This window comes from Flavobacterium aquidurense (assembly GCF_002217195.1).
Classification (GTDB): Bacteria; Bacteroidota; Bacteroidia; order Flavobacteriales; family Flavobacteriaceae; genus Flavobacterium; species Flavobacterium frigidimaris.
On record NZ_MUGR01000005.1, the window covers coordinates 57,672 to 115,342 of the forward strand.

A 57,671-nucleotide genomic window follows, 5' to 3' on the forward strand; every position below is an offset into this window, starting at 1 on the left:
CGATACTATTGTAACTTCGGGTCCGCCACACAGTTTGCATTTAATTGGTTTAGAGCTAAAAGAAAAACTAAACGTAAAATGGTTTGCAGATTTTCGTGATCCCTGGACAACTATTGGATACCATAAAGCTTTGCGTTTATCAGCTTATGCCGCTAAAAAACATAAAGATTTAGAATATAAAGTATTAAATAGTGCTGATACAATTATTGTAACCAGTAAAACTACAAAAACTGAATTTCAGGCCATTACCAACAAGCCTATTTCGGTGATTACAAACGGCTATGATGTCGAAAATGTCGAGAAACAAACTCTGGATACTAAATTTACTTTAGCACATATCGGATCGTTTTTATCAGATAGAAACCCTCAGTTTTTATGGGAATGTCTGGTAGAATTACTTCAGGAAATACCGGATTTTAAATCACATTTAGAAATTAAATTAATAGGAGCTGTAAGTCAGGAAGTTCTGGATTCTATTGCTGAATTTCATTTAAATGATTATTTAAACCTTTTAGGGTATGTTTCGCATCACGAAGCAATTGCACATCAAAAGAAATCTCAGGTTTTACTTTTAATAGAGATTAATTCTGAAGATACTAAAAGTATAATTCCGGGTAAATTGTTTGAATATATGGTGTCTAATCGTCCAATAATCGCCATTGGCCCTAAAGGTTCTGATTTTGCAGACATCATCACGGAAACAAATACGGGAGTATTTTTTGACTATTCTGAAAAAGCGAAATTAAAAAGTGTAATTTTGGACTTTTATAATCAATTTCTGGAAGGAAAATTGCAAGCTAATGGCGTTGGTTTACAGCAATATTCAAGAAAAAACCTTACCAGACAATTGGTACAATTGATTAGTTAAAAAAGCAATAACAATTAAAAAAATCTATAGAGAGTAGAAAATCAGAAATCTAAACTCTACAATCTAAACTCTGCAATCAAAACATGGGTATTGTTTTAAATCAGTCTTTCAAAAACACAATTATTACTTATATAGGCTTCGCTATTGGAGCTATTAATACGCTTTACCTGTACCCAATTTACCTGGGAGCAACCTATTACGCATTAACGAATTATATTTTGTCTGCAGCGAATGTTATCATGCCGCTGTTTGCGATTGGAATGCAGAATACGTTAGTCAAATTTTATTCGCAGTATAAAACCGAAGAAGAACGAGAACAGTTTTTATCATTTACGGCGTTGTTTCCTATTCTGATGTGTATTCCGCTAGGGATTATTGGGATTCTCTTTTTTGATGATATTACGGCATTTGTAACAAAGAAAAATCCTGTTGTAAAAGAGTTTATGCTCCTGATTCCGTTTATAGGGATCTGTATGGCTTATTTTGAGATTTTCTATGCCTGGGCAAGAGTTCATATGCACTCCGTTTTTGGAAATTTCATAAAAGAGGTAGGCTTGCGTTTGGTGTCTACTATTGCTTTGGTAGGTTTGTATTTTAATTGGATGACCCTTGTTCAGTTTGTATATTTTACGGCAGCTATTTATTTTGTGGCATTTATAATAACCATGTTTTATGCCTTTTATATAAAGAAACCGAAGTTTCAAATCAGTATTCCGGTGAATGTAAAAAACGTAATGGAATATACTTTCTTTATTATTCTCTCAGGAAGTGTAGCCAATTTACTTTTAGATGGTGATAAGCTGATCCTGAACCAATACATGAAGATCGAGAATATTGCTTATTATTCGGTGGCGACATATATTGCTTTAGTTATTTCAGTTCCAAGCCGCGCGATGCATCAGATTGTATATCCAATTACAGCAAAGCTAATGCACGAAAATAAACATGATGAACTCAATATTTTGTATAAAAAAACGTCAATAAATCTTCAGATTGTAGGAGGGTTTGTAATGCTGTGTATTTTTGTTAATATTAGTCAACTCTATGAAATAGTTCCTGAAGAGTACAGAGGAGGTATTCCGGTAGTTTTTATGATTGGTTTATCCAAGTATTTTGATCTTATCCTGGGGAATAATAATGCAATCATCTTCAATACTAAATACTACCGTACGGTATTGTTTTTGGGATTGGCTTTAGTTGTTGCAACTTTTGTTTTAAATATAATTTTTATACCAATAATGGGTATTATAGGATCTGCATTTGCGACATTATTATCCATTACTCTTTATAGCTTAGCCAAGTTACTGTTTGTGGTTAAAAAGCTTGATTTATATCCGTTTACAAAGCAAAATCTACATTCGCTGGCTGTTACAGGCGCTTTGTTTTTGATATTTTATTTTTGGGAATTCCCGGTTTATCCATTAATTGGGATTGCCTTAAAATCGATTTTAGTAACAGTTTTATACGTCTATTTAAATTACAGGTTTAATATCTCTCCGGATATCAATACGGTTATTGACAACATTTTGAAAAAGTTGAGAATTAAAATTTAGTACGATTTTATTGAGAAAAGCAAAGTAATTGAAATTTGGACCTATTTTGTTTTTATATTTGTTACAAAGGATAATCAATTTATTGCCGGCAAATATGAAAAAGAAATTACTTTGTTTTTTAGTGTTCTTCATTACGTTATTTTCTTCATTAGTTTTTGCTCAAAAAGATAGTGTACAACTATCAAAAACAGCTGTTCCTGAACTAGTGCAAAAAAAATATCCAGTTGCCCCTTTTAGAGACACCCTATTTTATGTGTATAATAAAGTTGGTTCTTTCTCAGCTGAAAGCAGGGCAGATGCTATTGCCGGAAAAATAAGAAAGCTTTATGAGGACTCTTTTTTTAAAGAAGATTCTATTTCTGTCGTGCCTTCAGATATCTCTCAGGATATTATGTACAAGAACGATTTTGTCATTATGTCTATTTTAGAGATCGATGCAAAGGCCGAAAATCAAACTGCCGCTTATATTGCCAAACGTAATCTAAGTTTAATTAAAAAAGCAATTATTTACCAGAATGAGAATTATTCCATGCTTCCCAAAAGACTTGGATATACAGCATTACTGATCTTAATCATAAGCATAGTTTTATATTTTGTAGGCAAAGCTTTTAATCGCGTAAAGCTGCATATCCTAAAAAACAGTGATAAGTATTTTAAAGGGTTCAATTATAATAATATAAAAATCCTGTCGCCACAAAAGCAGCAATCTCTCTTAATGCAATTGTACAGCTTTGTCAAAGGGATTACGTTAGTTTTAATTGTATATCTGTCCCTGCCTATATTGTTTAGTATTTTTCCGGCTACAGAAGCTTATACAACAACTTTATTGCGATGGATCCTTACTCCGGCAAAATTAGCGGTAATGGGATTTGTAGATTTCTTACCAAGTTTGGTGACCATTGTCGTGATTGTTTTTATTTTTAAATACACGATAAAAGTGATCCGTTTCTTTTTTGATGAAATTAAAAAAGAAAATATAAAAATCGATGGTTTTTATAGTGACTGGGCAATGCCGACATTTAATATTGTCAGGTTTTTGCTGCTGGCTTTTATGGTTGTTATTATTTTTCCCTATTTGCCCGGATCAGATTCCCCAATTTTTAAAGGAGTTTCCGTATTCGTGGGTATTCTGTTCTCATTAGGTTCTTCTAATGCTATTGCAAATATGGTCGCGGGATTAGTGATTACTTATATGCGTCCGTTCAAGATTGGAGACTTTATCAAAATAGGAGATGTCAGTGGAGAAGTTATCGAGAAAACTGCTTTAGTTACCCGTATCAGAACGCCAAAATTCGAAGACATTACGATACCAAATGCTACAGTTTTGTCAAGTACCTCTACCAATTATTCCTCCAATACAAAGCAGGTCAACAATGGTTTATTAATTCATAGTACAGTTTCGATAGGTTATGATGTACCGTGGGCAGCCATTCATAAAGCTTTGATCGAAGCCGCATTAAAAACAGAAATGGTAGAAAAAACACCTCAGCCTTTTGTTTTGCAGACTAGTTTAGATGATTTTTATGTTTCGTATCAAATCAATGTTTATACAAAGCATCCCACACAACAGCCTTTAATTTATTCGTCGCTTCATCAAAATATTCAGGATTCATTTAATGCAGCCGGAATCGAGATTATGTCACCACATTATAATGCGGTACGTGACGGGAATAACACTACGATTCCCGAAAATTATTTGAAAGACGATTACGAAGCACCTTCTTTTAATATTAAGAAACAGTAAAGTATTGTTAATCTGAGCAGATTCTAAAAAAAATAACTGCATTTCATTTTGCTGTTAATTTTATTAAATATAATTTTATGTGCGAATTTAGCAACAGTTTCTTTTTTTATCTGAAAAATAACTGATGTAAGACAATAAAAGTAAACGTTGTTCTGTTTTTAGGAATGTAACAATTGTTACAAAATTCAAATTTGAGAAGTAATTGTAGTAGTATTTGGATTAATTTTTAATGGATGATTATGAAAAAGAATGAACTTAGTCAGGAGCAAAGCTTACAGGTATTTTCTAATATGATATCAAACAAAGTTCATAACGGATTTACATTAGAAGAAAGAAATGATGAATTTCTTTTTGCAGTTCTGTCTAAAGGCGGAAAAGTAGTAAATCATGGTTTAAATTTTATTATTTTTTGTCTGACCTTGGGATTATGGTCGTTTGCATGGCTTTATTTAACTATTGAGGCCTCAAAGCAAAAAAAAGTATTAGTTGCCATTGATGAAGATGGTTTTCCTTTTGAGGAAAGATGTTTAGTCGCTTAGTGATTATTTAAATCACAAATTAGAAAATTCCAAATTCCAATACGGTAACCACGTCATTGGAATTTGGAATTTTTTTAATTTAGAGTTTTTTTTGTTTTACAATTTATCCTTTAAATAAATACCTGTTACAGATTTCTTCTCTTTTACAACATCTTCCGGAGTTCCCACGGCTAATAAATGTCCACCGTTTTCTCCTCCTTCGGGACCTAAATCAATGATCCAGTCAGCGCATTTTATCAGGTCAAGGTTGTGTTCGATGACAATTATCGAATGCCCTTTTTCTATTAAAGCATCAAAAGAGGCTAATAATTTTTTGATGTCATGAAAATGCAAACCTGTTGTTGGCTCATCAAATACAAATAAAGCTTTGTCTTTTGTGGCTCCTTTTACTAAAAATGAGGCTAACTTAATACGTTGTGCTTCACCACCCGAAAGTGTCGATGAAGATTGCCCTAACTGTACATATCCCAAACCTACATCCTGAAGTGGCTGTAGTTTTTGAGTGATTTTTGTTTGCTTGTTTTTATCAAAAAAGGCAATTGCATCATCGATAGTCATCGTTAGAATATCGTTGATGTTTTTATTGTCGAAAGTAATCTCTAAAACTTCTTTTTTGAATCGTTTTCCTCCACACGTTTCGCAAGGCAGCGATACATCAGCCATAAAGACCATTTCAACATTTATAGAACCTTCTCCTTTGCAAGTTTCACAGCGTCCTCCGTCGACATTAAAAGAGAAATGTTTTGCCTGATAACCTCTTATTTTTGATAATTTTTCTTTGGCATATAAATCACGGATTTCATCATAAGCCTTGATATAGGTTACCGGATTTGATCTTGAACTTCTTCCAATTGGGTTTTGATCTACATATTCGATATGTTTGATCTGCGAAAAAGAACCTTTTATGTCGCTAAACTGACCTGCTTTTTCAGAGGCGTTTTCCAGCTTTTTCTGCATCGCCGGAAAAAGGATTTTTTTAATCAGCGTACTTTTTCCACTTCCTGAAACTCCTGTAATTACAGTTAAGACGTCTAGCGGAAATGTAACATTAATATTCTTTAAGTTATTTTCTCTTGCACCAATGATATCAATATGATTTTTGAATTTTCGTCTCTTCTTCGGAACTGAAATTTCTAAATCGCCATTGAGGTATTTTGCCGTTAATGAATCAGATTTTAAGATTTCTTCATAAGTTCCCTGAGCTACTAAATGACCGCCAAAAGTTCCTGCTTCAGGACCAATATCTATAATCATATCAGCCGCTTTCATGATGTCTTCATCATGTTCGACAACGATCACAGTATTTCCTAAATCACGAAGAGAAAGTAAAACTTTGATCAGTCGCTCAGAATCTTTTGGGTGCAAACCAATACTTGGCTCATCGAGAATATACATCGATCCCACTAAACTGCTTCCTAATGAAGTTGCCAGGTTGATACGCTGCGATTCTCCTCCTGAAAGGGTTGCAGAATTTCGGTTTAAAGTAAGATAATCCAAACCAACTTCTGTCAGGAATGACAAACGATTATTGATTTCGACCATCAAACGTTTTGCGATTTGCTGTTCGTAAACATTCAGATCGATGTTTTTGAAAAAAGTAACCAAATGTTTAATTGGTAAATCAACTAAATCTGAAACCGTTTTACCGTTTATTTTTACGTATGAAGCCTCTTCGCGTAAACGTTTTCCACGGCAAGCGTGGCATTTTGTTTTTCCGCGGTAGCGAGATAACATCACCCGATTTTGAATCTTATAATTTTTTTCTTCCAGTTCCTTAAAGAAACCATTCAAGCCCTGAAAATAACTGTTTCCTTTCCATATCAAATCTTTTTGCTCTTCTGAAAGTTCAAAGTAAGGTTTGTGAATCGGGAAATCAAATTTATAGGCATGTTTGACCAATTCATCCTTGTACCAGCTCATGCTGTCGCCTCGCCACGGATAAATTGCATTTTCAAAAACAGATAAAGAAGTATTCGGAACAACCAAATCAGCGTCAATACCGATAATATTTCCGTAACCTTCGCAGACCGGGCATGCACCGTAAGGATTATTAAAGCTGAACAAATGAACATTGGGCTCCAGAAAAGTAATTCCGTCCAATTCAAAATTATTCGAATACGTAAATTTTTTATCAGAGTTTAATTCCTGCAGATAACAAATTCCTTTTCCTTCAAAAAAAGCAGTTTGTACCGCATCTGCCAATCGATTATAGAATTCTTCTTCGTCTTTGACAACAATCCTGTCTATGATCAGTAAAATGTCTTTATTGTCTAATTTATGCAGATCTGTTGGTGTAAAATCATCGAGACGAACCATTTCGTTGTTGACCAGAATACGGGCAAAACCTTGTTGCAGGAGCACTTTTAGTTTGTCCTCTAACTGTCTTCCTTCTTCTAAATGAATAGGGGCAAGTAAGAGCCATTTGCTGTCTAATTCTAATGATTTTACATCAGCAACAACATCAGTAACGGTATTTTTTTTGACTTCCAGTCCTGAAATAGGCGAATACGTACGGCCAATTCTTGCGAATAAAAGCTTAACATAATCATAGATTTCAGTCGAAGTTCCAACAGTCGAACGTGCGTTCGTTGTATTTACTTTTTGCTCAATAGCAATAGCAGGCGCAATACCTTTTATATATTCAACTTTTGGTTTGTCTAAACGTCCTAAAAACTGACGTGCGTATGAAGATAAGCTTTCAACATAACGACGCTGCCCTTCGGCATATAAAGTATCAAAAGCCAAACTGGATTTACCTGATCCTGAAAGACCTGTAATAACGACAAGCTTATTTCTGGGAATAGCAACATCTACATTTTTTAAATTATGTACCTGAGCTCCTTTAATTATAATATTATGTTTTGGGTCGAGTGTAGAAAGATCAATTTGCATAAAAAAAGTCAATTTTTACAAAAGTAATCAATTTTGAATTGAGTTTTGTTAATGAGATTGTTACAAATTTTAACTAAATGTTCCAGAATTACCATGTTATCACTGCTGATAAAGTTCATGTTACAGGCGAAGCAATTGCAAGAATCCTTAGTGATTTTTTTTTGCAACGAATTTCCACTAATTCTTTTTTGGCGGGAATTACAATAATTTGCCAATTCAATTTGTAATAATTTGTGCAAGTCGTGGCAAAAAAACATCCCGCAATTGAATCATTTTAAACACCTTAATTCGTTGTGTATTTTTTAATCATAGATTTTAAATGTTAAAAATAATTATGCAGAACTATTCCTTTCAATAATAAAATAAGTTATTTTAGAACTGTTTTTGTAATATATTAATACCGCCCCCCAATTTGAAAACTAAATTTTCTTTTCTGCTTTTTTTGGTCCGTTTTCTCTTGTTTTCACAGGAGTTTCCGCCCATTGTCAAATATTCGTCAGCTGTTTATGGTGCCGGAAATCAGAGCTGGATGATTACTCAGGATGATCAAAACTATATGTACTTCGCTAATAATGACGGGCTTTTAGAATACAATGGTACAAATTGGCAGTTATATCCTACGCCCAACGAAACTATTGTGCGGTCTGTAAAAGTAATTGGGAACAAAATTTATACAGGTTGTTACATGAATTTTGGGTATTGGACGAGGCAGGCTAATGGCAGATTAAAATATACTTCGCTTAGCGATACCATCAAAAATAAGATTTTAGACGATGAACAGTTCTGGAACATTCTTAAATATGACCACTGGATTTTATTTCAATCCCTCAACCGAATTTATATTTATGATACTAAAACCGGAAAATTCACAATAATTGCACCTAAAAAAGGTGTCGTGAAATCGTTTGCATCCAAGAATGCCATTTATTTTCAAACGCTCAGTGAGGGGCTTTTTGAAATCGAAAGCGGAAAAGCTAAATTAGTTTCGGATCATCCTATTCTTAAAAAGTTTACGATTGTAAATATGTTTACCACAGAGGATGGATTGCAGATTCAGACACAATTAGACGGAATTTATAAATTGGCAGGAAACACCTTAACACATTTTGCAACGGATGTTGATGCGGAGCTAAAATCAAGTTTTGTATACAGCAGCCAGCTTTTACAGGATGGAAGTTTTGCATTAGGAACCGTTTCTAACGGAATCTTTATTCTGTCTGATAAAGGAAAATTAAAATATCATATTTCGCAAAGCAAAGGGCTGAGCAACAATACGGCTTTGTCTCTTTTTGAAGATAAGGATCAGAATTTATGGGCAGGACTTGACAACGGAATCAATTGTATCAATATCAATTCGCCGGTACATAGTTTTACAGACGATACCGGGGTTTTGGGAACGGTGTATGCTTCAGCGACTTTTAATGGTTTGCTGTATGTTGGGACGAATCAGGGCTTGTTTTGTAAAAACAGTCAGAGTAATTCGGAATTTAAATTTATAAATGGAACAAAAGGTCAGGTTTGGTCCCTTTTTGTATATGATAATACGCTTTTTTGCGGACATGATTCGGGAACTTTTATTGTTACAAATGATTCTGCCAGAAGTATATTTTCAGGTTCAGGAACCTGGAAGTTTGAACCGGTTCCTAATTCGCGTAATCAGTTACTTCAGGGAAATTATTCCGGAATTTCGGTTTTAGAAAAGGTAAACAATCAATGGACATTCAGAAACAAAATTCAGGGCTTTGATTATTCATCGCGTTATTTTGAAGTCACGGATCATCTTGATGTTTATGTAAGTCATGAATACAAAGGGGTTTTTAGATTAAAATTAGATCCGTCGTTATTAAAAACTCAGGATTTCTATGCTTACAAATCTCCCGATAAAGGCAAAAATGCGAGTTTGGTCAAATTCAATCATCAAATTTATTATGCTTATAAAGGAGGAATTTTCAAATTAAATCTAAAAACAAAACAGTTTGAGAAAGACAAGTTACTGAGTTCTATTTTTGAAAAAGATGAATATACTTCAGGTAAACTAATTGTCGACAATTCAAATAAAATATGGCTGTTTTCTAAAAATTACATTCATTATTTTTCTGCCAGTAAATTGAGCAATCAGTTAAAACAAAATATTATTCCAATTCCTTCCTCGTTAACCAATTCTATGCTGGGTTTTGAGAATATTACTCAAATTTCTAAATCAACGTATTTAATAGGGACTACGGATGGTTATTATACGCTTAATATTGATGATCTGAGTTTCAAAAATTATACTGTTTTTATAACAGATATCAGCATTAATAAACAGAATGAAAATTTAAAAAATGTAGCTATTGGTACTGAAGGAAGTTTTCATGCCAATGAAAATAATATCACATTAAATTATACTGTTCCGGAATACAATAAATACATCAATTCAGAATATCAGTATTTGTTAGAAGGTTTTCAGAACGACTGGAGTGAGTGGAGTACAAAGGCAACCGTGAATTTTAAAAATCTTTCACCGGGAAAATATACTTTTAAAGTAAGGGCAAAATATGCGAATACGATTTTGCAAAACACCGCGACTTATACTTTTATTATTTTAAAACCCTGGTATCTGACAAATCTCGCCTGGTTTATTTATTTTCTTCTGATGTGTGTGCTGGCTTATTTTATCAATAAATCATACAGAAGTTATTATCAGAAACAAGAAAAGAAATTAATAGAAGAGAACAACCTTTTACTGGAGATAAAAGAATTGGAAAACGAGCAGCAATTGATGAAACTTCGCAACGAACAGCTGTCTCAGGATGTTGATAATAAAAACAGGGAACTGGCAGTGTCTACGATGAGTTTGAACAGTAAAAATGAACTGCTGGCCTTTATTAAAGAAGACTTGAAGAAAACGAATCAAAATGACAGTAATAACATAAAATCTGTCATAAGCACCATCAATAAAAACATTACCGAAGAAGATTCCTGGAATGTTTTTAAGGAAGCATTTGATAATGCCGATAAAGATTTCCTGAAGAGGATAAAACAACTTCATCCGATATTAACTCCTAATGATCTCCGACTTTGTGCGTACCTGCGATTGAATCTTTCTTCAAAAGAAATCGCTCCTTTATTCAATATTTCGGTTAGAAGTGTAGAGATAAAAAGGTATCGTTTGCGTAAAAAAATGGATTTGCAACACGAAATCGGTTTAGTCGAATACATTTTAGCTGTATAGTACATCAAAAAACGGCTTAAAAAACTATACATTACCTCAACATTAACGGTTTGTTGTGAGTTTATCTCGAAAATGTTAAAGAAATTAACATTCGTAATTTATAGTTAAATAAGGGTGTTTTTTGAGATATATTAAATATAGCATGTGTTTTTTTGTGATGTATGTTTTTTGTTGTGGTTAATTTTATCGTTTTGCTAAGGAGATATGATAAATTTATCTTTCAATAAAAACTAACTAATTATGAAATCCAAATTATTACTAACCGTACTAATTCTGTTTACATCTTATGCGTTTTCGCAGTCCTTAGATGTAAGCGGAACAGTACTAGATGGCTCAGGATTATCACTTCCTGGCGTGAATGTAAAAGTTAAGAGTTCGTCGCAAAGTACAACCACAGACTTCGACGGATCTTTTAAATTATTAGATGTTCCAAAAGGAACTACAATTGTTTTCAGTTATATAGGTTTCCGTACACAGGAAGTTGTGGTTTCAGGATCCAAAATAACAATTAAATTGAGCGACGATGCAAGATCCCTTGATGAAGTCGTAGTTATTGGTTACGGAACTCAAAAGAAAAGAGAAGTAACCGGTGCTGTTTCTGTAGTAGACAGTAAAACGCTTGATATCCTGAAACCAGCAAGAATAGAGCAAGCGCTGCAAGGAACAATCTCAGGTGTAAATGTTACTACACAGTCAGGATCTCCGGGTGCGCCACTAGATGTTCGTATTCGTGGTATAGCCACAAATGGTCAGAACGGACCCACTGCGATAATCGATGGTTATATGGGGGATTTAAGTATCCTTAATCCAAATGATATCGAAACCATTACAGTTTTAAAGGATGCACAGGCTGCTATTTACGGTACTATTGGTGCAAACGGAATTATTTTGATTACCACTAAAATGGGGAAAAAGAATTCGAAAACCAAGATCTCTTTTAATAGTTATACCGGATTTCAGGAAGCATCGAGAAAATTACCAATGCTAAATGCTACTGAATATGCTTTGTTACTTAATGAAAGTTATGCCAATGGCGGAAAATCACTTCCTTATCCAAATGTAAGTGGATTGGGTAACGGAACGGATTGGCAAAAAGAAGTTTTAGGCAAAGGCGTACCAATATTAAATAGTGATCTTACTATTTCAGGAGGTTCTGATAAAATCACCTATTCAATCAGTGGTTCCCATTTAGACCAGGAAGGTATTGTTGGCGAAGGTAAATCAGGTTATTTAAGAAATACTGCCAGACTGGCTTTAGGAGCTGATTTAAGTGATAAAATTAAAGTAAAAACAAATGTTATCTATACCTATTTCGACAGAAAAACAATTAACGAAAATGGTTTAGGATCTGTATTGTTTAATGCACTAAATGTACCTGCAACCCTTAACCCTTATGATGCAAAAGGTGATTTTACTTTAGTACCAAGTACAACAGGATTAGGAACTGAAATCATTAATCCGCTGGCACAAGTTGCTAATACTTATAACGATTACAATTATAAAAAGCTAAACGGAAATTTTGGTCTGGATTATAAGATTTTCAAAGGATTTACATTATCAGGTTCTATTGGTTTTAATACCGCAAACAGCGAAAGTAAAGTCTTTAGCCCGCAAATAAGTTATGGCGGAAAAGTGTTTGATGTACAGAGAAGTTTTGTAACGCAAAGAACTGTAAATGACAACGATTATTCGTTTGATATTTATGGAACATATAATATAAAAATTGCAGAGAACCATAATATTACGGCAACAATAGGAAATACCATTTATAAACAATGGGGGAATTCAGCCGTTGCAACAGGTTTTGATGTTCCTAATAATTCCTGGGAGTTTGCGGATCTTTCCTTGACAAAAGGAATTTCTACGGCGCTTAATACCGGAGGTTATGTTTACGATCAAAGAAGACTCTCTTATTTTGGCAGAGCCCAATATGATTACAAAGGAAAGTATCTTTTTTCGGCTATGATCAGACGTGATTCTTCGACAAAATTCGGACCAGGTAATAAAGTAGCTAATTTTCCTTCTCTTACAGGAGGATGGGTAATTTCTGATGAAGGTTTCTTTGGAGAATCAAAAACAGTTAATTTCCTGAAATTAAGAGCAAGTTATGGTACTTTAGGAAATGACCAGATTCCAAATAATGGTTTTTTAAGCATTCTAAACGGAGAAGCTACTTATGTTTTTGATGGCGTTTTAGTAAACGGACTGGCTACAGGACAAATTCCTAATCAGAACTTAAAATGGGAAGAAGCCAGAAAGTTTGACGTTGGTTTAGACTTAAGACTATTCAATGATAAAGTTTCTGTTGTAGCAGATTATTTTATCGATACCAGAAAAGATTTATTGATTCCGAATATTCCGGTTTCAGGAATAACAGGAATTGGTGCTCCGGGAGCAAGTGCCCCGACCATGAATGCGGGAACAGTTAGAAATTCAGGTTTTGAATTTGCAGTAGATTATAAAGAGAAATTTTCAGATTCTTTTTCTATGAGTATTGGTTATAATGTAACCTTTCTTAAAAATGAAGTATTAGAAGTAAATAACGGAACGGGATTTATCGAACAAGGAGGTTTTGGAGTAGGACAGCCGGCAGCTTCACGTATGGAATCCGGTAAACCAATCGGATATTTTTACGGTTATAAAACAGACGGTCTGTTTCAGAATCAGGCAGAAGTTGATGCTCATCCGTCACAATTGGCCCTGGGAGCAAATGCATCACCTGGCGATATTCGTTATGTAGATGTAAATGGCGATGGCGTAATTGATACCAAAGACAGAACCAATATTGGAGATCCGATTCCTAATGCCACAATGGGATTCAATATACAGCTGAATTACAAAAATCTTGATTTTGCACTTTATAGTTTCGCTTCAATAGGAAATGATATGGTCCGTAATTACGAGAGAGTGCTTTCTGATGCCAACCGACTGGATTATGTTTTAGACAGATGGACAGGCGAAGGAACAAGTAATTCTGTGCCAAGAGTAACCACGGGAGCAACAGCTAATAATGTTCTTTCAGATTATTATGTTGAAGATGCTTCTTATTTCAGAATTCAAAACATACAATTAGGATATACAATCAATCCAAAGGTGACTCAAAGAGCAGGAATTACGAAACTAAGACTTTATACAGGAGTAAACAATCTGTACACCTTTACGAAATATAAAGGTTTTGACCCCGGGGCTTCATTTGGACCTACAAATCAGGACGGAGTTTCTCAGTCGCCAATTGGTGCCGGAATTGATTACGGGTTTTATCCAGTTCCAAGAACCTATTTATTGGGTTTAAACATTAATTTTTAATTTCAATAAAAATGAAAAAGTATTTAATTACCACCATCATAACACTTACACTGTTCTCGACAATAAGTATTTCTTGTTCAGATGAATTTGTAAGTCCAAAACCGCAGTATTCTATCGATTCTGAAAATTATTTCAACTCAAAAGCAGATTATGAAAATGCGTTAGTTGCAGCTTATGATTTGTTGCAGTCTACTTATGCAAATGCTTTATTAGGAGAAATTGCTTCAGACAATACATTAGCCGGAGGAGAAAGCCCAACAGATGTAATTGGCTGGCAGCAAGTAGACGACATGATTCATACACCGGTAAACAGTAATTTAAGAGATATCTGGAATTGGATGTTTGCAGGAGTTCAAAGAGCCAATTATATTCTTGAATTCCAAAATAAAACAGATTTTGAGGGAAAAACCCAACTACTCGCAGAAACACATTTTCTAAGAGCATATTACCAGTTTGAGTTAGTGAAATGGTTTGGGGGAATCCCGATGAAAGGGGATGCAAGATTTAAAGTTGGAGATGAAAAAACAGTACCACGTTCATCAGTTCAGGAAGTGTATGCTTCTATAGAAGCTGATTTAATTTTTGCTGCTGCTAATTTATCTCCAACAGCATCTCAAAAAGGCAGGGTAACCAAAGGAGCTGCCCAGGCATTGTTAGGAAAAGCCTATTTGTATCAAAATAAATTTGTACAAGCCGCAGCATCTTTTGATGCCGTTATAGGTTCAGGAAAATACAGTTTAGTAACTGATTATGATACAATGTTTGAAATGGCCGGAGAAAACGGGCCGGAATCTGTTTTTGAAGTGCAGTACACAGATGTAGAAGGAGCGGCTTTTACATGTTTGCAATGTAGCGAAGGAAACGTTGCAGTAGGTTTTAGCGGAATCAGAAATTATTCAGGACCACTTTTTTCTTCGGGATTTAGTTTTAATATCCCAACCCAGGAAGGAGCAGATGCTTTTGAAGCAGGTGACAATCGTAAAGAGGTTACGATATTGGATATCGCAGCATGGGCAGCAGCAAATACATCTTATGATAACGGAAAAGGAGTAACATTTGGAAAAGGAAATGAAGACACTGGTTTCTTTAACAGAAAGTATTTACCTAGAAAAAGAAGTGCAGAAGCACAAGGCGATTTAAACTTAACAAATCCAAACAATTATAGGGCGATACGTTATGCTGATGTATTATTAATGGCAGCCGAAGCTTATAACCGTGGAGGAATTGATGAGACAAAAGCAAAAAACTACTTAAATCAGGTAAGACGCCGTGCTTTTGGAGATCTTAATCACGATATCTCAGTTTCAGGAGCTGCGCTTACAGATTTTATTTTAGCCGAAAGACGAGTAGAACTTTTTGGAGAAGGACATCGTTTCTTTGATTTAGTTAGAACCGGAAAAGCAGTTGGAAAAATACCGGGTTTTAAAGCGAATAAAAACGAATTATTTCCATTACCAATCGAAGAAATTCAGTTTGCAAACGGAAACTGGCAGCAAAACCCTGGATACTAAAAAAACACTATTATGAAAAAATTACATTTTATTATAAGCATTTTCGTTTTTACAATCCTGTTGGGTTGTGCAGGCGATGACAGCAATATTGATTTAGACGGGTTAAGTGCACCGGCAAACCTAGCCGTTTTGACCACTGTAACTCAGGATAACTCAGGTAAAGTCACTTTTTTGCCTACCGGAGAAGGAGTTACACAATACAAAATAAATTACGGAGACGGAACTCCTGAGTCGGATTATTTTTCGGCAGGAGCAACTATGACCCACACCTATAAAGAAGGCGTTTATAAAGCTAAGATTGTAGCAATGGGAATAACTGGAAAAACAACCGAAATAAATAAGGATGTTATCGTTTCGTTTAATGCGCCCGCTAATCTTGTAGTAATAATTACTAATGATGTATCAGTTTCTAAAAAAATAACTGTTCAGGCAACGGCTGATTTTGCTTTGTTTTATGATGTTTATTTTGGAGAAGCGGGAAAACCAGAACCAGTTTCAGTAAACAATGGTGAGTCAGTTTCTTATACGTATAAAGAAGCAGGAGTTTATACTGTTCGCGTAGTATCGAAAAGTGCTGCAATTAAAACTGTTGAACATACAGAACAGGTTACAGCAAAATTAATAGTTAATCCAACTGCTTCAGCACCAGTTCCTCCAACTAGATTAGACGCAAATGTAATTTCTATCTACAGTTCGAAATACAAAGATGTAGAAGGAACTAATTTTAATCCAAATTGGGGACAATCCGGCGGTTTATCAGAATTTGAATTGGCGGGTGATAAAATGCTGAATTATACAAACTTAAATTATCAGGGAATTGCATTTGCAGATGGTGTAAAACTGGATGTTTCTGCAATGGATTATATTCATCTTGATGTCTGGACAGCAGATTTAGAAAAGCTAGCCATTTTCCTTATTAGCAATAATAAAATAAATGGTGAAAGACCAGTCACAAAAGATTTGGTGGCAAACCAATGGACAAGTATTGATATTCCAATTTCTGCATTTACAAGTCAGGACGGATTTACAGTGGCTGATATTTTTCAACTTAAACTGGTTGGAACTCCGGATGGTAAAAATATTTATTTAGACAATATTTATTTTTATAAACTACCGGCAGAATCAGTAGCATTGCCGCTTGATTTTGAATCTGCTAATTTAACTTTTGCCTGGGGCGGATTTGGTAATGTAGATGCTTCTGTAGTAACAAACCCTGATAAAACCGGAGCGAATGTATCTGATAAAGTAGTTAAGATTGACAAAAAATCAGGAGCAGAAACCTGGGGCGGAGCAAGTTTAAATCTTGAAAGCACACCTGATTTTAGTAAAGGAACAAAAGTAAAAGTAAATGTATGGTCTTCAAAAGCGGGAGTTGATATATTATACAAAATGGAAGTTTCGACCTCTCCAAAAGACGGAAATGGTAATCCAACGGTATTTATAGAAGTACATGCAACAACAACAGTTGCCAATGCCTGGAACGTTTTAACATTCGATCTTACAAGCGCAGCCAATTTTAGTACCAGTAATAAATACGACAGAGTAATTTTATTCCCTGACTTTGGAAAAGGAGGAACAGGAGACACTTATTACTTTGATGATATAAAACAATCCAATTAAAATAAAAAATCATGAGCAAAAAAATAATTATAAATATCGTATTACTTTTTGCACTGGTGTTAGCAATAAGTTGTCAGAATGATGATCATTCTTTTGGAGATTTGTCAGCACCAACAAATCTGAATATTACAGCTGAAATTATAGGAAAAACTGCCGATGCTCCAAACGGGGACGGATCAGGAATGGTAAAGTTTACTGCAACGGGAGATAATACCGTTTCTTATAAATATGCCTTTAGTGACGGTACTTCGGAGAATTCTCCAAGCGGTATATTTACCAAACGTTTTACCAAAACGGGACTGAATAAATATATCGTTACCGTAATCGCTTCAGGAAGAGGAGGTATAGCTACCAATATAACGACAGAAGTCGAGGTACTGAGTAATTTTAGAGATGATGAAGCAGTTCAGCTTTTAACAGACGGAACTTCAAAAAAATGGTATTGGTCAGCTTCTGAGCCGGGACATTTAGGAGTAGGCCAAAATGATGGCGATGCTACTAAAAATTATTTTCCAAATTACTATTCGGCAGGAGTTTGGGAAAAAGCAGGAGCACCGGCAAGCAGCTGTTTATACGAAAATGTATTGACATTCTCTCTGGATGCTGACGTACTAAAATTTGAATTAGACAATGGCGGTTCCACATTCTTTAATGCTTCGTTTGCAAGTATTGCAGGTGGAAGTTCGCCAAGTGATGAATGTTTAGCGTATAATAGTGCAGGTAAAAAAATAGTTTCATTAAGTCCTTCAGAATCGGTGGTGATGGCCAATCCAAACCATGCAACACAAACAAGAGGTACAACGATGAGTTTTTCTGATGGTGGATTTATGGGGTATTATATTGGTCAGAGTTCTTATGAGATCTTGTCGATCACAGCCAATAGAATGGTCGTAAGAGCTGTTATGGGAGGGAATCCCGCATTAGCATGGTACCATATCTTTACCACTACAAAACCTACTCAGGCGCCACCTGCAGAATACACAAAACTAGTGTGGTTTGATGAGTTTGATACAGATGGTGCTCCTGACGCTACAAAATGGACTTATGATCTTGGCAGAGGAGACAGCGGTTGGGGAAATAATGAAAAACAAAATTATACCAATGCAGCGGCAAACGTAATTGTTCAGGGTGGAAGTTTAAAAATCACAGCAAAAAAAGAAGCTTCAGGCGGAGCAGATTATTCGTCTGCAAGATTAAAAACAGATGGTAAATTTAAATTTACTTACGGTAAGGTCGAAGTAAAAGCCAAACTTCCAACCGGAGTAGGGACCTGGCCTGCAATTTGGATGTTAGGTTCAAACTATGCGACAAAACCCTGGCCTGCCTGTGGTGAGATTGATATAATGGAACATGTAGGCAAAAATCAAAATGTTATTCTAAGTACGCTTCATTATCCTGGACATTCAGGTGGAGACGGAAATACAGGTTCTAAAACGATACCAAATGTCTCAACAGAATTTCATGTCTATAAAACAGTTTGGAGCCCTGCTTCTGTACAGACTTTTGCAGATGATGTACTAATTCATTCCGTTCCTAATGACGGTACTTTGCCTTTCAACAGCGACTTTTTCTTAATTCTGAATGTTGCAATGGGAGGTAATCTGGGCGGTAATATTGATCCTGCCTTTACACAATCTTCGATGGAGATTGATTACGTAAGAGTGTATCAATAGATTATAAATTAATTAGTAAGAATGAGGTGAGAAGGTCAGTTAAGGCTGGCCTTCTTATTTTATTAATTTTTAAAATGACGGTATGAAAAAAATAATTGTATTAGTAATGATAACCAGTTTTAGTTTCGCTCAGGAAATAAAACGAAAATTAGTTTGGGAAGAGAATTTTAGTAAAAAACAAGTTAATGAAGCTTTTTGGAATTTCGAAGTCGGCGATGGTTGTCCGGACTTATGTGGTTATGGCAATAATGAAAGACAGATTTATACCAAAACAAATCACGAATTAAAAGATGGAAATTTAATTATCGAAGCCAGAAAAGAAGGAAATAAATATACCTCTACAAAAATTACTACTAAAGGTAAAAAAGAGTTTAAATATGGCCGAATCGAAGCCAGGGCAAAACTGCCTGTTGGTCATGGTTTATGGCCTGCATTCTGGATGTTGGGAGCTAATATCGATGAAGTAAAATGGCCAAAAACCGGAGAAATTGATATTTTAGAATACATAGGCAGAGATCCACATATGGTGTATACAACTTTGCATACACAAGACAGCCACGGTAATACAATCAATACAAAGAGAACCCCTTTTCCTACTATTGAAGAAGGATATCATGTATATGCAATCGAATGGACAAAAGATAAAATCGACTTTTTTGTAGACACAACATTGGTTTACACCTTTAATCCCGAAGTGAAAAATGAAGATACCTGGCCATTTGATAAACCATTCTATATTATAGTCAATTTAGCGATAGGAGGAAATTTTGGAGGTCCTGAAGTAGATGATAACGTACTTCCTCAAAAATTTTATGTCGATTATGTTCGTGTTTACCAATAGTAAGGCATTCACTTGAAAAATTGTAGCTGAATCAGATGTAAATACCTTACTTGTTTAATTTTAAAATATTTATGTCTGATTTTTTGCATTAAAGAAAGAAAAATATTTAAGCTTTTTTAGTACTCAAAAGGCAAAAATCAAGCTTGTGAGACAATAATTAACGATTTATTGTTAATTATTGTTCTTCTTGTTTGCTTTTTCAAATAATAATTTGTTAAATTTGGTCAGAATATTAACATAACCACATAAACCCAAAAGACACGCCTATATAGTAAAACTACTTTTTATAAAATTACTCCAAATTTTAAACAGAAACTAAAAAAGTAGTACTATGGCTGATCTGCATATTCCAGACGCTCTATTAGTGAGAAATTATGTCGATGGCAATGAAAATGCCCTTGCGACATTAATTAAGAGACACGAGTCTAAGATATATGGATTTATATATTCTAAGATTGCTGATAGAGATATCTCAAATGATATTTTTCAAGATACCTTTATTAAGGTGATTAAAACCCTAAAAAGTAATTCCTATAACGAAGAAGGTAAATTTTTGCCTTGGGTAATGCGTATTTCCCACAACTTAATTGTAGATCACTTTCGTAAAACCAAAAAAATGCCAATGTACAGAGAAACCGAAGAGTTTTCGATTTTTTCTGTCATGTCAGACGATTCTTTAACGATCGAGAACAAAATGATTTTTGATCAGGTCGAAGTAGACCTGAAAAAGATAATTGAAGAGCTTCCGCTAGATCAGAAAGAAGTTTTGGTAATGCGTATGTATCAGGATATGAGTTTTAAGGAAATATCTGAAATTACGGGTGTTAGCATTAATACAGCATTGGGAAGAATGCGTTATGCACTAATGAATTTAAGAAAGATAATTGATAAACATCAAATTATTTTAACCAACTAATACTATTTTGACTAATAGCTCGTTATACTATTATAAAAACATTTTGATAGTATGGCGAAAATTTACTCTAAAAAGGCATTAGCTTCTAAAGACTTAAAACCTAAAAAAGAAGTTGTTTCTTTTTTACTTAATTATTCACAAGCATTAACAGTTGTGAAAATTGAAAATAAAAGTTTTGAAATTATAGCTAATTAAGCAGCCCACTATATTTGTCGGATGTTTATTTCGAAAGAAAAACCAAATGGTCGTTTTGGTTAAAAGCTCACTATTTGTATCCAAATACAGATAGTGAGTTTTTTGTTTTTAATACTAAGCGAGTTGAATTAAAAAACTCAACAAAATAAGCATAGTCAACGGTTTCAACCTTGGGAGCACAATATATTCCATAATGCATTTCCAAATTCCTTTAGTAAATAACCGAAAATAATAACCATTTTAGTATCGGAGATATTACCTGTTATTAGTGATAAATTGATTGTAGTTTTATAGTCGCTTTGTTAAAATTTTGAATTTTGAACGGATATCAAAATTTTATTTTATATTTAGCTTTATTTTAGTTAAAAAACAGTTTTTTATTTAATTAAAAAGCGCTTTAAAAGAATTTTATGTATTAAAAACCTTTCAATATTTAGAAAACCTTAATTATTAATAATACCTAAAACCAAGTATAACCAAAAACCAAACCATCTATGACCCAAAATTACCCTAACCACGTTTTGTTTGTTGTTCCTTTTAATGTATCCAGTAAAGAATATTAGAAAGAATAAGTATTTGTTTTATATCGATCATTGGCAAGAGTGAAACTTTTAGCCTTCTAATCAATGTGTGGCAAATTCTTAAGTAGTACCCTTAATCTATTTAACAACCAAACCTAACCAAAAATGAAAAAGAGCCTCAAAACCTTATTAGTACTGCTATTGCTAAATACGGGAGCATACGCTCAAAAAGAAGAAATTAAAGAAGCACAATCTTATTTTGCCAAAGGAAAAACCCAGGAAGCCGTAGCTATTTTAAAAAAAATAGAATATCTCGTCATAAATGCCCCGGTTGAGGTCAAGTCCGACTTTTATTTTACAAAAGGAAATGTTTATAAAGATTTAGCAACCAAAAATATAGATGCAGCAGCTAACTTTGCTGTAGCAGTCGGAGCTTATCAGGATGTGCTTTTGTATGAGAATGATTCTCAGGTTTATAAATATGCTTTTAAGGCAAGTTTAGCGCTAAAAGAGATGAAAGCCAAACTGGTAGACGGAGCTTACAGCGATTATAAAGCCGAAAAATTCAAAGAAAGTGCTGATAAAAGCTATGAAGTGTATCTGTTCGATAAAAAAGATGTCCGAAATCTGTTTAATGCCGCCTCCGCTTCCTTATCTGCTAAAGATTACAAATCAGCCATTAAATATTTCGAGGAACTTAAAAAGCTAAATTATACCGGTGAAAACGTTATTTTTTATGCCACCAATAAAAAAACAAAAACAGAAGAAGCTTTTGTGTCAATGAGTGCAAGGGAAGCAAGTATTCAGGAAGGACTTTATGAAAAACCAAGAAATGTAAATCCGCCATCAAAAAAAGAAGAAATCATTACGTCTTTGGCTTTCTCTTATATGGAGACAAATGATTATTGCAACGCCGAAAAATATTTTGAAGACGGCTTGCAAGTCAATCAAAATTGCATAACCTGTTACATCAATCTGGCTTATATAAAAATAGAGTTCAAAAAAGAATTACTTGATCTAATGGCCACTTTAGGAAATAGTGCAAAGGAAATGCAGCAATATGATAAGTTAGACACCCAAAAAGATGATATTGTAAAAAGTGCCATCCCATACCTTAAAAAAGCATTGACAATTGAGCCAAAAAACGAAAATGCCACAAAATCGCTTCTTGGAATCTACAGATCATTAAATATGACAAACGAATATAATACGCTTAAAAGCAGTATGTAAAAAGAAGAGAGAAGCTACTTAACAATCTTTTTAGTAGCTTCTTCCTTTTTAATTGCTTCTTCTATCAGTGATTTTTTTCCGACAGTTCTCGTAATAATATCTTTCTCCAGGCTCCATCCTCTTGCAGGCGAATATTCACGTCCGTACCAAATGATTTGCAGGTGCAGGTCATTCCACAATTCTCTTGGAAATAATCTTTTAGCATCTTTCTCCGTCTGTACCACGTTTTTTCCGTTCGAAAGATTCCATCTTAACATCAGTCTGTGAATGTGTGTATCAACCGGAAAAGCCGGAACGCCAAAAGCCTGCGACATCACAACGCTCGCTGTTTTATGTCCAACAGCAGGTAATTCTTCAAGAGCCTCGAAACTCTGTGGCACCTTTCCGTCATGTTTATCAATTAAAATATGTGATAAACCGTGAATTCCTTTCGATTTCATAGGCGATAAACCACACGGGCGAATGATTTCCTTGATTTCTTCCACAGACATTTTAATCATATCATAAGGATTATCAGCTTTTGCAAAAAGTATAGGCGTAATCTGGTTCACACGCACATCTGTACATTGCGCCGAAAGTAAAACCGCAATCAACAGTGTATAAGGATCTTTATGATCAAGCGGGACAGGTATAGTAGGGTAGAGTTCTTTTAACGTATTTATAACAAATTGTACGCGAGCTTCTTTATTCATTTCCGTATTTTTAATCCCGTAAAAATAGCATAATTTTCATGATGTGCCTAATCCAGCTTTTTGTTACAACTCCTCATTGCGGCAATAACATTTTTAAGCATTCGCAAGAGCTTCCTCCGGTCGCTTTGCCAATACAAAAAATGTAAATTACCACAACTCCGGGGTTTTCACTTCAATCTGGGGCATGAACATAATTGTGAATTATGAATTGTTAATTATGAATTAGTTTAAATTTATAATCTAAGTTAGTCTAACAATCTAAAAATCTAAAATATGACAACATTAAAAGCAGGCGATAAAGCTCCAAATTTTTCAGGAACAGATCAGGACGGAAAAACACACAAACTGGCAGATTACGCAGGAAAAAAATTAGTAGTATTCTTTTATCCAAAAGCAAGTACACCAGGTTGTACCGCAGAGGCTTGTGATCTAAGAGATAATTTCGAACGTTTTAAAGCCAATAACTACGAACTTCTTGGAGTAAGTGCCGACAGTCAGAAAGCACAGCTAAAATTCAAAGACAAATACGAATTCCCTTTTCCCTTATTAGCCGATGAAGATAAATCAGTAATCAATGCATTCGGCGTTTGGGGACCAAAAAAATTCATGGGAAAAGAATACGACGGAATTCATAGAACCACCTTCGTAATAGACGAAAACGGAATTATCGATGAGGTAATTTCTCAGGTAAAAACAAAAGAGCACGCAGCTCAGATCTTGAAATAATAAATTTTGTTTCAGGTGTCAAGTTTCAAGTTTTTTATAAGTTCGGGAAGTTTATTCTTTCATAATAATCTTTGTCAAAATTTAAACTTTGACAAAGATTAAACGCACCAATTGTCACCCTGAGCGAAGTCGAAGGGCGCAAAGAGTTTCAATTCCGCTTAGCCTCAAATAGAGAGGTTACAAGATAATTCTGTACCATTGTGTCACCTCGACGAAGGAGAGGTCACACAAGTAACTCGACAAAGATTGGCAAAAAGAACCGAGAGTAAAACCTGAAACAAAACAAACTTGAAACCTGAAACAAACATTAAAAAAAATCCCAAAAAAGAAAAATTTTTCTTTTTTGGGATTTTTTTTAATGTTAAGCATTTTGCTCTAATTCTTTCTGCGGATGATACCCAAAAAGATGGTGTTCTTTTATTATTTCGGCGATACCGGACGGAAGCATTGGTTCCCAGCCTGGTTTTCCCTGATTGATCATTTTCAAAACCTCGCGGGAGAAAACCTCCAGATTGTGCGGATCATAATCGGCAATATCCACCACTTTTCCGTTGAATTTAAAGAACTTGTACAATTCTTTCATTCTAGGATGTACTTTTAAGTTGTTTGAATCCATCAAAACGCCATTGTCGTCTAACATAGGATATAAGAAAACTTTCATATCCCTGTAGAATAATTTTCCAAAAGCTTCCAGAATTCCACCGCTTAAATGACGGTAATATTTCTCGTCAAAAATATCAACTAAATTGTTGACACCCATTGCCAATCCCATTCTGGCTTTGGTATAATTAGCAAAATATTCTACTACTTTATAATATTCCTGAAAATTCGAAATCATTACAGTCTGACCTAGGGAACAGAGTAATTCAGCCCTGTCCATAAAATCACGCTCATCAATTTCACCATCAGAACGTAAATTCGAAAGTGTAATTTCAAAAATAACCAGTGTATTGTCTTTCTCAACTTTATTTTCTTCAAGAAACATTTTAAGCGATTTCTCGTACATGTCCATGTTTACTTTCGTAACCGGACGAAAACTTCCCCTAAGCGCAAGAAGGTTTTTTTTGTATAAAATAGCAGCCGGAAGAATGTTTTTTCCTTCAGGATTAAACATTACGGCATCAGTCATTCCGTTTTTAACCAATTGCAAGCTAATCAAACGATTATCAACATCAGCAAAACGAGGTCCTGAGAAGTTAATAGTGTCAATTTCGAGTTGGTCTTTGTCTAAGTGATCGTATAGGTAACGAAGTAATCGTTTTGGATCGTTGTATTTGTAAAAAGCACCGTAAATTAAGTTTACACCTAAAATTCCCAGTGTTTCTTGTTGCAGTCTGGCGTCAGTTTCTTTAAAACGAATATGAAGAATAATTTCGTTATAAGCTTCGTCAGGTTCAATCTGGTATCTGATTCCAACCCAACCGTGACCTTTAAATTGTTTGGCAAAATCTATAGTTGCAACAGTGTTGGCATAACTAAAGAAGAGTTTGGTAGGATGTTTTTCTCTGCTTAATCGTTCTTCGATTATTTGGCCTTCAAGAGTCAGCATCTTTTTTAGTCGCTCTTCAGTCACATAGCGGCCATCACTTTCAACTCCATAAACGGCATCACTGAAATCTTTGTCGTAGGCAGACATTGCTTTTGCAATTGTTCCCGATGAACCTCCAGACCTGAAAAAATGCCTGACCGTTTCTTGTCCAGCGCCAATTTCAGCAAATGTTCCGTAAATATTCTCGTTTAAATTAATGCGTAACGCTTTGTCTTTTATAGAAGGAATCTGTTCGATGACCTTGTCACCTTTGAGTTTTATTTCTGTACCCATTTTATTTTAAATAGATTTGTTACAAAGTTAGCAAATTAGGCTTCTAATGAAAGAGAAATAATCCTATTTTTGTAAAAAAAATAAGTTCAATTGAAGGTATATTTTTTAGGTACTGGTACTTCCCAAGGCATTCCGATAATCGGAGTCGATCATCCTGTTTGTAAAAGCACTGATGCTAAGGACAAAAGGCTTCGCGTATCCATCTGGATTACGTGGGGCGATCATTCGTATGTAATAGATTGTGGTCCTGATTTCAGGCAGCAAATGCTTTCTTGCGGCTGCAGGCATCTTGATGCAATCCTGTTTACACATGAACATGCAGATCACACAGCAGGATTAGATGATATTCGTCCGTTTAATTTCAGACAAGGCGAAATTCCCGTTTATGCACATCAGCGTGTGATTGATAATCTAAAACGCCGTTTTGATTACGTTTTCGAAACCGTAAATAAATATCCTGGCGCTCCAAGCGTTAAAACGATAGAAGTAATTAATGATCAGCCTTTTGCTGTTGGAGATAAAACAGCAATTCCGGTGAATGTCATGCATGGTGATTTACAGGTTTTTGGTTATCGCATTGATGATTTTGCTTATCTGACTGATGTTAAAACAGTTCACGAAACCGAAGTCGAAAAACTAAAAAAGCTTAAAGTTTTAGTGGTAAATGCTTTGCGCGTAGAACCACACGACACACACTTTAATTTGCAGGAAGCACTCGATTTTATAAATCTGGTCAAACCTGAAAAAGCTTATCTAACGCATATTAGCCACGTTTTGGGCTTTCATGAAGAAGTACAAAAACAGCTTCCTGAAAACGTTTTCCTGGCCTATGATAATTTAGAAATTACAATTTAATTATATTACAAAAATGAAAAAATCCTTAATGCTTTATCTTTTTATCCTTGCGATACTTATGAATGTTTTTACCTATATGTTTTATAGCAGAGAAGTAAAATTCGGGCAGGAAAGATATGATAAAACGACTAAGAAACTAAGAGACAGCATCAGTTTAGTAACAACGAAATTAGCTGATGCAGATTATTTTTCGCTAGAGCACAACGAAAATGCGCAAAACTATTTTGACAATAGTGCTTCAGGAGGAAAAGTAATTTTATACGAAAAACTGATTCCTGTTGTAACAGAGAAATTATTAGATCTGAATGCAAGCCCAAATGGAAACCCTTATACAGGTCAGGATAAAATAGGCCCGAATAAATTTATCATTAATAAAGTTAAGATTCTAAACCACAGATGGATTATCGCTGATTATAGCAATGGAGAAATGTGGGGAGAAGTCCTGTTAAAATATTTTGTTGCTGATGATGAAAGTATTACTTTTGAAGTAATTCAAAGTTGGTTGTATCAGAAATAGGAAATAATATCCTGTTTTTTAACTTTTAAATTAATGGGATGTATGAAAAAAATATTTTTATTCTCGATTATTATTGGGCTTTCGTTTTCTTGTGCTAAAAAAGTTTCGGAAGAGAGTAAAACGCCAAAAGACCAAGAGTCAAAGCCGGCAGTTGTGGTTGGAGGCGATGCTGATGCCCACGGTTGCAAAGCTTCTGCGGGTTATACGTGGTCAAGTCTTAAAAAAGAATGCGTTCGTCTTTTTGAAGTAGGTACAAAATTAGCACACGCCGAAGACGGAAAAACATATTCGACAGTTGCCTACGTAATCTTTGAAGGAAACCAGGCCGAACTTTTTCTGGATACTCAAAAAGAGCCAATCCTTTTAGAAAGAAAATCCGAAGGAGAATCCTGGAGTAACGACGATTACCAGCTCATTCCCTGGAAAGGTTATGTCCTGAAAAAAGCAGATAAGGTTATTTATACAGGAGAATAAAGTTGAAAGTATACAGTCGCAGTTTTCAGTCTCACTTGTTGAGTTGAATATTGCGGCTTTTTTAAAAAATACGATGCATCATAAAGATTATAGCATAAATCCAAAAGTTATAAAGTATTGTAAAACTTAATCCATATAAAATACTATTTGAATAGTGACCTTTACACTTTGAAGATTTTTTAAAAACGAGTCGTAACGCCCTGAAGAAAATCCAATAAAGCATTGCGATAAAAGTTAAGACAGAAAACCATAATATGGCGCCAAACGCCCAGCATAAGTAACTAATTACGATTGCCATAATAAACCATAAAATAAGGCTTATTACAATTCCAAAAATTCCTTCGCCCACATCTGGTAAATCATCAATACTGCGGTCTGCAGCAGCTTCCTTTATATAATCAATTTTTGAAGCATCAAAACGATCTGTTATTTCGCCCAGGTTGTCTCTTATTTTAATTCCTTTAAATAATCCAACAGATATAAATAAAAAGAAGGCTATCGATAAAATTGTAGTTGATAATAGTGAATTTTCAAAAAAAGATCTATGATCTCCTAATCCAAAAAGCCATACTGTTATAATAGTTAAGAATATGACAATGAGTGTAATTATAAAAATATTCCTGGAATTCAGTATTTTATAGTTACTCGTCAATTTTAATTCACTTCTCTTATTGTTCTTTTTTGCCATTAAAAAAATCTTTAATCATTCGTGAACTTTCTTCCGGGCTTCTCAGTGATACGAATTCGGCATTTTCATTTATCGTAAAATGCCCTTTAAAAGCTTCTGGCATTGCGTTATATTGTTGGTCTACCTGATTCAGTGTTTCTTTAAAACAGTTATAGTTGTATTTCTGTATCAGGTATGGTAAAGAGTTTTGTCCTCTTAAAAGTTCGTATTCCTGATAATTGTAAGGTGTAGTTTCCTGTCTTTTAGATAATGTCAGATTGAATTTCTGCAATAATTTTTCTATTTCCTTTTCGCTGACAAATTGAGAAAGTCCGCGCAAAGCATAGATTTTCATATCAAGATATCTTTCTTTTTTATAGGCATTACCAAAGAAATCTTTTAATTCAGGAAGATCAAAATCTTATAATAGTCTCAGGATCTTATTTCTGATATCAAGTTGTTTTGTAGCAGAATAAATCCTTGTCAAGTGAGCGAAATTATCTTTATTGATACTATTTTGATCTAAAGAAAACAGGGTGTTTCTAAAGTCTTTATTACTATCTTTTATCTTTTCGTCAGTTAGTATAGCTGGAAAATTACTCATTTCTAGGATTTAAAATAGTTATGTACTCAGGCTTCAAACAGCGACTGAAAACTGGATACTACTCTGCCAGCCAATTCTTAAAATCAAAGAAATTCTGTGGAGCAACTCCGTGACCAACCGGATATTCTTTATAAGTTACCGGAATGTTTAGTTTTTCTAAAATAGCAGGAGTTTTTCTCGCCCAGTCAATTGGGATTACCTGATCTACAGTTCCGTGTGATGCGAAGATTTTTAAGTTCTTAAAATCGTTTTTCTCGTAACCTTCTTTGATAATTTCGTCGTTAAAATACCCGCTCATGGCAACTACTCTCTGAATTTTTTCAGGATAAGAAAGTGCTACGGCATAACTTAAAATCGAACCCTGACTGAAACCAACCAAAGTTACATTGTTTGCATCAATAGGATAATTAGCAACCAGTTCATCTACAAAAGTAGCGATTACATCACGTGATGTTTTAGCTTGCTCATTATCTGAGAATTTATTCTGATCTGCATCAAAATTAATCGCGTACCATGCGTATGCACCATATTGCAAATCATACGGAGCGCGGGCAGAGATAATGTAATAGTTGTCCGGAAGTTCAGTAGCAAACGAAAACAAATCAGCTTCGTTACTGCCATATCCGTGTAATAAAAGTAAAACAGGATTTTTATCTAAAATTACTTTTGGCTCTTGTATTTTATATTCTAAAGATAGATTCATTTTTTAATTGTGAAATGTAAGTTGTGAATTGTGAACTTTGACAAAATTTTTCAAGTTTGGAATTTGGAATTTGATTTTATCCTATCGATTTAAACCATTTTTGAAATAAATTCCCAACCAGCGGAATTGGTCTTGTCTGGCCCTGAATAGCACTAAAAATCCCGTAAGTCCATAATATTGAGATGCAAATCCACATGGGAAAAGTAATCATAAAGCTGTCAAAATTGCTGATAATGGCGCCAAAGGAAATAAAGGCAAGTGATAGTCCTAAAGCCTGACGAATGTGAAAAGAGGCAAAACTATTTTTATTTTCAGAGTTCATAGACATCGCGATCAAGATACCAATAATTAAAATATAACTGGTAATGGCGATTGATTTTCCCTCTTCGATTGAATTCTTCATTGTAATTATTTAGTTATAACAAGTTGATTTTGATTTAAAATTCCGTAGACAGAACCTCTGATTTCGGTTCCTAAAAAAGCAGAATTTTTAGATTTTGAGAGAATATTGGCTTTCGTAAAAGTTGATTTTCCTTCGGGAGTAAAGAAAGTGAAGTTCGCTTTAGAACCTTCGGTAATTGTATTGTTTTCAATTCCGAAAACGGATTTGCCGGAAGTTAATTTTTCGATTACCGTTTCAAGTGGTAAAACAGTTAATAAAGCTCCAAAAGCACTTTCAAGGCCAATAGTTCCATTTTTAGCCGTATCAAATTCCATTTTCTTGAATTCAATATCAATTGGGTTGTGGTCAGATGTAATGATGTCTATTGTTCCGTCTGTAACTCCTTTTAATAAAGCTTGTCTGTCAGTTTCCGTTCTTAATGGCGGTGTAACTTTAAAACGAGTATCAAAACCTTCCAGTTTTTCATCGGTTAAAACCAAATGATGTACAGCAACACTCGCGGTTATCTGTAATCCTTTTGCTTTTGCTTCTCTTATTAATGCTACTGATTTTGCTGTAGAGATGGTGGGAATATGTAATTTACCTCCGGTATATTCTAATAGAAATAAGTTTCTGGCAATTTGTAATTCTTCTGCCAGATTCGGGATTCCTTTCAGTCCTAATCTTGTAGAAACGATTCCTTCATTTGCAACTCCGTTTCCTTTCAGATTTGCATCTTGTGCGTAAGCAATCACTAAACCATCGAAATCCTGAACATACTGCAAAGCAATTTTCAATAAATTGGCATTGTCAATACTCTTATTGTAATCTCCAAAAGCAACAGCTCCGGATTTTTTCATATCAAATAACTCTGCCATGTCTTTTCCTTCACTGGCTTTGGTTAAAGCACCAATTGGATAAAGAGCTGTAGCAAACCCATTCGCTTTGTTTTTTACAAAATTTACCTGAGACTGATTGTCGATAACAGGAAAGGAGTTAGGTTGCAGAGCAATGCCGGTAAAACCACTTTTTGCAGCGACATTCAATCCGTTTGCGATCGTTTCCCGGTCTTCGTAACCTGGTTCGCCAAAAGAAACGCTGCTGTCAAACCAGCCTTGAGAAAGATGTAAATTGTCAAATTTAACTTCGGTAGAATCCTCGATATCCAGAATCGAAGTTCCTATTTTTTCTATTAAACCATCTGCAATTAAAAGATCAACCGTCTGATTATGAAACGGACTTTTTGAATCGATAATTTTGGCGCTTCTGATGATTATTTTCATATGTAGAGTTTATTTTAATTGAAACAATTAAATTATTTTAAAACATTAATACTTGATTTTTCTGAGTCATTAAGGAATTAAGTTAATAAAGAAAAAACTGAATATTCTCAATGAACAAAAAATATTGCTTAAGTTTTTTTTAGCATTTAAGATATAAGAAGAAGCTTATTCATAATATTCTTAATCTCTTAATGGTTCAAAAAAAAGTAAAACTTTAAGTTTTACTTTACGAATTTGATTATGGCCATTTCTAATGCTAAAAATAACAGTGCAAAGATAACAAACCATTTCCAAATTTGGCTGTCAGTTCGTTCAGTTTGTAGTGTATTAAAAATGGTAGAAATGGTATCGGCAGTTTTAAAATCCGAAACCACATTTGTATTGACCTGACTTAAATCACTCTCGCTTCTTTTGTAATTGAAACTCAGGTTTTCTACCCATTCTTTTTTATCAAAAACACTATAATTCCCAGCTGTTTCAGGGAAATCATTAAATGTTAGTTTTACTTTATTGTTGAGGATTTGCTGAATCGGAATAAAAGAATCTTCAGTTCCTTTTACTTCCAGAATAGCATCTTTGGTCAATAAAACATCTACAAAATAAGGCTGATTATTACCGATGGTCAAAGCATTAACTCCGGTTTTCTGATTGTTTTGCCCCATTTTATAAAATAAAGGCACAATTAACGGAGATTGCTGAAAGTTTGAATTCGCTGCATTAATAGGTGCTGAAAAAACAGTAATCCCAGAAACCGGATTCTGAATTGCGGTTACAAATACACTTTGATCTTCATACGATAAAACTGCCGGATAAGGGCTGGAAATAGCAAATGAACTGTTTGTTTTTGGATATTGGAAATTCGTGATTTTATTCTCGAAAACACCTGAAAACAAAGGATGATCAAAATTGATTTTGGTAATTAATTTGCTTTTGCTTTCAAGAGTATTAAACTGAATTTTTCCGAAATTACCCAGAAATGAATTGAGATTGGAAACTGAACTTTTTTCAGAAGGAATCACCACCAGATTTCCGCCCTTAGAAACAAATGCTTTTAGTGTCGTTTGCAAAGCCTGAGGAACTTCGACTAATTCATTCAGAATAATGGTATTTTGTTTGTCTAAACTGTTGTAATCTAAACTGCTAATCGGGTAATTGTTGTAATTGAATTCCGCCGACGTGTAAATGCGCGACAAGAAATTGCTTTTTTCAGGTTCGCCAATACTGATAACATTCGTTTTTTTGCTTTTCGAAATACTGAAATAAAGTTTGTTGTCATACGTCAAACCGTTGTCTTCAATGGTTACATAACCGTGGAAAGCTTCTTTTGGAATCGTAAAATTGATTTTCTTTTTCTTGGTGTCGAAATTGATAATGGTTTTGGCAATCAGTTTGTTCTGATTGTACAATGCCATAGAAACAGGTTTGAAATCTTCTCCATAAGCGGATAAATTAACGCCGATCTCGTAGAAATTCTCTAAAGTCTGCTGGATAAAAACGCTGTCAATAGCAACATTGTTTTTTTGTTCTGCTTTCGGGATAATAAAATATGGTTTCTCATCCGTATCAATGTTTTTTACATCTTTTTCGGCTAAGCCAACAGCATCAGTAATGATAACGATATCTTTTTTATGAGCAGATTTGTGCGCTTTGATCTTTGCCATTATAGACGGAAGCTCAAAAGGAGTCGCGCTGTATTTTAGATTTTGTAAAGCGCTTTTCGACGATTTGATATCTGTATTCCAGTAATTTTCAGTGTTGGTTAACAATGAAAACTGAGTGGTTTCCGGCGTATTTTCTAATAATTCCTGAACGGTACGTTTTAGTAATTCTCCTTTTTTTCCTTTGGCCTGCATGCTGAACGAATTGTCCAGAACAATATACATTTCGTTAGTTGCATTTTTACTGTCCTTAGCTTCAAAAAAAGGTTGTGCGAAAGCTAAAATAATAGAAGTCAGTAATAATAAACGGGTCGCTAATAAAAGTCTTTTTTTGATTTTTGAACTTTTTCGGGTTTGAATTGAAAGTTCTTTTAAGAATCGGACATTGGTGAAATAAGAGATTTTAAAACGTCGTAACTGAAATAAATGAACCAAAATTGGTACAATCAATAAAAACAGAAAGTATAGAATTTCGGGATGTTTAAAATGCATTCTGGCTTAGATTTATTTCACTACTTTTTGTAGATACTGGTCAAAAATACAAATTTTTAGTCAAAAGATGCAGGTATATTAATTAAACCATATAAGTAATATAAGTTCCTTTAATTTTTGATAAAAGAAGTTTCATTTATAATCTCTTATATGTCTTAAATGGTTTAAAGATCTTGTTGAGGAGTTTGAATAATGTAACTTATGTAATTTCTTTTGTAACAAAAAATAACTTTCCGAAAGATATTATTGAGTATTTTAGCCTATTCAAAAACAATTTAAAAAACTATGAAAAGATTATATATAGTTCTTTTTTCGACTTTAGCTTTTACGGCCTCACAAGCTCAGAATAAATTCAATTTACTGGTTGGGACGTATACTAATACTTGCGAAAGTAAAGGAATTTACGTTTATGAATTTGACGCGACGTCAGGTGATTTTAAATTAAAAAATTCAACAGAAAAAGTGGTGAGTCCAAGTTACTTATCCGTTTCTGCAAATAACAAATTTATTTATGCGGTAAACGAAAACGGTACGCAGAGTGCCGTAACTGCATTAAGTTATGATTCACCAACGGGACAGCTTAAAGTATTGAATACACATTCTTCGCTGGGCGCTGATCCTTGTCATTTAATTAATGATGATAAAAATGTAATTGTAGCTAATTATTCGGGCGGAAGCATTGCTGTATTTAAGAAAAATGCTGACGGAAGTATAACAGAAGGTCAACAATTGATTCAGCATGAAGGAAAAGGACCTAATGCGGCACGTCAGGAAAAGGCACACGTGCATCAGGTTGTTTTTTCTCCGGACAAAAAGTTTGTTTTATCGAATGATTTGGGTCAGGATAAGGTTTTTATTTACAAATATAATCCGGGAGCGAGCCACGAAGTGTTAACTTTAAAAGGAACTGTAGATGTAAAAAAAGGTAGCGGTCCAAGGCACTTAACGTTTAGTAAGGATGGTAAATTTGTGTATCTGGTTCAGGAATTAGATGCAACTCTTACTACTTTTAGTTATGATAAATCCGGCGCTTTAAAATTAATTGCCGAAACGAGTATTCTGCCAAAAGGATTTACCGGAGGTACAGGTGCTGCCGCGATTAAAATTTCGCCTGACGGAAAGTTTCTATACGTGACAGATCGTGTTGATGCAAATTCTATTTCAGTTTACCAAATTCAGAAAGACGGAAACATAAAATTTGTAGAGCAGGAAAGTACATTAGGAAAAGGCCCAAGAGATTTTGCTATTGATCCAACAGGGAATTATCTGTTAGTGGGGCACCAATATACAAATGATATTATAATATTCAAAAGAGATAAAATTACAGGAAAACTTAAGAATACCGGAAAAAAGATCGATTTGTGTTCTCCGGTTGGATTGGTTTTTACCAAAATTTAATCGAAAGGTTCAAAGGCTCGGAGGAACAAAGGCTCAAAGGTTTCCTATCTAGCGTAAAAAAAAGGATCGAAAATGTAAATAAGTTACAAACTTAAATTTACATTTTCGACCCTATATTATTCTCTGAACCTTTGTTTCTCTGAACCTTTGTCCCTCAAGAAGGCTATTTATTCTTATCTTTTCTCTTCTTGTCTCTCGTTTTCAACATGTTTCGATTGACAGATCCGTGGGTTTTCTTTTTGGTTTTAGAAGGACCTCCAAGATTCACTTTTTTATTCTTTTTGTCTTTTTCATGAAAAGCACCGTCACCTGTTAGTTTTTGTTTTTTCATTAAAAACTTAATCGGTTGTTTATCTTTTTCAGGTTCGATTAACTTAGACGAAACTTCAACTTCTTCAGGGAAATCTGCTATTGCAAGTTCGGTATTCATTAACACTTCAACTTCAACTTTAAATTCTTCTTCACGGGGCGTGATAAAACTAATAGCAGTTCCGGTTGCATCTGCACGACCTGTACGACCAATTCTGTGCATATACAATTCAGGAAATTCAGGAAGTTCGAAGTTGATAACGTGAGAAATATTCGAAATATCTAAACCTCTCGCCATAATATCAGTAGTAATTAATCCGCGTAGATTTCCTTCCTGGAATTCAGCCATCGTACTCAAACGGTAATTTTGAGATTTGTTCGAGTGAATTACCCCGAACTGACCTTCAAAATCTTCTTCTATTCTGGTATGAAGCATATCTGAAATCTTTTTATTGTTCACAAAAACCAAAACACGTTCCATGCTTTCGTTTGTTTCTAATAAATGTTTTAACAGGTTTACTTTTGTATTGAAGTTAGGTACGTTGTACGTAATCTGAGTAATGTTTTCAAGCGGAGTTCCTGAAGCAGCAAGTGTAACTTCTTCCGGAAAATCAAAAAAGTCATTCAAAACAGCATCTACTTCATCCGTCATGGTGGCAGAGAAAAGAATGTTTTGACGTTTTGTTTTCATCATCGCTAAAAGTGCTGTCAATTGCGTACGGAAACCCAGATTAAGCATTTCATCAAACTCATCAATAACTAATTTTTGAGTTTCATCAAAACGAATAACAGCGTCCAATGCTAAATCCATTGTACGGCCTGGCGTTCCAACTAAAATGTCGACACCTTCGTAAACAGCTTTTTTTTGTGTATTGATATTTACCCCACCAAAGATACCAAGTGTACTAACCGACATGTATTTGGTTAATTTTTCGACTTCTTCTACAACCTGAACGACTAATTCACGGGTTGGAACCAGAATTACGATTTTAGGCGTATTGGTTGGTGTAAATTTGTATAATTTTAAAAGGGGTAATAAGTAAGCAAATGTTTTACCGGTACCGGTTTGCGCAATTCCCATCATATCGCGGCCAGACATAATCACAGCAAAGGATTTTTCCTGAATAGGAGTAGGCGTAACAAAGCCTAATTCGTCGATTGCTTTTTGTACTGATTTTGGAAGATTGAATTTTTCGAAAGTGCTCATTTACATTAAATTTTGTGCAAATGTACGTTAAAATGACGGTTAGATCGCTAAAATTTTCGAATCATCTCATAATTAAATGATGTAATGCCTTAATTATCAATATTAAAAACCTTCGAAAACACCTAGTCCAAACAAGGCAAAATCGTATTTTACAGGATCTTGAGGATCCATTTTTCGCAGTTTCAGGTCTAATTCAGTCAATGCTTTTCCGTCATTTTGTTTTCTGGTAAGAATGCCAAGTTTTCGGGCAACATTACCGGAATGCACATCAAGCGGACAGGATAATGCAGCTGGCGAAATGGTTTTCCAGATTCCCAGATCGACACCTTTTGTATCCTTACGAACCATCCAGCGCAGATACATGTTGATTCGTTTTGCAGCAGAATTGTTCAACGGATCTGAGATGTGTTTTTGAGTTCTTGGCAAATGATCGATTTCAAAGAATATTTTCTTGAACTCGTGGATGCTTTTTTGTAAACTGTCTTTTTCCTGATGTTTAGCAAATACAGCTTCTAAGCCATTATGATTTTTATAAATGTGCTGCAGTCCCTTTATAAATCCGCCAAAATCTTTTCCGTTAAAGGTTCTGTGAACAAAATTTTCTAATCGTACTAAATCTTCCTCAGAATGCGACATTACGAAATCATAAGGTGTATTGCCCATCAAGTCCATCATTTGATGGGAGTTTTTGATGATCATTTTTCGATTTCCCCAGGCAATTGTAGCGCTTAGAAAACCGGCAATTTCAATATCTTCTTTATGAGAAAATAAATGCGGAATTTGTACAGGATCACTATCGATAAAATCCTGATTATTATATTGAATGACTTTTTCGTCGAGGAATTCTTTGAGTTCTTTTTGGGTCATGATTGAAATGAAAGTTCTTGTTATTCAGGTGTCCTGGCCCTGATGGAAGCTACATCTCCCGATTTAGAAAAACAAGGCTTTTTAGCCGTAGTTTTTGTTTATAGGGAATACAGCGGACAGCAGGATTAGCTTCTAATTACTAATTAAGCCATCGACCATTACTAATTTTCGATCTGCCATATTGGCTAATTCCTCATTGTGAGTTACAATCACAAAGGTTTGCCCAAATTCGTCACGAAGCTGAAAGAATAACTGGTGCAGATTTTCGGCAGAATGAGTGTCTAAGTTTCCTGAAGGTTCATCTGCAAAAATAACGTCCGGTTTGTTAATCAAAGCCCTTGCAACAGCAACTCTTTGTTGTTCTCCGCCCGATAACTCGTTTGGCTTGTGATTTATTCTGTGCGATAAACCTAAATATTCTAAAATTCTTTTAGCTTCTTTCTCCGTTTCGGCTTTTGGTTTATTCGCCATAAAAGCGGGAATACAAACATTTTCCAGAGCTGTAAATTCAGGTAATAATTGATGAAACTGAAATATAAAACCAAGATTTAAATTTCGAAAATTCGACAATACTTTGTCTTGCCTGCTTTTCTTTTTGAAATAACGATTCATATAAATAGCCAGAATTAAAATTGGAAAAATCAAAATGCCAATGGTAATGTTTCTGACCAAATCATCAAGAATTGTATGTTTAAAAAAGGACGCAAAAATTACCAAAGCAATTGTGTAAACAGAACCGATCCAGGATACCCATTTAAAAATTTTTTCCTGTTTTGAATTGTCAGTTTCGACATCTTGTAATTTTAATACATTTTCTCCGTTAATGGTCAGAGAAGATCCGGTATTTATTTCAGGCTTGTCAAGTGTTCCTAAAATTTGTAAAAGAGTTGTTTTTCCGGCACCTGAAGCGCCAACAATTGAAACAATTTCTCCTTTTTTGATATGCAAGTCAACTCCTTTTAAAACTTCTAATTTGTCGTAGAACTTGTGTATATTTTTTGCGTGTATCATTTTGAAACTGTTTTTACAAAGAAACAAAGATTCTGCCGATATAAAAATGTGTTGTAGCAGAATTTTAAGAAGAGGACTATTTAAATGAGTATTGAAAAATTATTTTACATTTATCATCAATATTTTAAAGGATGAAAATAAAAATTGGATTATTAGTCGTGATAATGGCACTTGCCGCAATAGCTATAAACGCAAAAACAGACGCTGATGATCCTTTTTTAGTTTATAAAGCCGATCTTATAAAACAAGATTTAAAATTATACTGGAAGAACGATAAAGGGCAGAATATAGGAAGTATTCAGAACTTAAAACTTTGGCTGGAAGGAAAGAACCAAACTTTAGATTTTGCGATGAATGCCGGAATGTACAAAAAAGACCATTCTCCTCAGGGACTTTATATTGAAAAGCGAAAAATGTTAGTCCCGTTAGATACAACAAAAGCGGCGGGGAATTTCTATTTAAAACCTAACGGCGTATTTTATTTCACAACACAAAAAACTGCTGTTATATGTACGACGCAGGATTTTCGAAACAATGCAAAAATAGAATATGCGACCCAATCAGGTCCAATGTTGATTATTGACGGGCAAATTCATCCGGAATTTAAAAAAGGATCTGCTAATGTAAACATTCGAAATGGGGTTGGAATTTTACCGGACGGAAAAATAGTCTTTGTAATGTCTAAAAAAGAAATAAATTTTTATGATTTTGCAGATTATTTTAAAAGCTTAGGTTGCAGAAATGCTTTGTATTTAGACGGATTTGTATCACGTGCATTTGCTCCGTCTGAAAATTGGATTCAGACTGACGGAAATTTTGGTGTGTTATTTGCAGTAACTCGATCTGAGAAATAATTAAAGCTATTTTAAGTCGATGATTATATGGTAATTAAGAAATAAAATTATGTTTAGAAATAATTTCAATGTGACAAATTCTTTATAAATTCGAATAATATATAATTTAAAATAAAATGCAGGAAGTAAAAACAATAAACGAAGATGAGAGAACCAGAAAGCTGCTTTTGGGTTTGCTTTTGGATGCTATTGGAATGGTTTCCTTTACAATTCCGTTAGTTGGAGAATTTACGGATGTTGTCTGGGCGCCGGTTGCGGCTTTTATAATGACCAGAATGTATAAAGGCAGAGTAGGGCGAGTAGCGGGTATTTTGACTTTTGTTGAAGAGATAATACCATTTACAGATGTAATTCCATCCTTTACACTTACATGGATTTATACTTATTATTTTCAAAGAAATAATAATGACGCCTAGTTTTTATCTTTAAATAAAAATCCCAGTCCCATATTTTTAAGCATTTTCTTTTCGAAATTCCAAAAGAATCGAAACTGACCAAAAATGGCTCCAATCGTAACCAGCAAAACCTGATAGATAGGAAAAATAATCAACAATCGGATTAAAGTAAACCAGCCGCCAAAATCTTCTTTGGTGATACCTAATAAAACGCAAAAGGGTTTAGACAACCATGCAGATGCCGATCCGGTGATGGCAAAAACAACAAGTATAATGATGGCTTGTAGATTTGAGGTAATTCCCCAACGTTTCTTTAATCTATTCATTTTTATTTGCAATAATTACAAATATAAGAACATTATCTTATAGGAACATGCCCCGCCAGCTTTTGTTTGTATGTATTTTGAAAATAAATCATATAATTATAAATCAAATAATTTACTTCATATCCGTAGTGAATATTTGGTCTGTAATCGATCGTCATTTCGTATAAATTCGGGCTATATCTTTGTGGTTGCAAAACACGATTGTTCCATTCAGTAACGTATAAATAATTTTTGTTTTCAAGATAAGACAACGAATAGTAATTTCGGGGAAGTGCTGTTGAAGCCAGCCAGGTGCTAAAACCATTGTCTATAATAATTACTTCATATTCTAAAGAATCATTTGCAATTCGTACGGTATCATTTACGGCAATACTTGTTTTATCTGAAGGGTTTACGGCAACAGTATTTTTAGAGGTAGAACACGCTGCTATAGTAAGCAGGATAACTAATGCGGAGAGTATTTTTTTCATGATTTTTTAATTTCAAACTTTAATTTACAGATAAATCAACGTACTATTTTGCTGTTTAAAAGTAGCCTTGTAATTCCTTGAATTGCAGATTTAAGCTTATTGAACTAATTGAAATACTAAAATCTTGCCATTTTTAGTTTTTAATTTAAAAAAAAGCCATTTACACTAAAGTAAACGGCCTGTAATAATTTATGTCTTTGGGTTTAATGTGCAGAACCTTAGTGTTTTATTGGTTGTTTATTTGCTGCCAAATATTTTTCCGATAAATCCTGCGATTCCACCTTTGGTTTTGGCAACTACCAGAACATCGGCAACATCTACTTTTCCGTCATTGTTTTGGTCTAAGCCAAACTGCATTCCGTATTTATTAATAGTTTCCATAATACCCGAAGCTTGTCCGCCATTTCCTGTAATTGAACTAATAATATCCGAAAGCTGAAAACCGCTTTCATTCGGATCTTTTGTTTTATTTACTAAAGAACTTAAAATCTGAGGAATCATCCCTGAAGCGACACCTGCGGAAGCCTCACTGCTTAATCCAAATTTTTGACCAAGATTTCCCGATAATTGCTGTGTTATTTGTTGCACAATAGGGTTAGAACTATCTATAGGTGTTTTTCCGCTAAATAAATCGGCTAATTGTTCTCCTCCGCCTTCTGAAGCAATCTTTTGCAGTCCTGCAAATATTGATGTGCTTGTCTCGTTTATTACAGCTTCATTATGCTCATTTGGGACAGCAGCGTTATTTACAACAGCGTTGCCTCCGTATTGCTGTACTAATTGTGTTAATTGTTCAAACATAATTTAAAAAATTTAGATTAGAACTCAAATTTAATCAAAAAAAGAAAGGAATTAATTAAATAGTATTAATAAATCCTCTCTAAACGATTTAATTATAATTAATTAGCGCAATGCATTTACCAAATTATTCAAAAGCTTATTGGTATGGCTTTTAGATTAAAGCCGATGTTAGTATTTGGTATTTGGTGCTTTTACCCCGCACCAGGTAGTGATATCTTCAGGATTAAATCCGGGACAATCCGGGATATTTTTTTTAGGAAAAAATAAAACCTCATTAGTAAACGTGCTTAAGTTAAAATAATAATTGGTAAAATCTTCGCCATATCTCCATACATCACTTGAGCCATCATTTTGAACGGTTTCACTAAAAGTGAAAATTGATGATTGTTTCGGAATAAAATATTCTTTCTCGATAACAAGCATGAATATATTTCCAAATATAGAGGTACAGAGTAAAAGAATTACAGCAGTAAATAGTATAAAAAGAATAATCCGCTTACGGCCAGAACTTTTTTTATCCGTTTTCATAGTATAATTTAGTTATGCGTCAAAAATATAAAAAAGAAAGGGATTTACTACAGCTAAGCAGTAAATCCCTTTAATTGATTTTAATTTATTTTTACTTAGCTCAACAAAGTAATAATTTGTGATGCTAATTCAGTACCAATTCTGTCTTGTGCTTCTCCCGTTGCAGCTCCAATGTGCGGAGTCAAAGAGATTTTAGTGTGCATTAAGATGGCCATTTCCGGTTTTGGTTCGCTTTCAAAAACATCTAAACCTGCAAAAGCAACTTTTCCGGAATCTAAAGCTTTTACCAGTGCTACTTCGTCAATAACCCCACCACGTGCACAGTTTACGATTCCAACACCGTCTTTCATGATTGCAAATTCTTTCTCACCAACGATGTAACCATCCTGAGCAGGAACGTGTAATGTGATGAAATCAGCTTCTTTGAATAAAGATTCTAATGACTGAGAAACGATTGTAGTTGTGATTGACTGACCGTCAAAAAACTCCACTTTAATATCTACAGACGGAATAAAACTATCTGCAGCAATTACTTTCATACCTAAACCAAGAGCCATTTTTGCAGTAGCTTGACCAATACGGCCAATACCAACAATACCAAGAGTTTTACCTCTTAATTCAACTCCATTTGCGTATGCTTTTTTCAAACCGTCAAAGTTTGAATCCCCTTCAAGAGGCATGTTTCTGTTAGAATCATGTAAAAAACGAACACCAGAAAATAAGTGTCCAAATACCAATTCAGCAACAGATTCTGATGATGAAGCAGGTGTATTAATTACGTGAATACCTTTGCTTTTTGCATAATCAACATCGATATTATCCATACCAACACCACCACGGCCAATAATTTTAAGTCCCGGGCAAGCATCAATAATATCTTTACGAACTTTAGTTGCACTACGCACTAAAACTACATCTACATTATTTTCGTTTACAAAATTAGCTACTTGTTCCTGAGCTACTTTTGTAGTTATAACTTCAAATCCACCTTTTTCCAAGGCAAGAATTCCACTTTTAGAAATTCCGTCATTTGCTAATACTTTCATTGTATTTATTGTTTATTTGGTTAATCGTTTAATTGTTTAATCGATAAACCAGCTATTTGATTTTTCTTTTTTGATATTTTAAAGGAAACATTTTTTGACGATTAAACAGTTAAACAAATTAACGATTAACCGAAAAAAACTAAACTTTAGCTTCCAAAGCTTTCATTACATCAACTAAAACCTGAACACTTTCGATAGGCATAGCGTTGTAAATAGAGGCTCTGTAACCACCAACAGAACGGTGTCCCGGCAATCCTGAAATTCCTGCTTCTTTCCATAAAGCATCAAACGCAGCTGTATGATCAGCATTGTTCAGTAAGAAAGTAACATTCATTTTAGAACGATCTTCAACTGCTGCAGCACCTTTGAATAATGGGTTTCTGTCGATTTCAGAATAAAGTAAATCCGCTTTTGCGTCGTTTAATTTTTCAACAGCAGCGATTCCGCCTTTTTCTTTGATCCATTGTAAAGTCAATAATGAAACATACACTGCAAAAACAGGTGGAGTATTGTACATACTTTCTGCTTTGATATGTTTTGCATAGTCTAACATACTTGGGATTGTTCTTCCACTTTTTTCTAAGATATCTTCTTTAACAACTACCAGAGTAGTTCCTGCAGGGCCCATATTTTTTTGAGCTCCGGCGTAGATTAAGTCAAATTTAGAGAAATCTAAATTGCGTGAAAAAATATCAGAACTCATATCGCAAACAACAGGAATGTTAGTTGCAGGGAATTCTTTCATTTGAGTACCAAAAATGGTATTGTTACTTGTACAGTGAAAATAATCAGCATCACTTGGTATTTCGTATCCTTTTGGAATATGGTTGTAATTTTCTTCTTTTGAAGAAGCTACAACAACAGTTTCTCCAAAATATTTTGCTTCTTTAATAGCTGCAGTAGCCCAGGTTCCTGAATCTAAATAAGCTGCTTTTCCGTTTTCTTTCATCAAGTTGTACGGAGCCATTAAGAATGCTGTACTGGCACCACCTTGTAAAAATAAGGCTTGGTATCCTTTTCCCTGAAGTCCTAATAACTCTAAAGCAAGGGAGCGAGCTTCATCCATAACTGCAACGAAATCTTTGCTTCGGTGCGAGATTTCAAGAATAGAAAGTCCTGAATCATTAAAATTTAATATAGCTTTTGATGCTTTTTCAAAAACTTCTTGAGGTAAGATACTTGGTCCTGCGCTGTAGTTGTGTTTTTTCATGGTTGTTGTTAATAGTCCAAAAATTTAAAGACGCAAATTTCGGCAATAGGAGCTGAAAAAGCGATAAATAATTCGAAATAATTAAACATTTTTTTACTTTGTTGTTAACAAAAACGTTATAGTATCTACGTTATCTGCATAATCCCACAATTGAGGATTTTGAGTTTGGCCAAATGCAATGCTGTTTGTGATTAAATCGTTGCTCACTATACACTGAATTTGTTCTGCATCAGTTTCAAGGCGGGTCTGTAAATCTTCGATGTTTTCGTAGAATTCATAAAATACACTCGAAATAGGAGAGGCGTAACTTGAATCTTCTTTTAGAGTTAAAAAACCGTTATCCAGTAATTTGAAATTACTCATTAAAAAAACAGCTTTATTATAATCATAATTGTTAGCGTATTTCTCGTAATGAATCACGTCCTGATATTTGAAAATAGCCTCAAAGAAAGCGACAAACGAATAGTCTTTGGGAACAAAAAGTTTAGAAACATTGCGGCATCCCAAACCAAAATACCTGAAGATATCCTCGCCTAAAGCTTCCAGATCTTCTTTGGACTCTTTTCCGTTTAAAACGGCAACTGAGTTCCTGTTTTTTCTGATAATCGAAGGTTTGTCTTTGAAGTAGTATTCAAAATAACGGGCTGTATTGTTGCTTCCGGTGGCAATTACGGTGTCAAAATTTTCCAGTTTACCCTCTACGAAAGTGATCTCGTTTTCTAAACTTTCATCAGCGAAAATTAAATATTTGGCTAAAAAAGGTAATAAATGCTGATCGTTGGATGACGTTTTTATTAACGCTTTATTTCCTGTAATTAAAACCGATAAAAAATCGTGAAAACCAACCAAAGGAATGTTTCCGGCTAGGATTAGCGCTACATTTTTTTGATTTTTTTCTTCTCCGGCAGCATCAAATGAATATTTAGAAATCCATTTGTCAATGTTTTCTTCGGTTAGTGCTTCTGCCCATGATTGTATTGCAAAGTACACTTGTTCAGGTGTATACCACCCGTTGTGTGATTGAGATAAATGTATTAGTTTTTCAAAATCATCAAAAAAGGCTTCATTGTGTAAAACGCCCGTTTTCTTTACGGATTTGCCTTCGGAAAACTGACTTAAAAATTTTCCTAATTCAACAAAAAGACTTTTTTTTGTTTCTAATGTCATAATGTTTGTTTATGAATTGTTTTGATTGTAATTTTGCACAAAAATAAGCTATATTACGTTATAAGGCAAAGTAGAATGAAATCTTTGGCATTTTAAACTCAAAGCCTTTAACTTTTAACATGTAACCAAGAACAAGATGGCAATAATTATAACTGACGAATGCATAAACTGTGGGGCTTGTGAACCAGAGTGCCCAAACACAGCAATTTATGAAGGAGCTGACGATTGGAGATATAAAGACGGAACAAGACTTTCTGGAAAAATAATTTTACCTGACGGAACTGAGGTTGATGCTGATGATGCACAAACACCAATTTCTGACGAAGTATATTATATTGTTCCTGGAAAATGTACTGAATGTAAAGGTTTTCACGATGAACCTCAATGTGCTGCAGTATGTCCTGTTGATTGTTGTGTACCAGATGATAACCACGTAGAAGATGAAGAAACCTTGTTGAACAGACAGGCGTTTTTGCACGGTGATGAATAATATATTATTTAAGTTTTAAATAGAAAAAAATCCTGAGTCAACGCTCAGGATTTTTTTTATGCCGTTGACTTTTTTTTGTATTGTATTGGTTTTTAATGTTTTATTTGTAGTTTTATAGTGATTAATTTTTATTTAATAACTGTCTATGAAGAGATTACTACTTTTACCTATTGTGTTTTTTAGCGTTGGGATTTTGGCACAAAATACAGAATATTCTATCATTGTTAAAGATATAGAAACCCAATTGCCCATCGAAAATGCAACAGTACTTATTATGAAAACAAAACAAGTTTTGTTGACTAATGAGGAGGGTAAAGTAAGTTTTGTGTTAAGTGGCGCATCAAATGTTCAGGTTTCTGATATGGATTATGATCATATTACGCTTCGCTGGACAACATTAAAAGACAATGACTTTGTGGTTTATCTAAAGGATAAGAACAATAAATTAGATGAAATTGTTGTCTCTAGGGAAAATCCGCAGAAAATATTACAAAAAATTGTTTCTCATTCGATAAAAAAACTTTCGTCTCCCTATCGTTTGAAAGTCTATGTAAGAGAATTTTTTATGTTAGACAATCAATACTCTTATTATAATGACGGACTTGTGAATTTTCAGTTTTCAGGTCATGAGAAAAAAAATACAACAACATTGTTGGTAGAGCAAAATCGATCTTATGGTTTGTTAGAGGCAGATGTCAGTACGGATCTAAGAGGATATAATTTGAATAATATCATGGAAAATTATTCGAACCTCACTTATTTTGACCCTGTTTTAGATTCGAAAAAGAAAAAAGAATATGACTATATAATAAGTGGACATCCTAATAATAAGAATTATTATATAATGAAAGTTACTCCATTAAACACTTCTAAAAAAGAATTGGAGGATTTTGAAATCATCTACGATCCGGAAAAGAAAGTAATTATAGAGTTTACTATTACTACGACGCAGCAAAACCTTGATAAAATAGCAGATAAAACGGCAATTGGTTCTAAAAATATTACAAGATCATTTATAAAAGTAGATTATAGACTAGATGGCGAAGATTATTATCTGTTAAATTCGAATGAAGAAATTGCTTATAATCTTATTTTAAAAGATAAAGTCAAAAATATTCAGGTTCGCAATAGTTTTATCACGACCAATTTTAATAAACAAAATTTCACCTATCGTGAAAGTGATGTTTTTAAGGAGAAAACACTTTTTAATAAACAGAATAAAATTCTAACCAATTACTGGGATATTTCAGGATTTACAGCTACAGATCAGGAAAAAGCCATTATAAAAGCGTTAGATTTTAAGATGTAACTTTCAGAACTCAGATACAAATGAAAAAGATCCTAATTGCAGCAATAAGGATTTTTTCCGTTTTAATTGGTTTGTTAAAAGCTTCTTTTTCTTTAAAATATTTGATGTATTTGAAAGGAGATATTTTAAAATAGATTAATCATCATTTTTACTTCACTTACCAGCTATTAAATCTTATATTTGCAAAATTTTAAAGCCAAAAAATATCATTTTGGCAGAAACGAAAAATCGATACATAAATTATAATCATTAAAGTAACGACCTATACATTAAGGTAGAAGTAATAGTGATAAGACCTGAGAGAATCAGGATCTAATAAAAAATAAATAGAAACAACAGATGAAAGCAGGAATTGTAGGATTACCAAATGTTGGAAAATCAACATTATTTAATTGTTTATCTAATGCAAAAGCGCAAAGTGCCAACTTTCCGTTTTGTACAATCGAACCTAATATTGGTGTTGTAAACGTTCCGGATCCAAGAATCAACAAATTAGAAGAGTTGGTGAAACCAGAGCGCGTACAAATGGCAACAGTTGATATTGTTGATATCGCAGGTTTGGTAAAAGGAGCAAGTAAAGGGGAAGGTCTTGGAAACCAATTTTTAGGAAACATTAGAGAGTGTAATGCTATTATTCACGTATTGCGTTGTTTTGATAATGATAATATTGTACACGTAGACGGAAATGTAAATCCAATTCGTGACAAAGAAACCATTGATATTGAGCTACAGCTAAAAGACTTGGAAACGGTTGAAAAACGTTTAGAAAAAGTAAATCGTGCCGCTAAAACAGGTAACAAAGAAGCGCAAACTGAAAAAGCACTTTTAGACCGAATCAGAGAGGCATTATTGCAGGCTAAATCAGCGCGTACTATTGTACCTCAAGGAAATGACGAAGAAGTTCTGATGGAATCTTTTCAGTTGATTACCGCAAAACCAGTATTATATGTTTGTAATGTTGATGAAAATTCAGCCGTAAACGGAAACAAATATGTAGATCAGGTTCGTGAATTAGTAAAAGACGAAGATGCTGAAGTAATCATCCTTTCAGTAGGAGCAGAGGCAGATATTACAGAACTGGAAAGCTACGAAGAGCGTCAGGTTTTCCTTGAAGATATGGGATTAACAGAGCCGGGAGCATCAGTTTTAATCCGTGCCGCTTATAAATTATTAAAACAACAAACTTATTTTACAGCAGGTGTAAAAGAAGTTCGCGCCTGGACCATCAACATTGGTTCAACAGCGCCACAAGCAGCCGGAGTTATCCATACAGATTTCGAAAAAGGATTTATTCGTGCAGAAGTTATTTCATACGAAGATTACGTTCAATACGGATCAGAAGCAAAAGCAAAAGAAGCAGGAAAATTCAAAGTTGAAGGAAAAGAATATATCGTAAAAGATGGTGATGTAATGCATTTCCGTTTCAACGTGTAATTTAATAAAGAATAAAGAGAATAGATTAAACTGCTGAAGAAATTCAGCAGTTTTTTTATGCTTAAAATTAACGGCTGCCAGGTTCAGCGAAGACGAAGCCCGCCAAATCTGCTTTGTCTGCATAATCTTCGAGAAAAATAAAAGACAAAGTAAAAAAATAACGCTTTCATATTAGTGAATCTGTTTACAAATTTTAACATGGTAAAAATGTAAAATTTCCCTTAAAAGCAAGAATTCGGTTTTTTTAATTATTTCTTAAATTTGAGTAATTATCTAAAACCGGAAGTATCGTGAAAGTAAAAAATATATTCTCCAAGTCATGGTTTCTGCTCAAGAATACCTTTTTAGAATTTAATGACGACAACGCTATTAAGCTTAGTGCTGCGTTATCTTATTACACCATATTTGCATTACCGCCTTTATTGATTATTATTATCACTGTATGTGGTTTTTTCTTTGGAGAAGAAGCTGTAACAGGTCAGCTTTATGGGCAAATAAATGGTTTGGTAGGAAACGGAGCAGCAAGTCAGATTCAGGAAGCGATAAAAAATGTACAGTTATCAGGTGACAATTTTTTCGCGACGATATTTGGAGTCGTGATGCTGCTGATTGGGGCATCGGGAGTTTTTGCGGAAATACAAAGTTCTATTAATTTTATATGGGGTTTACGCGCAAAACCGGATAAGGGAATTAAGAAATTCATTCAAAATCGCCTGATGTCATTTTCGATGATTGCTTCAGTTGGTTTTCTAATGCTGGTGAGTCTTTTTGTGAGTACCACATTAGATTTAATGAGTGCACGGTTAAAAGTATATTTTCCGGAAAGTACAGTTTATTTATTCTATGTCGTTAATACCGTGATTGTACTGGCAAGTATAACGCTTCTTTTTGCCATTATTTTCAGAACATTGCCCGACGGAAAAATAAGATGGAAAGATGCATTTATCGGATCAGGAGTTACGGCCATACTTTTTATGATTGGTAAATTTGCAATAGGTTTTTATTTAGGCAGTTCAACAGTTGCCTCAGTCTATGGCGCAGCAGGTTCTGTGATAATTATTTTGGTTTGGGTCTATTATTCGGCAATTATTCTGTATTTTGGAGCTGAATTTACCAAAGTATATGCAAAATCGTACGGAGGAAAAATTTACCCGAATGAATACTCCGTAGAAATTCAAAAAGAAATTTACGAAATCGAGAAACCAAATAAAATATAGTTAAACAATTGACTTATATGGTTTAATTAATAAAAAACACACTTATGAAAATTATAGCCTTTGGAGGAAGTAACAGTCAACATTCTATCAACAAACACTTAGCTACTTACGCAGCAGGTTTATTTGAAAATGCTGAAGTTGAAGTTTTGGATTTGAATGATTTTGCTATGCCATTATTTAGCGTTGATCTCGAAAAAGAAGTGGGACAGCACGAAATTGCAAAAGCATTTTTGGCTAAACTGGCAAGCGCAGATATTTTAGTAGTTTCCCTGGCAGAAAATAACAACAATTATTCTACAGCATTTAAAAACGTATTCGATTGGTCATCCCGAATTGACAAAGAAGTTTTTCAGAAAAAGCCAATGTTACTAATGGCAACTTCACCTGGAACAAGAGGTGGTGCTTCGGTTTTAGAAATAGGACGTAATGCTTTACCAAGATATGGAGCCGAAATTAAAGCTACATTTTCATTACCGGCTTTTAATGCTAATTTTGATTTAGAAGAAAATAAAATCTCTAATGCAGAATTAGACAAAGAATTAAAAAATCTTATAAAAGAATGTTTTTAAATCTATGAAAATAAAAAAGATTGCCTTTATAATTCTTTTTCTTAATATACTTTTTTTGCATTCCTCTTACTCCCAAAAGTATAGTGATGTTGATAAAATAGTAGCCAAATATCCTAAAAATTTTAGTTCTGCAAATAATTTGGCTGAGAGAATTCAGGACGATTTCTCTTCAGATCAGGATAAAGCCCGGGCTATTTACAGTTGGATTGCCTTAAATATAAAATACGATTACAAAGTTTTTTTAAACCCACCCAGAACACAAGGTTTTAGTTATTCGACCGAAGCTGAAAAACAAAGAAAGATTCAGCAGATTAATGATAAACTAATTCAGAAAACATTTACTTCCCAGAAAGCAGTTTGTGAAGGTTTTACAGCTTTATACCAGCATTTGGCAGGATTGGTTGGATTAAAATCAGAAATAATTCGTGGAGATTCTAAAACAAGACTGGCAGATATCGGCCGAAAAAATACTTCGTCAAATCATGCCTGGAATATAGTTTTGATTGATAAAAAATGGAGATTGATAGATGTTACCTGGGGTCAGGGATATTATGACAGCAGCAAAGGAAGAATGGTAAATGATTTTGATCCCATTTATTTTGATACAGATCCCGATTATTTTTTTGCCAAACATTTTCCGGATTCTGGTTCTTATCTGGGGAACAAATTAAATAAAGAAAAATTTCTGAACGGACCTTTGATTTATAATAAAACAATTCAGGGTGACTATAAAATAAAATCACCCGACTCTGGAATAATTGAAGCTAAACAAGGGGATAAAATGACGTTTGAAATTAAAAATGTCTCCAAGTCCAATTTGCTTTTCTATTTAAATAAAAAGAATCAGGCAGTTAAAATTCAGAATTCTAAAGAGAAACGCGGCAGTTTGGAATTTCAAATTGTCTATGATAAAAATATAGGTGATTATATTACTATTTATCTGGATACGTTTAGTATTGTTTCTTTTAAAATAATTCGAAAATAGACCTATCAGAGATGTTTGCTTAAAGATTTTTCTTCTTTTACAGAATTGCCGTACCTTAGCGATAAAGAGATGAATTTAATGATAGCAGTCTGTTGAACTGTTGAAATGCAATAATGGCTATGGAAACAACTTTCCTGAAATCTATTTTAGACAATGATTTCTATAAATTTACGATGCAGCACGCCGTAATAAAACTTTTTCCCAAGGCAAAAGTGCGTTACGGTTTTATTAATAGAGGAAAACATATTTTCCCTCCCGGTTTTGGTGATTTACTTCGACGATCTGTTGATGCTATGTCAGATTTACGTTTGACTAAAGAGGAAAAGAATTATCTGGCACACTTTTGCCCTTATCTGGATCCGACTTATTTAGATTTTTTACAGGGATACACTTATGATCCGTCAGAAGTTCAGATTAGTCAGGAAGGATCAGAAATAAAAGTCACAATCGAAGGATTTTGGTATCGTACAATTTTGTGGGAAGTGCCTTTGATGGCTTTAATTTCGGAGCTTTTCTATAAATCAAATCATCTTATTCGCTTAAATGATGATGCGATAAAAATTTTGACAAAAGATAAAATTGATAATTATAATACGTTAGGTGTTTCAATTTTAGAATTTGGTACAAGACGCCGCCATTCTTACGATGTGCATGTTTTGATAAACGAAACATTACAGACTTTTGGTTCTGAAAGTTTTATCGGGACAAGTAATGTGCACTTTGCAATGGTTAATAATAAAAGACCTTTAGGGACGCATGCACACGAATGGTTTATGTTTCATGCCGCTCAATATGGTTTTAAAATGGCCAATTTAATTAGTTTAGAACATTGGACACAAGTATACGGAGGCGATCTCGGAATTGCCCTAACGGATACCTATACAACAGATGTTTTTTTCGAACAATTTGATAAAAAATATTCCAAGCTTTTTGATGGAGTACGACATGACAGTGGAGATCCGATTGAATTTGCACAGAAGGTAATTTCGCATTATACGAAAATGGGAATTGATCCAAGATCGAAAGTGATTGTTTTTTCAGATTCATTAAATTATGATAAAGTAAAAAGTATCACGGAATTCTGTAAAGATAAAATCAAAATGTCATTTGGTATAGGAACCAATTTTAGTAATGATGTAGGTTTGCCGCCTATGAATATGGTCATAAAACTTACCGAAGTTAAACTCGATAACACGCATTGGCAAGGTGTCGTAAAACTTTCTGACGAAAAAAATAAAAATACGGGAACGCCCGAGATGATTGCTTTGGCGAAGCAGGTTTTAGGAATCAAATAGTATTTTTTTGTTTAAAACCTGATTTTTTATATTTTTATCGGCCGTATTATTTTAAAATCAATTTAAATAGGATTTAAAGCTGTTATTAATCGTAACAAAAAGAAAATAGGCTTTCATTTTTTGACTATAAATGGTACATTAGCCAAAAATCCAATTCACTTTATGCTAGAGCAAAATCAATATACCGAAGATAATATTCGATCACTCGATTGGAAAGAACATATTCGTATGCGTCCCGGAATGTATATCGGGAAATTAGGAGATGGTTCTTCACCGGATGATGGTATTTATATTCTTCTAAAAGAGGTTTTAGACAACTGTATCGATGAGTTCGTGATGGGCTCAGGAAAAACTATTGAGGTGACGATCAAGGATAAAACGGTTTCGGTTCGTGATTACGGACGTGGAATTCCGTTAGGAAAAGTAGTTGATGTAGTTTCGAAAATGAATACCGGAGGAAAGTATGATTCTAAAGCTTTCCAGAAATCAGTAGGTTTAAATGGTGTCGGAACAAAAGCAGTAAATGCACTTTCGAATTATTTTCGCGTAGAATCAGTTCGTGATGATAAACAAAAAGGAGCTGAATTTTCTGCCGGAAATTTAGTTTTAGAAGAAGATATAATTGATACAACAAAGCGAAAAGGGACAAAAGTGACCTTTACGCCAGACGAAACGATCTTTAAAAATTACAAATTCCGTATGGAATATGTCATTAAAATGGTCAAAAACTATTGTTACCTAAACAATGGTTTAACGATTATTTTTAATGGCGAGAAATATATTTCTGAAAATGGTCTTAGAGACTTATTAGAAGAAACGATCAGTGCAGAAGATCTTGAATATCCAATTATTCACCTGAAAGATCATGATATCGAGATTGCGTTAACACATAGTAAAACACAATATAGCGAAGAGTATCACTCTTTTGTCAACGGGCAAAACACCACACAAGGAGGGACGCACTTGGCAGCTTACAGAGAAGCAATTGTAAAAACCATTCGTGAATTTTACAATAAAAACTTCGAAGCATCTGATGTTCGTAAATCGATTGTAAGTGCGATCAGTATCAAGGTAATGGAACCTGTTTTTGAGTCTCAGACCAAAACAAAATTAGGTTCTACAGATATGGGTTCTGATGACGGAACACCTGCAGTATCCGTTCGTACGTTTGTAAATGATTTTGTGAAGAACAAATTAGATAATTATTTACATAAAAATCCTCCGACAGCCGAAGCATTATTGCGTAAAATTTTGCAAGCCGAAAGAGAGCGTAAAGAATTATCAGGAATTAGAAAATTGGCGACAGATCGTGCAAAAAAAGCCAATCTTCATAATAAAAAATTAAGAGATTGCCGAGCGCATCTTCCGGATACTAAAAACCCTAGAAACTTAGAAAGCACACTTTTTATTACCGAGGGAGATTCGGCTTCCGGATCGATCACAAAGTCACGTGACGTGAATACTCAGGCAGTTTTCAGTTTACGTGGTAAGCCTTTGAATTCGTACGGAATGACTAAAAAGATTGTATATGAGAATGAGGAATTCAACTTATTGCAAGCTGCGTTGGATATCGAAGACGGATTGGAAAAACTACGTTACAACAACATTGTAATTGCAACTGATGCCGATGTCGACGGAATGCACATTCGTTTGCTGTTGATTACTTTCTTTTTACAATTCTTTCCTGAATTAATCAAAGAAGGACATTTATATATCTTGCAAACACCACTTTTCAGGGTTCGAAATAAAAAAGAAACCATCTATTGCTATTCAGACGAAGAAAGAAAAGATGCGATCGAAAAATTAAAACCAAAACCGGAAATCACCCGATTTAAAGGTTTGGGAGAGATTTCTCCGGATGAGTTCAAGAATTTCATTGGAGAAACCATTCGTCTTGACCCAATTATGATGGATAAAAATACTTCAATTGAGCAATTATTATCTTTCTACATGGGAAAAAATACTCCGGACAGACAAGAGTTTATTATCAAGAATTTGAAAGTGGAGTTGGATGCGGTTGAAGCTGAGGTTTAGAAATTAAAATAATAAAGTATTGTCAGACGGTCTTCAAAATAAAATCATTTTTCAGCAAGTTGCCGAGTTATTGCAAAATGCCCGACAACAGGTTTTACGTACCGTAAATTCAACTATGACAATTACATATTTTGAAATTGGAAGAATCATTGTTGAAGAAGAACAAAATGGAAAAGATAGAGCTGAGTATGGTAAAAAACTTTTAAAAAGTCTTTCGCAACAATTGACAAAGGAATTTGGAAAAGGATTTTCGATTCGAAATTTGGAATTTATAAGAAAATTTTATTTAACGTATTCAAATTCAGAGGCTTTGACTCGGATTTTAGAAATTCAAAAAAAACAGTCACTGACTGAGGAATTCAAATATCAGAAAACGCAATCACTGATTTCGTTTTTCAAATTAACTTGGACTCATTACATTTTCCTGATACGAATTGATGATGAAAGAGAACGACGTTTTTACGAAATAGAATCTGAAAAGCACAATTGGAGCGTTCGTGAATTAAAACGTCAATATGATTCGGCACTTTATACAAGATTAGCTTTAAGCCGGGATAAAGAGTGAAGCAGTAGTAAGATATACTTTACCAGAAAACAACGAGCAAATTTTTGCAAGTAAATATAAAACCGTTTTACCAAGTGAGTCAGATTTAAAACGACTTTTGGAGAATAAATAATATCAAAATTTATAATTTCGAATATAAATAAATGAAAGACGAAGAAGACGATAACATAATTCCAAACGACGACGAGAATAATTCTGAGGAAAACCAGCTTGATGAGAATCAGGACGCAGATGATTCTGAAGAAATTATCAGTGTAAATGCTAAGAATTTTGAAGGACAGCATTTTTACGAAAATCAGGAAGAAGAAGGAGAAGACGTTATTACCAAAGTAACCGGAATGTACAAAGACTGGTTTTTGGATTACGCTTCTTATGTAATTCTTGAACGTGCAGTTCCGGCAATTGAAGATGGTTTTAAACCGGTTCAGCGTCGTATTATGCACTCGCTTAAAGAGTTGGATGATGGTCGTTATAATAAAGTTGCCAATGTTGTAGGTCACACCATGCAATATCACCCACACGGAGATGCGAGTATTGGAGATGCGATGGTACAAATTGGTCAGAAAGATTTATTAATTGACTGTCAGGGAAACTGGGGAAATATCTTAACGGGCGACGGAGCTGCGGCTTCTCGTTATATTGAGGCGCGTTTATCTAAATTTGCTTTGGAGGTTTTGTATTCTCCAAAAATTACCGATTGGGGTGTTTCATATGATGGCCGTCGTGCAGAACCAAATAATCTTCCGGTAAAGTTTCCGTTGCTTTTGGCACAAGGAGCAGAGGGAATCGCAGTTGGTCTTTCGACTAAAGTTCTGCCTCATAACTTCAATGAGTTAATTGATGCTTCGATCAAGATTCTAAAAGGAAAAGCATTTACACTATATCCTGATTTTATGACACAAGGTATTGCCGATGTGTCTAATTATCATGACGGACTTCGTGGCGGACGTGTACGTGTACGTGCAAAAATTGCGCAATTAGATAAGAATACCTTAGTGATTACGCAAATTCCGTTTTCGACCAATACCACAACTTTGATTGACAGTATTTTGAAAGCCAATGATAAAGGTAAAATCAAAATCAAGAAAATCGAAGACAATACAGCTGCCGATGTTGAGATTTTAATTCATCTTTTCCCGGGCGTTTCTCCGGACAAGACAATTGATGCTTTGTTTGCTTTTACGGCTTGCGAAACTTCTGTAGCGCCTTTAGGTTGTGTGATTGAGGATAATAAGCCGTTGTTTATCGGAGTTTCTGAAATGTTGAAGATTTCGACACACAGAACACAAGATTTACTTCGTCAGGAATTAGAAATTCAATTAGAGGAATTAAAAAATAAGTGGCATTTCTCTACTTTAGAGAAAATCTTCATTCGTGAAGAAATGTACATTGATTTCAAATTGTATTCTGATAGAGAATCGCTTTATAAATATTTATACGATCGTTTTGAGCCTTTCAAAAAATCATTCGTCAGAGAAATTACCGATGATGATTTGCAACGATTGACTCAGATTCCGATGATTCGTATTACTCGTTTTGACTCTGATAAAGCCGATGATTTCATCGCTAAGTTAGAAGACGAAATGAAAGAAGTACAACATCATTTAGAAAATCTAACTGATTTTGCAATTGCGTATTTTACTAAATTAAAAGAGAAATACGGAAAAGGCCGCGAACGTCAGACAGAGCTTCGTGTTTTTGATAATGTCGAGGCTACAAAAGTAGTTTTACGTAATACAAAACTATATGTAAACCGCGAAGAAGGTTTTGTAGGAACCAGCCTTAAAAAAGATGAATACGTTACCGATTGTTCTGATATCGATGATGTAATCGTGTTTTTACGTGACGGAAAAATGCTGGTAACAAAAGTAGATGCTAAAACGTTTGTGGGCAAAGATATCATTCACATCGCTATTTTTGATAAGAGTGATAAACGTACCATTTATAATATGATGTATCGTGATGGAAAATCAGGACCTTCATATATTAAACGTTTCAATGTTTCTGGTGTAACACGTGATAAACCTTACGATTTAACAAATGAAACGGCTGGTTCGCAGGTAGTTTATTTTTCGCACAATCCAAATGGAGAAGCAGAAGTAATTACTATTTTATTACGTCAGGTGGGAACAATCAAGAAATTGAAATTCGATATTGATTTTGCCAAGTTAGCGATTAAAGGCCGCGCTTCTAAAGGAAACTTGGTTACGAAATATCCAATCAAGAAAATTGAATTAAAGGAGAAAGGAATTTCAACCTTATTGCCAAGAAAAGTCTGGTTTGATGATACCGTAAAACGTTTAAATGTAGATGCAAGAGGTGAATTATTGGGTGAATTTAAGCCAAGTGATAAAATCTTGATCATCAACCAGAGTGGTAAACTGAAAGTAATTATTCCGGAATTATCGACTCATTTTGAGGAAGATATGATTGTTCTGGAGAAATTTAATCCTAAAAAACCAATTTCGGCGATTTATTATGATGGAGAAAAAGAACGTTATTATTTAAAACGTTTTCTGGTTGAAACCGATAAAGAAGAAAGTTTTATTACAGAACATCCAAACTCGCAATTAGAAATTGTATCAACAGATTATCGTCCGGTGGCGCAATTAATCTTTGCTAAAGTAAAAGGAGTTCAGAAAGAAGATTTACATATAGATGTCGAAGATTTTATTGCTGTAAAAGG

General features: G+C 34.2%; 49 protein-coding genes and 1 pseudogene (2 of these 50 cut by a window edge). 30 read left to right on the forward strand and 20 right to left on the reverse strand.

Annotated elements, in window-relative coordinates; all coding sequences use genetic code 11:
• The 4 genes from B0A67_RS03855 to B0A67_RS03870 all read left to right on the forward strand — a co-directional run.
• Positions 1-868, forward strand: the 3' portion of a protein-coding gene (locus tag B0A67_RS03855) for a glycosyltransferase family 4 protein (protein WP_072956835.1). It extends 416 nt beyond the left edge of the window; the window shows 868 of its 1,284 coding nt (coding positions 417-1,284); its start codon lies beyond the left edge, outside the window; its stop codon occupies positions 866-868.
• 83 nt (positions 869-951) lie between these two features.
• Positions 952-2,421 (forward strand): lipopolysaccharide biosynthesis protein, encoded by a 1,470-nt coding sequence (locus B0A67_RS03860; RefSeq protein ID WP_072955993.1) that lies wholly within the window; start codon positions 952-954, stop codon positions 2,419-2,421.
• Positions 2,422-2,515: 94 nt separating this feature from the next.
• Entirely contained in the window at positions 2,516-4,165 is a 1,650-nt protein-coding gene (locus B0A67_RS03865; protein WP_072955989.1) for a mechanosensitive ion channel family protein, read from the forward strand.
• A gap of 239 nt (positions 4,166-4,404) precedes the next feature.
• On the forward strand, positions 4,405-4,704 hold the full coding sequence (locus B0A67_RS03870; protein ID WP_072956831.1) for a hypothetical protein: 300 nt from the start codon (positions 4,405-4,407) through the stop codon (positions 4,702-4,704).
• A gap of 96 nt (positions 4,705-4,800) precedes the next feature.
• Here the strand turns inward: B0A67_RS03870 and uvrA are convergent, their stop codons facing one another.
• Positions 4,801-7,596 carry an excinuclease ABC subunit UvrA gene (uvrA, locus tag B0A67_RS03875; RefSeq protein ID WP_072955986.1) on the reverse strand — a complete coding sequence of 932 codons (2,796 nt, stop codon included), beginning with the start codon at positions 7,594-7,596 and terminating at the stop codon, positions 4,801-4,803.
• A gap of 412 nt (positions 7,597-8,008) precedes the next feature.
• Here uvrA and B0A67_RS03880 point away from each other — a divergent pair, with 412 nt between their 5' ends.
• The 9 genes from B0A67_RS03880 (at position 8,009) to B0A67_RS03915 (ending at position 22,623) form a co-directional block, all read left to right on the forward strand.
• On the forward strand, positions 8,009-10,810 hold the full coding sequence (locus B0A67_RS03880; RefSeq protein ID WP_072955983.1) for a helix-turn-helix and ligand-binding sensor domain-containing protein: 2,802 nt from the start codon (positions 8,009-8,011) through the stop codon (positions 10,808-10,810).
• Between the two features lie 240 nt (positions 10,811-11,050).
• Complete coding sequence (locus B0A67_RS03885; RefSeq protein ID WP_072955980.1) at positions 11,051-14,116, forward strand: SusC/RagA family TonB-linked outer membrane protein; 3,066 nt, start codon at positions 11,051-11,053, stop codon at positions 14,114-14,116.
• 11 nt (positions 14,117-14,127) lie between these two features.
• A complete protein-coding gene (locus tag B0A67_RS03890) occupies positions 14,128-15,627 on the forward strand; it encodes a RagB/SusD family nutrient uptake outer membrane protein (RefSeq protein WP_072955977.1) in 1,500 nt (499 codons plus the stop codon).
• Between the two features lie 12 nt (positions 15,628-15,639).
• Entirely contained in the window at positions 15,640-17,247 is a 1,608-nt protein-coding gene (locus tag B0A67_RS03895) for a hypothetical protein (protein ID WP_072955974.1), read from the forward strand.
• An 11-nt stretch (positions 17,248-17,258) separates the two neighbouring features.
• Positions 17,259-18,920, forward strand: a complete 1,662-nt coding sequence (locus B0A67_RS03900; protein WP_072955970.1) for a glycoside hydrolase family 16 protein — start codon at positions 17,259-17,261, stop codon at positions 18,918-18,920.
• 82 nt (positions 18,921-19,002) lie between these two features.
• A complete protein-coding gene (locus B0A67_RS03905; protein WP_072955966.1) occupies positions 19,003-19,761 on the forward strand; it encodes a glycoside hydrolase family 16 protein in 759 nt (252 codons plus the stop codon).
• Between the two features lie 331 nt (positions 19,762-20,092).
• A complete protein-coding gene (locus tag B0A67_RS03910) occupies positions 20,093-20,677 on the forward strand; it encodes an RNA polymerase sigma factor (RefSeq protein ID WP_072955963.1) in 585 nt (194 codons plus the stop codon).
• A gap of 51 nt (positions 20,678-20,728) precedes the next feature.
• Entirely contained in the window at positions 20,729-20,872 is a 144-nt protein-coding gene (locus B0A67_RS24905; protein ID WP_167443809.1) for a hypothetical protein, read from the forward strand.
• Between the two features lie 686 nt (positions 20,873-21,558).
• Positions 21,559-22,623 (forward strand): tetratricopeptide repeat protein, encoded by a 1,065-nt coding sequence (locus B0A67_RS03915; RefSeq protein WP_072955962.1) that lies wholly within the window; start codon positions 21,559-21,561, stop codon positions 22,621-22,623.
• 14 nt (positions 22,624-22,637) lie between these two features.
• Here the strand turns inward: B0A67_RS03915 and B0A67_RS03920 are convergent, their stop codons facing one another.
• Entirely contained in the window at positions 22,638-23,315 is a 678-nt protein-coding gene (locus B0A67_RS03920) for an endonuclease III domain-containing protein (RefSeq protein WP_072955960.1), read from the reverse strand.
• A gap of 273 nt (positions 23,316-23,588) precedes the next feature.
• Between B0A67_RS03920 and bcp the strand changes: the two genes are divergently transcribed.
• Complete coding sequence (bcp, locus tag B0A67_RS03925; protein WP_072955958.1) at positions 23,589-24,041, forward strand: thioredoxin-dependent thiol peroxidase; 453 nt, start codon at positions 23,589-23,591, stop codon at positions 24,039-24,041.
• Between the two features lie 361 nt (positions 24,042-24,402).
• Here the strand turns inward: bcp and B0A67_RS03930 are convergent, their stop codons facing one another.
• The gene (locus B0A67_RS03930) at positions 24,403-25,863 is read right to left on the reverse strand and encodes a TonB-dependent receptor (RefSeq protein WP_072955955.1); all 1,461 of its coding nucleotides are present in this window, start codon (positions 25,861-25,863) and stop codon (positions 24,403-24,405) included.
• Between the two features lie 90 nt (positions 25,864-25,953).
• Between B0A67_RS03930 and B0A67_RS03935 the strand changes: the two genes are divergently transcribed.
• From B0A67_RS03935 to B0A67_RS03945, 3 genes are read left to right on the forward strand one after another with little or no spacing between them, the layout of a single operon-like run.
• Complete coding sequence (locus B0A67_RS03935) at positions 25,954-26,718, forward strand: MBL fold metallo-hydrolase (RefSeq protein WP_072955952.1); 765 nt, start codon at positions 25,954-25,956, stop codon at positions 26,716-26,718.
• Positions 26,719-26,731: 13 nt separating this feature from the next.
• The gene (locus tag B0A67_RS03940; protein WP_072955949.1) at positions 26,732-27,235 is read left to right on the forward strand and encodes a hypothetical protein; all 504 of its coding nucleotides are present in this window, start codon (positions 26,732-26,734) and stop codon (positions 27,233-27,235) included.
• Positions 27,236-27,277: 42 nt separating this feature from the next.
• On the forward strand, positions 27,278-27,709 hold the full coding sequence (locus B0A67_RS03945) for a hypothetical protein (protein WP_072955926.1): 432 nt from the start codon (positions 27,278-27,280) through the stop codon (positions 27,707-27,709).
• Positions 27,710-27,770: 61 nt separating this feature from the next.
• On the opposite strand, the gene B0A67_RS03950 is transcribed toward B0A67_RS03945, so the two are convergent.
• The 6 genes from B0A67_RS03950 to B0A67_RS03980 all read right to left on the reverse strand — a co-directional run bounded on the left by B0A67_RS03950 (position 27,771) and on the right by B0A67_RS03980 (position 33,498).
• Positions 27,771-28,397, reverse strand: a complete 627-nt coding sequence (locus B0A67_RS03950; protein ID WP_084074471.1) for a hypothetical protein — start codon at positions 28,395-28,397, stop codon at positions 27,771-27,773.
• Positions 28,378-28,731 (reverse strand): hypothetical protein, encoded by a 354-nt coding sequence (locus B0A67_RS24910; RefSeq protein ID WP_207557307.1) that lies wholly within the window; start codon positions 28,729-28,731, stop codon positions 28,378-28,380. Before B0A67_RS24910 ends, B0A67_RS03950 begins: the two co-directional genes overlap by 20 nt.
• A gap of 307 nt (positions 28,732-29,038) precedes the next feature.
• Entirely contained in the window at positions 29,039-29,683 is a 645-nt protein-coding gene (locus B0A67_RS03965) for an alpha/beta hydrolase (protein WP_072955919.1), read from the reverse strand.
• A gap of 76 nt (positions 29,684-29,759) precedes the next feature.
• Positions 29,760-30,086 carry a hypothetical protein gene (locus tag B0A67_RS03970; RefSeq protein ID WP_072955916.1) on the reverse strand — a complete coding sequence of 109 codons (327 nt, stop codon included), beginning with the start codon at positions 30,084-30,086 and terminating at the stop codon, positions 29,760-29,762.
• A 5-nt stretch (positions 30,087-30,091) separates the two neighbouring features.
• Complete coding sequence (locus B0A67_RS03975) at positions 30,092-31,348, reverse strand: dihydroorotase (protein ID WP_072955913.1); 1,257 nt, start codon at positions 31,346-31,348, stop codon at positions 30,092-30,094.
• 221 nt (positions 31,349-31,569) lie between these two features.
• On the reverse strand, positions 31,570-33,498 hold the full coding sequence (locus tag B0A67_RS03980; RefSeq protein ID WP_072955910.1) for a BatA domain-containing protein: 1,929 nt from the start codon (positions 33,496-33,498) through the stop codon (positions 31,570-31,572).
• Positions 33,499-33,783: 285 nt separating this feature from the next.
• Between B0A67_RS03980 and B0A67_RS03985 the strand changes: the two genes are divergently transcribed.
• A complete protein-coding gene (locus tag B0A67_RS03985; protein ID WP_072955907.1) occupies positions 33,784-34,896 on the forward strand; it encodes a lactonase family protein in 1,113 nt (370 codons plus the stop codon).
• 163 nt (positions 34,897-35,059) lie between these two features.
• Here the strand turns inward: B0A67_RS03985 and B0A67_RS03990 are convergent, their stop codons facing one another.
• From B0A67_RS03990 to B0A67_RS25395, 4 genes and pseudogenes are all read right to left on the reverse strand, one after another.
• Positions 35,060-36,412 (reverse strand): DEAD/DEAH box helicase, encoded by a 1,353-nt coding sequence (locus tag B0A67_RS03990; protein WP_072955904.1) that lies wholly within the window; start codon positions 36,410-36,412, stop codon positions 35,060-35,062.
• Between the two features lie 102 nt (positions 36,413-36,514).
• The gene (locus tag B0A67_RS03995) at positions 36,515-37,279 is read right to left on the reverse strand and encodes a TIGR02757 family protein (RefSeq protein ID WP_072955902.1); all 765 of its coding nucleotides are present in this window, start codon (positions 37,277-37,279) and stop codon (positions 36,515-36,517) included.
• Between the two features lie 132 nt (positions 37,280-37,411).
• Positions 37,412-38,104, reverse strand: a complete 693-nt coding sequence (locus tag B0A67_RS25460; protein WP_455423284.1) for an ABC transporter ATP-binding protein — start codon at positions 38,102-38,104, stop codon at positions 37,412-37,414.
• A pseudogene (locus tag B0A67_RS25395) lies at positions 38,078-38,290 on the reverse strand (ATP-binding cassette domain-containing protein); the annotation flags it as partial. The gene B0A67_RS25460 and the pseudogene B0A67_RS25395, both read right to left, overlap by 27 nt.
• Before the next feature lie 131 nt (positions 38,291-38,421).
• On the opposite strand from B0A67_RS25395, the gene B0A67_RS04005 reads away from it, so the two are divergent.
• Positions 38,422-39,144 carry a phosphodiester glycosidase family protein gene (locus B0A67_RS04005; protein WP_072955897.1) on the forward strand — a complete coding sequence of 241 codons (723 nt, stop codon included), beginning with the start codon at positions 38,422-38,424 and terminating at the stop codon, positions 39,142-39,144.
• Between the two features lie 116 nt (positions 39,145-39,260).
• A complete protein-coding gene (locus B0A67_RS04010) occupies positions 39,261-39,560 on the forward strand; it encodes a hypothetical protein (RefSeq protein WP_072955894.1) in 300 nt (99 codons plus the stop codon).
• Here B0A67_RS04010 and B0A67_RS04015 read toward each other — a convergent pair.
• The 7 genes from B0A67_RS04015 to B0A67_RS04045 all read right to left on the reverse strand — a co-directional run bounded on the left by B0A67_RS04015 (position 39,557) and on the right by B0A67_RS04045 (position 45,087).
• Positions 39,557-39,865 (reverse strand): DUF6787 family protein, encoded by a 309-nt coding sequence (locus tag B0A67_RS04015; protein ID WP_072955891.1) that lies wholly within the window; start codon positions 39,863-39,865, stop codon positions 39,557-39,559. The two genes, B0A67_RS04010 and B0A67_RS04015, sit on opposite strands and share 4 nt — an antisense overlap.
• A gap of 32 nt (positions 39,866-39,897) precedes the next feature.
• The gene (locus B0A67_RS04020) at positions 39,898-40,335 is read right to left on the reverse strand and encodes a DUF6146 family protein (RefSeq protein ID WP_072955887.1); all 438 of its coding nucleotides are present in this window, start codon (positions 40,333-40,335) and stop codon (positions 39,898-39,900) included.
• Between the two features lie 237 nt (positions 40,336-40,572).
• Positions 40,573-41,136, reverse strand: coding sequence for a hypothetical protein (locus B0A67_RS04025; RefSeq protein WP_072955884.1), 564 nt, complete (start codon positions 41,134-41,136; stop codon positions 40,573-40,575).
• Positions 41,137-41,304: 168 nt separating this feature from the next.
• Positions 41,305-41,664, reverse strand: coding sequence for a hypothetical protein (locus B0A67_RS04030; RefSeq protein ID WP_084074470.1), 360 nt, complete (start codon positions 41,662-41,664; stop codon positions 41,305-41,307).
• A gap of 95 nt (positions 41,665-41,759) precedes the next feature.
• Entirely contained in the window at positions 41,760-42,710 is a 951-nt protein-coding gene (locus B0A67_RS04035) for a D-2-hydroxyacid dehydrogenase (RefSeq protein WP_072955880.1), read from the reverse strand.
• A gap of 139 nt (positions 42,711-42,849) precedes the next feature.
• Positions 42,850-43,920, reverse strand: coding sequence for a 3-phosphoserine/phosphohydroxythreonine transaminase (gene serC, locus B0A67_RS04040; protein WP_072955877.1), 1,071 nt, complete (start codon positions 43,918-43,920; stop codon positions 42,850-42,852).
• 93 nt (positions 43,921-44,013) lie between these two features.
• Positions 44,014-45,087, reverse strand: a complete 1,074-nt coding sequence (locus B0A67_RS04045) for an acyl-CoA reductase (RefSeq protein ID WP_072955874.1) — start codon at positions 45,085-45,087, stop codon at positions 44,014-44,016.
• A gap of 136 nt (positions 45,088-45,223) precedes the next feature.
• Between B0A67_RS04045 and B0A67_RS04050 the strand changes: the two genes are divergently transcribed.
• The 10 genes from B0A67_RS04050 to B0A67_RS04095 all read left to right on the forward strand — a co-directional run.
• On the forward strand, positions 45,224-45,577 hold the full coding sequence (locus B0A67_RS04050; protein WP_065447848.1) for a 4Fe-4S dicluster domain-containing protein: 354 nt from the start codon (positions 45,224-45,226) through the stop codon (positions 45,575-45,577).
• Between the two features lie 145 nt (positions 45,578-45,722).
• Positions 45,723-46,886: a peptidase associated/transthyretin-like domain-containing protein gene (locus B0A67_RS04055; protein WP_072955871.1), complete on the forward strand. Its 1,164-nt coding sequence runs from the start codon at positions 45,723-45,725 to the stop codon at positions 46,884-46,886.
• A gap of 339 nt (positions 46,887-47,225) precedes the next feature.
• Positions 47,226-48,320: a redox-regulated ATPase YchF gene (gene ychF, locus B0A67_RS04060; RefSeq protein ID WP_041518049.1), complete on the forward strand. Its 1,095-nt coding sequence runs from the start codon at positions 47,226-47,228 to the stop codon at positions 48,318-48,320.
• Positions 48,321-48,610: 290 nt separating this feature from the next.
• The gene (locus B0A67_RS04065) at positions 48,611-49,537 is read left to right on the forward strand and encodes a YihY/virulence factor BrkB family protein (RefSeq protein ID WP_072955868.1); all 927 of its coding nucleotides are present in this window, start codon (positions 48,611-48,613) and stop codon (positions 49,535-49,537) included.
• 44 nt (positions 49,538-49,581) lie between these two features.
• Positions 49,582-50,106, forward strand: a complete 525-nt coding sequence (locus B0A67_RS04070) for an NADPH-dependent FMN reductase (RefSeq protein WP_072955864.1) — start codon at positions 49,582-49,584, stop codon at positions 50,104-50,106.
• Between the two features lie 4 nt (positions 50,107-50,110).
• On the forward strand, positions 50,111-51,091 hold the full coding sequence (locus tag B0A67_RS04075) for a transglutaminase domain-containing protein (RefSeq protein WP_072955862.1): 981 nt from the start codon (positions 50,111-50,113) through the stop codon (positions 51,089-51,091).
• 119 nt (positions 51,092-51,210) lie between these two features.
• Positions 51,211-52,386 carry a nicotinate phosphoribosyltransferase gene (pncB, locus tag B0A67_RS04080; RefSeq protein ID WP_072956819.1) on the forward strand — a complete coding sequence of 392 codons (1,176 nt, stop codon included), beginning with the start codon at positions 51,211-51,213 and terminating at the stop codon, positions 52,384-52,386.
• A gap of 162 nt (positions 52,387-52,548) precedes the next feature.
• The gene (locus B0A67_RS04085; RefSeq protein ID WP_072955860.1) at positions 52,549-54,420 is read left to right on the forward strand and encodes a DNA topoisomerase IV subunit B; all 1,872 of its coding nucleotides are present in this window, start codon (positions 52,549-52,551) and stop codon (positions 54,418-54,420) included.
• A gap of 19 nt (positions 54,421-54,439) precedes the next feature.
• Positions 54,440-54,985 carry a DUF1016 N-terminal domain-containing protein gene (locus tag B0A67_RS04090; RefSeq protein ID WP_072955857.1) on the forward strand — a complete coding sequence of 182 codons (546 nt, stop codon included), beginning with the start codon at positions 54,440-54,442 and terminating at the stop codon, positions 54,983-54,985.
• Positions 54,986-55,128: 143 nt separating this feature from the next.
• Positions 55,129-57,671: the 5' portion of a DNA gyrase/topoisomerase IV subunit A gene (locus tag B0A67_RS04095; protein ID WP_072955852.1), read on the forward strand. 178 nt of this gene lie beyond the right edge of the window; the window shows 2,543 of its 2,721 coding nt (coding positions 1-2,543); it begins with the start codon at positions 55,129-55,131; the stop codon falls past the right edge of the window.

Coding starts and splice junctions, on each gene's coding strand:
- B0A67_RS03860 (WP_072955993.1), top strand. CDS start 952: ATGGGTATTGTTTTAAATCAGTCTTTCAAAAACACAATTATTACTTAT.
- B0A67_RS03865 (WP_072955989.1), top strand. CDS start 2,516: ATGAAAAAGAAATTACTTTGTTTTTTAGTGTTCTTCATTACGTTATTT.
- B0A67_RS03870 (WP_072956831.1), top strand. CDS start 4,405: ATGAAAAAGAATGAACTTAGTCAGGAGCAAAGCTTACAGGTATTTTCT.
- uvrA (WP_072955986.1), bottom strand. CDS start 7,596: ATGCAAATTGATCTTTCTACACTCGACCCAAAACATAATATTATAATT.
- B0A67_RS03885 (WP_072955980.1), top strand. CDS start 11,051: ATGAAATCCAAATTATTACTAACCGTACTAATTCTGTTTACATCTTAT.
- B0A67_RS03890 (WP_072955977.1), top strand. CDS start 14,128: ATGAAAAAGTATTTAATTACCACCATCATAACACTTACACTGTTCTCG.
- B0A67_RS03895 (WP_072955974.1), top strand. CDS start 15,640: ATGAAAAAATTACATTTTATTATAAGCATTTTCGTTTTTACAATCCTG.
- B0A67_RS03900 (WP_072955970.1), top strand. CDS start 17,259: ATGAGCAAAAAAATAATTATAAATATCGTATTACTTTTTGCACTGGTG.
- B0A67_RS03905 (WP_072955966.1), top strand. CDS start 19,003: ATGAAAAAAATAATTGTATTAGTAATGATAACCAGTTTTAGTTTCGCT.
- B0A67_RS03910 (WP_072955963.1), top strand. CDS start 20,093: ATGGCTGATCTGCATATTCCAGACGCTCTATTAGTGAGAAATTATGTC.
- B0A67_RS24905 (WP_167443809.1), top strand. CDS start 20,729: ATGGCGAAAATTTACTCTAAAAAGGCATTAGCTTCTAAAGACTTAAAA.
- B0A67_RS03915 (WP_072955962.1), top strand. CDS start 21,559: ATGAAAAAGAGCCTCAAAACCTTATTAGTACTGCTATTGCTAAATACG.
- B0A67_RS03920 (WP_072955960.1), bottom strand. CDS start 23,315: ATGAATAAAGAAGCTCGCGTACAATTTGTTATAAATACGTTAAAAGAA.
- bcp (WP_072955958.1), top strand. CDS start 23,589: ATGACAACATTAAAAGCAGGCGATAAAGCTCCAAATTTTTCAGGAACA.
- B0A67_RS03930 (WP_072955955.1), bottom strand. CDS start 25,863: ATGGGTACAGAAATAAAACTCAAAGGTGACAAGGTCATCGAACAGATT.
- B0A67_RS03940 (WP_072955949.1), top strand. CDS start 26,732: ATGAAAAAATCCTTAATGCTTTATCTTTTTATCCTTGCGATACTTATG.
- B0A67_RS03945 (WP_072955926.1), top strand. CDS start 27,278: ATGAAAAAAATATTTTTATTCTCGATTATTATTGGGCTTTCGTTTTCT.
- B0A67_RS03950 (WP_084074471.1), bottom strand. CDS start 28,397: ATGGCAAAAAAGAACAATAAGAGAAGTGAATTAAAATTGACGAGTAAC.
- B0A67_RS24910 (WP_207557307.1), bottom strand. CDS start 28,731: ATGAAAATCTATGCTTTGCGCGGACTTTCTCAATTTGTCAGCGAAAAG.
- B0A67_RS03965 (WP_072955919.1), bottom strand. CDS start 29,683: ATGAATCTATCTTTAGAATATAAAATACAAGAGCCAAAAGTAATTTTA.
- B0A67_RS03970 (WP_072955916.1), bottom strand. CDS start 30,086: ATGAAGAATTCAATCGAAGAGGGAAAATCAATCGCCATTACCAGTTAT.
- B0A67_RS03975 (WP_072955913.1), bottom strand. CDS start 31,348: ATGAAAATAATCATCAGAAGCGCCAAAATTATCGATTCAAAAAGTCCG.
- B0A67_RS03980 (WP_072955910.1), bottom strand. CDS start 33,498: ATGCATTTTAAACATCCCGAAATTCTATACTTTCTGTTTTTATTGATT.
- B0A67_RS03985 (WP_072955907.1), top strand. CDS start 33,784: ATGAAAAGATTATATATAGTTCTTTTTTCGACTTTAGCTTTTACGGCC.
- B0A67_RS03990 (WP_072955904.1), bottom strand. CDS start 36,412: ATGAGCACTTTCGAAAAATTCAATCTTCCAAAATCAGTACAAAAAGCA.
- B0A67_RS03995 (WP_072955902.1), bottom strand. CDS start 37,279: ATGACCCAAAAAGAACTCAAAGAATTCCTCGACGAAAAAGTCATTCAA.
- B0A67_RS04005 (WP_072955897.1), top strand. CDS start 38,422: ATGAAAATAAAAATTGGATTATTAGTCGTGATAATGGCACTTGCCGCA.
- B0A67_RS04010 (WP_072955894.1), top strand. CDS start 39,261: ATGCAGGAAGTAAAAACAATAAACGAAGATGAGAGAACCAGAAAGCTG.
- B0A67_RS04015 (WP_072955891.1), bottom strand. CDS start 39,865: ATGAATAGATTAAAGAAACGTTGGGGAATTACCTCAAATCTACAAGCC.
- B0A67_RS04020 (WP_072955887.1), bottom strand. CDS start 40,335: ATGAAAAAAATACTCTCCGCATTAGTTATCCTGCTTACTATAGCAGCG.
- B0A67_RS04025 (WP_072955884.1), bottom strand. CDS start 41,136: ATGTTTGAACAATTAACACAATTAGTACAGCAATACGGAGGCAACGCT.
- B0A67_RS04030 (WP_084074470.1), bottom strand. CDS start 41,664: ATGAAAACGGATAAAAAAAGTTCTGGCCGTAAGCGGATTATTCTTTTT.
- B0A67_RS04035 (WP_072955880.1), bottom strand. CDS start 42,710: ATGAAAGTATTAGCAAATGACGGAATTTCTAAAAGTGGAATTCTTGCC.
- serC (WP_072955877.1), bottom strand. CDS start 43,920: ATGAAAAAACACAACTACAGCGCAGGACCAAGTATCTTACCTCAAGAA.
- B0A67_RS04045 (WP_072955874.1), bottom strand. CDS start 45,087: ATGACATTAGAAACAAAAAAAAGTCTTTTTGTTGAATTAGGAAAATTT.
- B0A67_RS04050 (WP_065447848.1), top strand. CDS start 45,224: ATGGCAATAATTATAACTGACGAATGCATAAACTGTGGGGCTTGTGAA.
- B0A67_RS04055 (WP_072955871.1), top strand. CDS start 45,723: ATGAAGAGATTACTACTTTTACCTATTGTGTTTTTTAGCGTTGGGATT.
- ychF (WP_041518049.1), top strand. CDS start 47,226: ATGAAAGCAGGAATTGTAGGATTACCAAATGTTGGAAAATCAACATTA.
- B0A67_RS04070 (WP_072955864.1), top strand. CDS start 49,582: ATGAAAATTATAGCCTTTGGAGGAAGTAACAGTCAACATTCTATCAAC.
- B0A67_RS04075 (WP_072955862.1), top strand. CDS start 50,111: ATGAAAATAAAAAAGATTGCCTTTATAATTCTTTTTCTTAATATACTT.
- pncB (WP_072956819.1), top strand. CDS start 51,211: ATGGAAACAACTTTCCTGAAATCTATTTTAGACAATGATTTCTATAAA.
- B0A67_RS04085 (WP_072955860.1), top strand. CDS start 52,549: ATGCTAGAGCAAAATCAATATACCGAAGATAATATTCGATCACTCGAT.